Annotated in this window: 52 protein-coding genes, 6 tRNA genes and 1 rRNA gene (1 of these 59 running past the window's edge); 17 read left to right on the top strand and 42 right to left on the bottom strand. The window is 57.0% G+C overall.

What is annotated here, in order from left to right; all coding sequences use genetic code 11:
• Positions 1–1,348, bottom strand: partial view of an ATP-dependent DNA helicase RecQ gene (gene recQ / locus N438_RS26725; RefSeq protein ID WP_072125568.1) — the 5' portion only. It extends 479 nt beyond the left edge of the window; 1,348 of the gene's 1,827 nt are visible here — the first part of the coding sequence; its start codon is at positions 1,346–1,348; its stop codon lies beyond the left edge, outside the window.
• Positions 1,349–1,415: 67 nt separating this feature from the next.
• Complete coding sequence (pldA, locus tag N438_RS26720) at positions 1,416–2,276, bottom strand: phospholipase A (RefSeq protein WP_002883408.1); 861 nt, start codon at positions 2,274–2,276, stop codon at positions 1,416–1,418.
• A 152-nt stretch (positions 2,277–2,428) separates the two neighbouring features.
• Between pldA and yigI the strand changes: the two genes are divergently transcribed.
• Positions 2,429–2,893, top strand: coding sequence for an acyl-CoA thioesterase YigI (gene yigI / locus N438_RS26715; RefSeq protein ID WP_002883404.1), 465 nt, complete (start codon positions 2,429–2,431; stop codon positions 2,891–2,893).
• Positions 2,894–2,941: 48 nt separating this feature from the next.
• Positions 2,942–3,835 (top strand): EamA family transporter RarD, encoded by an 894-nt coding sequence (gene rarD, locus N438_RS26710; protein WP_002883402.1) that lies wholly within the window; start codon positions 2,942–2,944, stop codon positions 3,833–3,835.
• Between the two features lie 43 nt (positions 3,836–3,878).
• Here the strand turns inward: rarD and corA are convergent, their stop codons facing one another.
• From corA to N438_RS26675, 7 genes are all read right to left on the bottom strand, one after another.
• A complete protein-coding gene (gene corA, locus N438_RS26705; RefSeq protein ID WP_012543234.1) occupies positions 3,879–4,829 on the bottom strand; it encodes a magnesium/cobalt transporter CorA in 951 nt (316 codons plus the stop codon).
• Positions 4,830–5,184: 355 nt separating this feature from the next.
• Positions 5,185–7,347, bottom strand: coding sequence for a DNA helicase II (gene uvrD / locus N438_RS26700; RefSeq protein WP_012543235.1), 2,163 nt, complete (start codon positions 7,345–7,347; stop codon positions 5,185–5,187).
• Positions 7,348–7,410: 63 nt separating this feature from the next.
• Positions 7,411–8,127, bottom strand: a complete 717-nt coding sequence (yigB, locus tag N438_RS26695; RefSeq protein WP_012969191.1) for a 5-amino-6-(5-phospho-D-ribitylamino)uracil phosphatase YigB — start codon at positions 8,125–8,127, stop codon at positions 7,411–7,413.
• On the bottom strand, positions 8,127–9,029 hold the full coding sequence (gene xerC / locus N438_RS26690; protein WP_012969192.1) for a tyrosine recombinase XerC: 903 nt from the start codon (positions 9,027–9,029) through the stop codon (positions 8,127–8,129). Before xerC ends, yigB begins: the two co-directional genes overlap by 1 nt.
• Positions 9,026–9,733, bottom strand: a complete 708-nt coding sequence (locus tag N438_RS26685) for a DUF484 domain-containing protein (RefSeq protein WP_008807952.1) — start codon at positions 9,731–9,733, stop codon at positions 9,026–9,028. Before N438_RS26685 ends, xerC begins: the two co-directional genes overlap by 4 nt.
• Positions 9,730–10,554, bottom strand: coding sequence for a diaminopimelate epimerase (dapF, locus tag N438_RS26680; protein ID WP_002883394.1), 825 nt, complete (start codon positions 10,552–10,554; stop codon positions 9,730–9,732). The genes N438_RS26685 and dapF overlap by 4 nt, the downstream gene beginning before the upstream one ends.
• Positions 10,555–10,589: 35 nt before the next feature.
• Positions 10,590–10,793 (bottom strand): lipoprotein, encoded by a 204-nt coding sequence (locus tag N438_RS26675; protein WP_004886794.1) that lies wholly within the window; start codon positions 10,791–10,793, stop codon positions 10,590–10,592.
• Positions 10,794–10,931: 138 nt separating this feature from the next.
• Here N438_RS26675 and cyaY point away from each other — a divergent pair, with 138 nt between their 5' ends.
• Entirely contained in the window at positions 10,932–11,252 is a 321-nt protein-coding gene (cyaY, locus tag N438_RS26670; protein ID WP_002883389.1) for an iron donor protein CyaY, read from the top strand.
• A 133-nt stretch (positions 11,253–11,385) separates the two neighbouring features.
• On the opposite strand, the gene cyaA is transcribed toward cyaY, so the two are convergent.
• Positions 11,386–13,938 carry a class I adenylate cyclase gene (gene cyaA / locus N438_RS26665; RefSeq protein WP_002883383.1) on the bottom strand — a complete coding sequence of 851 codons (2,553 nt, stop codon included), beginning with the start codon at positions 13,936–13,938 and terminating at the stop codon, positions 11,386–11,388.
• Between the two features lie 357 nt (positions 13,939–14,295).
• On the opposite strand from cyaA, the gene hemC reads away from it, so the two are divergent.
• Genes hemC through hemY form a run of 4 tightly spaced genes read left to right on the top strand, consistent with a single transcriptional unit; the run spans position 14,296 to position 18,377 of the window.
• Positions 14,296–15,237: a hydroxymethylbilane synthase gene (gene hemC, locus N438_RS26660; RefSeq protein WP_008807953.1), complete on the top strand. Its 942-nt coding sequence runs from the start codon at positions 14,296–14,298 to the stop codon at positions 15,235–15,237.
• Entirely contained in the window at positions 15,234–15,974 is a 741-nt protein-coding gene (hemD, locus tag N438_RS26655) for a uroporphyrinogen-III synthase (RefSeq protein WP_008807954.1), read from the top strand. The genes hemC and hemD overlap by 4 nt, the downstream gene beginning before the upstream one ends.
• Before the next feature lie 21 nt (positions 15,975–15,995).
• On the top strand, positions 15,996–17,177 hold the full coding sequence (gene hemX / locus N438_RS26650) for a uroporphyrinogen-III C-methyltransferase (RefSeq protein ID WP_008807955.1): 1,182 nt from the start codon (positions 15,996–15,998) through the stop codon (positions 17,175–17,177).
• A gap of 3 nt (positions 17,178–17,180) precedes the next feature.
• On the top strand, positions 17,181–18,377 hold the full coding sequence (gene hemY / locus N438_RS26645) for a protoheme IX biogenesis protein HemY (RefSeq protein WP_116696591.1): 1,197 nt from the start codon (positions 17,181–17,183) through the stop codon (positions 18,375–18,377).
• A gap of 462 nt (positions 18,378–18,839) precedes the next feature.
• On the opposite strand, the gene N438_RS26640 is transcribed toward hemY, so the two are convergent.
• The 19 genes from N438_RS26640 to trxA all read right to left on the bottom strand — a co-directional run bounded on the left by N438_RS26640 (position 18,840) and on the right by trxA (position 35,912).
• Positions 18,840–18,916 (bottom strand) — tRNA-Pro (locus N438_RS26640).
• Between the two features lie 42 nt (positions 18,917–18,958).
• Positions 18,959–19,045 (bottom strand) — tRNA-Leu (locus N438_RS26635).
• Between the two features lie 23 nt (positions 19,046–19,068).
• Positions 19,069–19,144: transfer RNA gene (locus N438_RS26630), tRNA-His, on the bottom strand.
• A gap of 55 nt (positions 19,145–19,199) precedes the next feature.
• Positions 19,200–19,276, bottom strand: a tRNA-Arg gene (locus tag N438_RS26625).
• 102 nt (positions 19,277–19,378) lie between these two features.
• The gene (locus tag N438_RS26620; protein ID WP_012969196.1) at positions 19,379–20,764 is read right to left on the bottom strand and encodes an amino acid permease; all 1,386 of its coding nucleotides are present in this window, start codon (positions 20,762–20,764) and stop codon (positions 19,379–19,381) included.
• A gap of 205 nt (positions 20,765–20,969) precedes the next feature.
• Positions 20,970–21,710 (bottom strand): lipopolysaccharide N-acetylmannosaminouronosyltransferase, encoded by a 741-nt coding sequence (gene wecG, locus N438_RS26615; protein ID WP_012543241.1) that lies wholly within the window; start codon positions 21,708–21,710, stop codon positions 20,970–20,972.
• A gap of 11 nt (positions 21,711–21,721) precedes the next feature.
• The gene (gene wzyE, locus N438_RS26610) at positions 21,722–23,068 is read right to left on the bottom strand and encodes an ECA oligosaccharide polymerase (protein ID WP_004886822.1); all 1,347 of its coding nucleotides are present in this window, start codon (positions 23,066–23,068) and stop codon (positions 21,722–21,724) included.
• Entirely contained in the window at positions 23,065–24,141 is a 1,077-nt protein-coding gene (locus N438_RS26605; protein ID WP_032734012.1) for a TDP-N-acetylfucosamine:lipid II N-acetylfucosaminyltransferase, read from the bottom strand. The genes wzyE and N438_RS26605 overlap by 4 nt, the downstream gene beginning before the upstream one ends.
• The gene (wzxE, locus tag N438_RS26600) at positions 24,138–25,388 is read right to left on the bottom strand and encodes a lipid III flippase WzxE (protein ID WP_008807961.1); all 1,251 of its coding nucleotides are present in this window, start codon (positions 25,386–25,388) and stop codon (positions 24,138–24,140) included. Before wzxE ends, N438_RS26605 begins: the two co-directional genes overlap by 4 nt.
• A gap of 1 nt (position 25,389) precedes the next feature.
• Complete coding sequence (gene rffA, locus N438_RS26595; RefSeq protein WP_022065886.1) at positions 25,390–26,520, bottom strand: dTDP-4-amino-4,6-dideoxygalactose transaminase; 1,131 nt, start codon at positions 26,518–26,520, stop codon at positions 25,390–25,392.
• A 4-nt stretch (positions 26,521–26,524) separates the two neighbouring features.
• Positions 26,525–27,199: a dTDP-4-amino-4,6-dideoxy-D-galactose acyltransferase gene (gene rffC, locus N438_RS26590; RefSeq protein WP_032734011.1), complete on the bottom strand. Its 675-nt coding sequence runs from the start codon at positions 27,197–27,199 to the stop codon at positions 26,525–26,527.
• Positions 27,177–28,058 (bottom strand): glucose-1-phosphate thymidylyltransferase RfbA, encoded by an 882-nt coding sequence (rfbA, locus tag N438_RS26585; RefSeq protein ID WP_110234188.1) that lies wholly within the window; start codon positions 28,056–28,058, stop codon positions 27,177–27,179. The genes rffC and rfbA overlap by 23 nt, the downstream gene beginning before the upstream one ends.
• 18 nt (positions 28,059–28,076) lie before the next feature.
• On the bottom strand, positions 28,077–29,144 hold the full coding sequence (gene rffG / locus N438_RS26580) for a dTDP-glucose 4,6-dehydratase (RefSeq protein ID WP_012969200.1): 1,068 nt from the start codon (positions 29,142–29,144) through the stop codon (positions 28,077–28,079).
• Positions 29,141–30,403 carry a UDP-N-acetyl-D-mannosamine dehydrogenase gene (wecC, locus tag N438_RS26575; protein WP_008807965.1) on the bottom strand — a complete coding sequence of 421 codons (1,263 nt, stop codon included), beginning with the start codon at positions 30,401–30,403 and terminating at the stop codon, positions 29,141–29,143. Before wecC ends, rffG begins: the two co-directional genes overlap by 4 nt.
• Positions 30,400–31,530: a UDP-N-acetylglucosamine 2-epimerase (non-hydrolyzing) gene (wecB, locus tag N438_RS26570; RefSeq protein WP_008807966.1), complete on the bottom strand. Its 1,131-nt coding sequence runs from the start codon at positions 31,528–31,530 to the stop codon at positions 30,400–30,402. Before wecB ends, wecC begins: the two co-directional genes overlap by 4 nt.
• A gap of 56 nt (positions 31,531–31,586) precedes the next feature.
• Positions 31,587–32,633 (bottom strand): ECA polysaccharide chain length modulation protein, encoded by a 1,047-nt coding sequence (gene wzzE / locus N438_RS26565; RefSeq protein ID WP_002883296.1) that lies wholly within the window; start codon positions 32,631–32,633, stop codon positions 31,587–31,589.
• 13 nt (positions 32,634–32,646) lie between these two features.
• Complete coding sequence (gene wecA / locus N438_RS26560; RefSeq protein WP_004886849.1) at positions 32,647–33,750, bottom strand: UDP-N-acetylglucosamine--undecaprenyl-phosphate N-acetylglucosaminephosphotransferase; 1,104 nt, start codon at positions 33,748–33,750, stop codon at positions 32,647–32,649.
• Positions 33,751–33,990: 240 nt separating this feature from the next.
• Positions 33,991–35,250 carry a transcription termination factor Rho gene (gene rho / locus N438_RS26555; RefSeq protein WP_002883293.1) on the bottom strand — a complete coding sequence of 420 codons (1,260 nt, stop codon included), beginning with the start codon at positions 35,248–35,250 and terminating at the stop codon, positions 33,991–33,993.
• Between the two features lie 332 nt (positions 35,251–35,582).
• Positions 35,583–35,912, bottom strand: coding sequence for a thioredoxin TrxA (gene trxA, locus N438_RS26545; RefSeq protein ID WP_002883224.1), 330 nt, complete (start codon positions 35,910–35,912; stop codon positions 35,583–35,585).
• A 341-nt stretch (positions 35,913–36,253) separates the two neighbouring features.
• On the opposite strand from trxA, the gene rhlB reads away from it, so the two are divergent.
• The 5 genes from rhlB (at position 36,254) to N438_RS26515 (ending at position 42,006) form a co-directional block, all read left to right on the top strand.
• Positions 36,254–37,519, top strand: coding sequence for an ATP-dependent RNA helicase RhlB (gene rhlB / locus N438_RS26540; RefSeq protein ID WP_008807968.1), 1,266 nt, complete (start codon positions 36,254–36,256; stop codon positions 37,517–37,519).
• A 118-nt stretch (positions 37,520–37,637) separates the two neighbouring features.
• Positions 37,638–39,146 carry a guanosine-5'-triphosphate,3'-diphosphate diphosphatase gene (gppA, locus tag N438_RS26530; RefSeq protein WP_012969202.1) on the top strand — a complete coding sequence of 503 codons (1,509 nt, stop codon included), beginning with the start codon at positions 37,638–37,640 and terminating at the stop codon, positions 39,144–39,146.
• 19 nt (positions 39,147–39,165) lie between these two features.
• Positions 39,166–40,092 (top strand): LysR family transcriptional regulator, encoded by a 927-nt coding sequence (locus N438_RS26525; protein WP_032736939.1) that lies wholly within the window; start codon positions 39,166–39,168, stop codon positions 40,090–40,092.
• A 130-nt stretch (positions 40,093–40,222) separates the two neighbouring features.
• Positions 40,223–41,221, top strand: coding sequence for an amidohydrolase family protein (locus N438_RS26520; RefSeq protein ID WP_008807971.1), 999 nt, complete (start codon positions 40,223–40,225; stop codon positions 41,219–41,221).
• Positions 41,222–41,283: 62 nt separating this feature from the next.
• Entirely contained in the window at positions 41,284–42,006 is a 723-nt protein-coding gene (locus N438_RS26515) for a DUF554 domain-containing protein (RefSeq protein WP_032736961.1), read from the top strand.
• A 4-nt stretch (positions 42,007–42,010) separates the two neighbouring features.
• Here N438_RS26515 and rep read toward each other — a convergent pair whose 3' ends face one another.
• Positions 42,011–44,032 carry a DNA helicase Rep gene (gene rep, locus N438_RS26510; RefSeq protein ID WP_015368891.1) on the bottom strand — a complete coding sequence of 674 codons (2,022 nt, stop codon included), beginning with the start codon at positions 44,030–44,032 and terminating at the stop codon, positions 42,011–42,013.
• 112 nt (positions 44,033–44,144) lie between these two features.
• Between rep and ppiC (N438_RS26505) the strand changes: the two genes are divergently transcribed.
• The gene (ppiC, locus tag N438_RS26505) at positions 44,145–44,426 is read left to right on the top strand and encodes a peptidylprolyl isomerase PpiC (protein WP_008807974.1); all 282 of its coding nucleotides are present in this window, start codon (positions 44,145–44,147) and stop codon (positions 44,424–44,426) included.
• Positions 44,427–44,477: 51 nt separating this feature from the next.
• Positions 44,478–44,759, top strand: a complete 282-nt coding sequence (gene ppiC / locus N438_RS26500) for a peptidylprolyl isomerase PpiC (RefSeq protein WP_008807975.1) — start codon at positions 44,478–44,480, stop codon at positions 44,757–44,759.
• Positions 44,760–44,961: 202 nt separating this feature from the next.
• Here ppiC (N438_RS26500) and ilvC read toward each other — a convergent pair whose 3' ends face one another.
• Positions 44,962–46,437, bottom strand: a complete 1,476-nt coding sequence (gene ilvC / locus N438_RS26495; RefSeq protein WP_008807976.1) for a ketol-acid reductoisomerase — start codon at positions 46,435–46,437, stop codon at positions 44,962–44,964.
• A gap of 154 nt (positions 46,438–46,591) precedes the next feature.
• Between ilvC and ilvY the strand changes: the two genes are divergently transcribed.
• Complete coding sequence (gene ilvY / locus N438_RS26490; protein WP_012543253.1) at positions 46,592–47,482, top strand: HTH-type transcriptional activator IlvY; 891 nt, start codon at positions 46,592–46,594, stop codon at positions 47,480–47,482.
• Here the strand turns inward: ilvY and ilvA are convergent.
• The 7 genes from ilvA to ilvL all read right to left on the bottom strand — a co-directional run bounded on the left by ilvA (position 47,479) and on the right by ilvL (position 54,024).
• A complete protein-coding gene (ilvA, locus tag N438_RS26485; RefSeq protein ID WP_023296862.1) occupies positions 47,479–49,023 on the bottom strand; it encodes a threonine ammonia-lyase, biosynthetic in 1,545 nt (514 codons plus the stop codon). The two genes, ilvY and ilvA, sit on opposite strands and share 4 nt — an antisense overlap.
• 2 nt (positions 49,024–49,025) lie before the next feature.
• Positions 49,026–50,876, bottom strand: a complete 1,851-nt coding sequence (gene ilvD, locus N438_RS26480; protein ID WP_008807979.1) for a dihydroxy-acid dehydratase — start codon at positions 50,874–50,876, stop codon at positions 49,026–49,028.
• A 60-nt stretch (positions 50,877–50,936) separates the two neighbouring features.
• Entirely contained in the window at positions 50,937–51,866 is a 930-nt protein-coding gene (locus N438_RS26475) for a branched-chain amino acid transaminase (protein WP_008807980.1), read from the bottom strand.
• Between the two features lie 18 nt (positions 51,867–51,884).
• Positions 51,885–52,142 carry an acetolactate synthase 2 small subunit gene (gene ilvM / locus N438_RS26470; protein WP_008807981.1) on the bottom strand — a complete coding sequence of 86 codons (258 nt, stop codon included), beginning with the start codon at positions 52,140–52,142 and terminating at the stop codon, positions 51,885–51,887.
• The gene (gene ilvG, locus N438_RS26465) at positions 52,139–53,785 is read right to left on the bottom strand and encodes an acetolactate synthase 2 catalytic subunit (RefSeq protein ID WP_023323436.1); all 1,647 of its coding nucleotides are present in this window, start codon (positions 53,783–53,785) and stop codon (positions 52,139–52,141) included. The genes ilvM and ilvG overlap by 4 nt, the downstream gene beginning before the upstream one ends.
• A 2-nt stretch (positions 53,786–53,787) precedes the next feature.
• The gene (gene ilvX / locus N438_RS28640) at positions 53,788–53,838 is read right to left on the bottom strand and encodes a peptide IlvX (RefSeq protein WP_196774041.1); all 51 of its coding nucleotides are present in this window, start codon (positions 53,836–53,838) and stop codon (positions 53,788–53,790) included.
• 87 nt (positions 53,839–53,925) lie between these two features.
• On the bottom strand, positions 53,926–54,024 hold the full coding sequence (gene ilvL, locus N438_RS26460) for an ilv operon leader peptide (protein WP_001311244.1): 99 nt from the start codon (positions 54,022–54,024) through the stop codon (positions 53,926–53,928).
• A 354-nt stretch (positions 54,025–54,378) separates the two neighbouring features.
• Between ilvL and N438_RS26455 the strand changes: the two genes are divergently transcribed.
• A complete protein-coding gene (locus tag N438_RS26455; RefSeq protein WP_064160931.1) occupies positions 54,379–55,899 on the top strand; it encodes a YifB family Mg chelatase-like AAA ATPase in 1,521 nt (506 codons plus the stop codon).
• Between the two features lie 24 nt (positions 55,900–55,923).
• On the opposite strand, the gene N438_RS26450 is transcribed toward N438_RS26455, so the two are convergent.
• The gene (locus tag N438_RS26450; protein ID WP_004886877.1) at positions 55,924–56,262 is read right to left on the bottom strand and encodes a DUF413 domain-containing protein; all 339 of its coding nucleotides are present in this window, start codon (positions 56,260–56,262) and stop codon (positions 55,924–55,926) included.
• Between the two features lie 118 nt (positions 56,263–56,380).
• Between N438_RS26450 and hdfR the strand changes: the two genes are divergently transcribed.
• Positions 56,381–57,202: an HTH-type transcriptional regulator HdfR gene (gene hdfR / locus N438_RS26445; RefSeq protein ID WP_012543255.1), complete on the top strand. Its 822-nt coding sequence runs from the start codon at positions 56,381–56,383 to the stop codon at positions 57,200–57,202.
• A 102-nt stretch (positions 57,203–57,304) separates the two neighbouring features.
• On the opposite strand, the gene N438_RS26440 is transcribed toward hdfR, so the two are convergent.
• The 3 genes from N438_RS26440 to rrf all read right to left on the bottom strand — a co-directional run.
• Positions 57,305–57,380: transfer RNA gene (locus N438_RS26440), tRNA-Trp, on the bottom strand.
• 52 nt (positions 57,381–57,432) lie between these two features.
• Positions 57,433–57,509 (bottom strand) — tRNA-Asp (locus N438_RS26435).
• 57 nt (positions 57,510–57,566) lie between these two features.
• Positions 57,567–57,671 (bottom strand): 5S ribosomal RNA (rrf, locus tag N438_RS26430); the annotation flags it as partial.

Raw genomic sequence — 57,671 nt, 5'->3', positions numbered from 1 at the left:
TGTCACGGATGCGCTGGTTGTTGGCCCCGCGCAGGACCTCCACCACGTAACCCATCCCGAAACGTTGATTCACCCGGTAAATCGTTGACAGCGCCTTGCGCGCATCCATTAAGCCATCGTACTGCTTTGGTGGGTCAAGACAGATATCGCAGTTGCCGCACGGCTCCTGGCGCCCTTCGCCAAAGTAGTTCAGCAGCACCAGACGACGACAGGTTTGCGCTTCGGCAAACGCCCCCATCGCATTCAGCTTATGCCGCTCGATATCCTGTAGCGGTCCGGCGGTTTTTTCCTCCAGACAGCGGCGCAGCCACGCCATATCCGCCGGATCGTAAAACAGCATCGCTTCCGCCGGCAGGCCATCACGCCCGGCGCGGCCGGTTTCCTGGTAGTAGGATTCAATATTGCGCGGGATATCGAAGTGCACCACAAAGCGGACGTTCGGCTTGTTGATACCCATCCCGAAGGCCACCGTCGCCACCACGATCTGCAGATCGTCGCGCTGGAATTTCTCCTGCACGTCGGCGCGAACGGTGTTTTCCAGACCAGCATGGTAAGCCGCCGCGCTGATGCCGCGGCTCTGCAGACGCGCGGCGGTATCTTCCACTTTCGAGCGGCTGTTGCAGTAGATGATGCCCGATTTGCCGCGCTGATCCTGAACGTAGCGCATCAGCTGGTCGAGCGGTTTGAATTTCTCCATCAGCATATAGCGGATGTTCGGCCGGTCGAAGCTGCTGACCTGAATCAGCGGATCGTTAAGCCCGAGCAGACGGACGATATCACGGCGGGTGGTGTCATCGGCGGTGGCGGTCAATGCCATAAACGGGATCTGCGGCAACCGCTGACGCAGCTGGCCCAGCGCGGCATATTCCGGACGGAAGTCATGGCCCCACTGGGAGATACAGTGCGCTTCGTCTACCGCCAGCATCGCCAGGTTCCAGTTCGCCAGATGCTCAAGAAAGTTATCCAGCATCAACCGTTCCGGCGCGATATACAGCAGACGAACCTGCCCGCTGCGACAGCCGGCCATCACTTCCTGCTGCTGCTCGCGGCTTTGCGTCGAGTTCAGACAAGCCGCCGCCACGCCGTTGGCCAGCAGCTGATCGACCTGGTCCTTCATCAGCGAGATCAGCGGCGAGACCACCACCGTCAAACCGCCCATGACCAGCGCCGGCACTTGATAGCACAGCGATTTACCGCCACCGGTCGGCATGACCACCAGGCAGTCACGGCCCTCAAGCACCGTCTCGATAATCGTTTCCTGGCCAGGACGGAACTGCTGGTAGCCGAAGGTCTCTTGTAAAACCTGCTTCGCCAGCGATTCCTGATTTAATACTTCCGCCTGTGCCACGTTGACCCCATTTGCCTGAAAAGAAAACAGGCGCTATTTTCAGCGCCTGCGAGCCAGAGTGCAACGATTAAAACAGATCGTTGAGCATTAGCCCGACGCCGACGCGCGTTTGATTGAAGTTGTAGTCGATAAGCGATTCGCCGTAACCGCTGTAGATCTGCGTATAGGCGCGAACATGTTTGGTAATGGGATAGCTCACGCCGAGCTCCGCCCCGCCATAGCCGGTGTTCCAGTTATATTGCCCCTGCGCGCTCAGGATCGCCTCTCCCAGCTGGTAGCCCACCTTCAGCCGGTAATAGCCCATATATTTGGTGATATCCGGGTTATCATCGGTGTTGCCCACCACATACCAGGGCTTCACTTCCACCAGCCAGTTGCCGTTTTGCGCCATCAGGCGGGCGTAAAGCCGGTTCCAGCTGCGCGAGGTGGGGTCGGAACGACCATTCGAGTCGTGGTTATACCCCATCTCGATGTCACGCAGCGTCCAGCCGGCAAACTGGTAGTCGGTCGCAAAGCCCAAAAACAGCTGGGGCTCGTAATTGGTTTCGCGAAACGGCGCCGACTCTTTGCTGTTGGAGAGCTGCCACCAGGATTTCTGGGTGTACGATGCGCCGAGCAGCGAATTATCGCCCAGGATGCCGCGCCACAGCGGGAACGCCAGACTCAGCTGAAATTTCACTTCATCTTTACGGGCATTTTCAGCCCAGTCATAGCTGCGGATCGCCTCTTTATTGAGGTCGCTGGTCCATGTGTAGAGCAGATAGTTGCTCTCATAAGGGTAGAGCAGGAAAGGATTATCATGGTCCTGGAGCAGGTTGGCGATAATGCTGCCGCGCACTGCCGGTTTGTCGTGAACCGACGCATCCTGCGCCATAACACCGGCCGGTAGCGCGCACAGCGCCACCAGGCAGGCCAAAGAGATACGCATGCTGGTCTCCTGATAAATAGTTTTTATTTTTGTTTAACCTGAAGCCATTCTACCTGTTTATTAATCACCTGCCCCCTAATCCGCTCCGAAAGTGGAAATCAATATTTTAGAAGCATAAAATCAACATTTTGTTAACGAATGGAACCGGTGTTATGTCTGAACTTACTGCCGAAGCAGCGCTGAAACTGGTGGGGGAGATTTTCGTCTATCACATGCCGTTTAACCGTGCCCTCGGTCTCGAACTGGAGCGCTATGAAAAGGCGTTTGCCCAGCTCAGCTTTAATAATCAGCCGATGATGGTCGGCAACTGGGCGCAGAGTATTTTGCATGGCGGAGTGATCGCCTCCGCGCTGGACGTCGCCGCTGGCCTGGTCTGCGTCGGCAGCACCCTCACCCGCCATGACACCATCAACGAAGAAGAGCTGCGCCAACGCCTCTCCCGCATGGGAACCATCGACCTGCGCGTAGACTACCTGCGTCCGGGCCGTGGCGAACGGTTTACCGCCACCAGCACTCTGCTGCGCGCCGGCAATAAAGTGGCGGTAGCCCGCGTGGAACTGCATAACGAAGCTCAGGTCTATATTGCCAGCGCAACGGCCACCTATATGGTGGGTTGATTGGCCAAAATCGAGTAACATCACTCTCTTTGGCAATGGATTTTACCGATGGATGCGAAACAGACGCGGTTGGGGATCATTCTGGCCCTCGCCGCCTACTTTATCTGGGGTATCGCGCCAGCGTACTTCAAACTTATCTACTATGTTCCCGCCGATGAAATTCTGACCCATCGCGTGATCTGGTCCTTCTTCTTCATGGTGGCGCTCATCAGCGTCAGCCGCCAGTGGCCGCAGGTGAAAAAGCTGCTGAAGACACCGCGCAAGATCTTCCTGCTGGCGCTCTCGGCAGTGCTGGTCGGCGGTAACTGGCTGTTGTTCATCTGGGCGGTGAATAACCACCATATGCTGGAAGCCAGCCTCGGCTACTTTATCAACCCGCTGGTAAATATTCTGTTGGGGATGATTTTCCTCGGCGAACGCTTCCGTCGCCTGCAGTGGCTGGCGGTGATCCTCGCCTTTTGCGGCGTGCTGGTCCAGCTGTGGACCTTTGGTTCGCTGCCGATAATCGGCCTTGGGCTGGCCTTCAGTTTTGCCTTTTACGGCCTGGTGCGGAAGAAAATCGCTGTCGACGCGCAGACCGGCATGCTGGTGGAAACGCTGTGGCTACTGCCGGTGGCGGCAATCTGGCTGTTTGGCATCACTGATAGCCCGACCAGCCATATGGGGGAGAACCCCTGGTCGCTCAATCTGCTGCTGATGGCCGCGGGCGTGGTCACGACCATTCCCCTGCTGTGCTTCACTGGCGCGGCAACGCGCCTGCGGCTCTCCACGCTGGGCTTTTTCCAGTACATCGGCCCAACGCTGATGTTCCTGCTGGCGGTGACGTTCTACGGCGAAGTGCCGGGCAAGGATAAAATGGTGACCTTCGGCTTTATCTGGGTCGCGCTGGCGGTATTTATCGTCGATGCGCTGTATACCCAGCGCCGGCTGCGCAGAGGCTAAGCCGGCCTCAGCCAGTAAAAAAGGGAGCCGCCGCTCCCTTTTTTTACAGCCAGTTTTTACGCTTGAAGTAGAGATATGGCGCCAGGCCGGCCAGCATCATAAAGACGATCGCCCCCGGGTAGCCGAAGCTCCAGTGCAGCTCCGGCATAAATTCAAAGTTCATCCCGTAGCTGGACGCCACCAGGGTTGGCGGCAGGAATACCACCGACACCACCGAGAAGATCTTGATGATGCGGTTCTGCTCGATGTTGATGAAGCCCATCGCCGCCTGCATCAGGAAGTTCACCTTCTGGAACAGCGATTCGTTGTGCGGCAGCAGGGATTCGATATCGCGCAGGATCTCCCGCGCCTGTTCCAGCTGGCCCGCCGGCAGGCGCGCCTTACGCACCAGGAAGTTCAGCGCGCGCTGGGTATCCATCAGACAGAGGCGGACCTTCCAGCCGATATCTTCCAGTTCCGCCAGCGTCGACAGCGCTTCATCGTACTCGTCGCCCTGATGGCCTTCCATAATCACGCGGCTCAGCTTTTCCAGGTCGCTGTAGATATTTTCAATTTCATCCGCCAGCTGCTCGATTTTGGTTTCGAACAGGTCGAGCAGCAGTTCGTAGGCGTTACCGTCGACCAGCGTCTGGTTGCGCACGCGCATACGGTACAGGCGGAAAGCGGGCAGTTCGCGCTCGCGCAGCGTGAACAGGCGGCCTTCGCGGATGGTAAACGCCACGGTAGAGTTGCCGGCGTGATCTTCCGCATCTTCAAAAAAGAAGAAGGAGTGGATGTGTAACCCGTCTTCATCTTCAAAGAAACGCGCGGAGGCTTCGATATCTTCCAGTTCCGGGCGCGTCGCCAGGTTCTGACCCAGTTCCGTCTGCACGCGGCTTCGCTCATCGTCGTCAGGCTCGACCAGATCGACCCACACCGAGCTGGCGAGGTGCTTGATCTCATCGGCTTCCAGGCGCGTTAAACGATTGTTTTCCAGTTGAAATGCGCTCAGCATGACCGGGACTCCCAATGCAAAAAAATTATCGGACAGTTCGGTGGGCACACAGAAACAAATTGGGTTTCAGACCATTAAGCCTGACTCAGCGCGACGGGAATAGGGCAGGTCGCTGACAACCGCTAAGGCTATCAGCATAAGAGGATAGCCTTAGGAGTTGTTCCTGAATGACAGGAAGTTGAGCCAGCATCTACTGGGTGTGTCCAAGGCGAATGTCCTCTTAGCGTAATCGTGCGCGCATGTTACGCCAGCGCAAAATCGGCGTCAACACGCAACGGAACGCGAAAGCGCAAATCAGGCGCCTTAACGTATAAAGGTAGCAGAATATTACAAAATAATGATATTTTTCTTAAAGTTACACCGTCTCAAGCCGCGCGTAAGCCGCCACCAGCCATTTGATTCCCTGGCCCTGAAAAGCCACCTGCAGCCGGCTGTGCTCGCCGCTGCCTTCGAGGTTGACGATAGTGCCTTCGCCAAACTTCGGATGACGCACCCGCTGACCTAACTTGTAGCCGGTATCGCTCTCGGCAATCGGCGCCCCCAGTCGCTGGTGGTTTACCGGACGGCTCACCGTGGCCCGCAGACGCACTTCTTCTACGCACTCCTGCGGCAGTTCTCCAATAAAGCGCGACGGGCGATGGTAAACCTCTTTGCCGTACAGACGGCGGGTTTCGGCGTAGGTCAGCGTCAGCTTCTGCATGGCGCGCGTCACGCCAACGTAGGCCAGGCGACGCTCTTCTTCCAGGCGGCCGCCTTCATCAAGCGCCATCTGGCTCGGGAACATCCCTTCTTCGACGCCGACGATAAACACCTGCGGGAATTCCAGCCCTTTCGCCGAGTGCAGGGTCATCAGTTGAACCGCGTCCTGCCAGGTGTCCGCCTGCCCCTCGCCCGCTTCCAGCGCGGCGTGGGAGAGGAACGCCTGCAGCGGCATCAGGTCTTCATCTTCTTCGTTGTAGCTGAACTGGCGCGTCGCCGTCACCAGTTCCTCTAAGTTTTCAATACGGGTCTGGCCCTTCTCGCCTTTCTCCTGCTCGTACATCGCGCGCAGCCCGGAGTCTTTAATCACCCGATCGGTCTGAACATGTAGCGGCATATCGGCGGTTTCCTGCGCCAGCGCGTCAATCAACTCCATAAAGCGCTGCAGAGCGCTGGCGGCACGGCCAGCCAGCACTTTCTCTTTCAGTAGCTCGCGGCAGGCCTGCCACAGCGTCAGCTGACGATCGCGCGACGTCTGGCGCACCACGTCGAGCGTACGATCGCCGATGCCGCGAGTCGGCGTATTGACCACCCGCTCAAACGCTGCATCGTCGTTACGGTTGGCAATCAGGCGCAGGTAAGAGAGCGCATCTTTGATTTCCTGACGTTCGAAGAAGCGCATACCGCCGTAGATACGGTACGGCATGCTGGCCTGCAGGAGCGCCTCTTCCAGCACGCGCGACTGGGCGTTACTGCGATAGAGAATGGCACATTGCTCCAGCGCGCCGCCGTTCTCCTGCCAGGTTTTAATGCGGTTCACCACGAAGCGCGCTTCGTCGAGATCGTTGAAGGCGCAGTACAGCGAAATCGGCTCGCCGTCGGCGCCGTCGGTCCACAGCTTTTTGCCCAGGCGCCCGTTGTTGTTTTCAATCAGGGCGTTGGCAGCGCTAAGAATATTGCTGGTTGAACGATAGTTCTGCTCCAGGCGAATAGTTTCCGCGCCGGGGAAGTCGTTGAGGAAGCGCTGAATGTTCTCGACCTGCGCGCCGCGCCAGCCATAAATCGACTGGTCATCATCGCCAACGATCATCACTTTGCCGGTATCACCGGCCAGCAGGCGGATCCAGGCGTACTGGATGTTGTTGGTGTCCTGGAATTCATCGACGAGGATATTGGTGAAACGCTCACGATAGTGCTGCAGGATATGCGGCTTGTTCAGCCACAGCTCGTGCGCGCGCAGCAGCAGCTCGGCGAAATCCACCAGTCCGGCGCGGTCGCAGGCCTCCTGGTAGGCCTGATAGACCTTCTGCCAGGTCTGCTCGACCGGGTTGCCATAGCTCTGAATGTGATGAGGGCGCAGCCCTTCATCTTTCTGGCTGTTGATGTACCACATTGCCTGACGCGGCGGCCATTGCTTCTCATCGAGATTCATCGCCTTAATCAGACGCTTCAGCAGACGGAGCTGGTCTTCGCTGTCGAGGATTTGGAAATCCTGCGGCAGGTTGGCGTCCAGATGATGCGCACGCAGCAGACGGTGCGCGAGGCCGTGGAAGGTGCCTACCCACATGCCGCCCTGGGTAGTGCCCATCAGCTGGCCGATACGGTGGCGCATCTCCGCCGCCGCTTTGTTGGTAAAGGTCACCGCCATAATCGAGTACGGCGAGCAGTTCTCCACGCTCAGCAGCCAGGCGATACGGTGCACCAGAACGCGCGTCTTACCACTGCCCGCCCCTGCCAGAACCAGCATATTGGTGCGCGAGGCCGCTACGGCTTCACGCTGTTTGTCATTAAGGCTGTCGAGCAGGTAAGAAACGTCCATTGGCACCGCCGGAAGAGAAGGGGTTCCATGAACCCCTGTTAATATATACAGAGTGACTGGTGATTATATCAGCGAGGTTAGAGATGCCAACCGTGAAATTTCAATATGCGGCAGCAGGCGGCTGTCCGCGGTGTGCATCAGGTCCGCGCCTTGCGGTTTGATCCAGCAGGCCTGCATCCCACAGCGCAGCGAACCGGCGACGTCGGTCGTCAGATCATCGCCGACGTGCAGAATGTGCCCGAGCGGTAAATTCAGACGCGCCGCCGCCAGGTGATACATATCGGCAAACGGCTTGGAACGACCATCCGGACCCGCGCGCAGCACGAAGCGGAAATAGTCGCTCAGGCCGAACAGCTCGGGGCGGGCGTTGCCATTGGTAATGGCCACCAGCGGCCACTTCTGTGCCAGCTTCGCCAGCGTATCGTGGGTCTCCTGCGGAACATCGACCCGGCTGCGCCAGTGGGCGAAGTTTTCCATCGCCGCATCGGCGCCGGCTTTTGCCGCTTCGGCGGAGAGCCCAGCGTTACGCATGCCGAGCTCCAGCGCACGATGGCGCCAGACGGTCACGTCGTGGTAGATCTCCGGCTCAGATGCCAGCAGCGTCTGACGCAGTTGGTTAAGCTCATGGGCATCGAACTGGCTGAGCGACGGATGGTAATTGCGCACAAAGGCCAGCGACTCGTGCATCGTCCGGTCAATCACCGGGCGGTTATCATATAGGGTGTCGTCCAGGTCAAACGTCAGTGCGGAAATCTGGCCCAGAGGTCGGTAAAAACGCATTATTTCCCCCGTTTAGCGCGCGGATGCGCGGCATCGTACACCGAGGCAAGATGTTGAAAGTCAAGATGGGTATAGATTTGAGTGGTGGAGAGGTTAGCATGGCCCAACAGCTCCTGCACGCCGCGCAGATCGCCGCTGGACTCCAGCATATGGGTGGCAAAGGAGTGGCGCAGCTTGTGCGGGTGCACATGGCTGTTCAGCCCCTGCTTAATCCCCCACTCGGCAAACCGCTTCTGCACGTTGCGCGCCGAAATGCGTTTACCCAGCTTCGACAAAAACAGCGCGTCGTCGTCGGTACCGAACAGGCCGCGCAAATCCAGCCAGTGCTCAATCCACGTCACCGCGTTGCGACCGATCGGTAAACGGCGTTCTTTGCTGCCTTTGCCCATCACCCAAACCTCACCGCTTTCGAGGTCGAGGTGCTTAATATCAAGGTTGACCAGCTCAGACAGACGCAGACCTGCACCGTACATCACTTCCAGCATCGCCCGGTCGCGCACCGCGAGCGGATCGTTGAGGTCGATATCCAGCAGCCGATTTACATCATCGACATCGATATTTTTCGGCAAGTGGCGGGGAATTTTCGGCGCCGCAATCCCCTTCGCCGGGTTAGCGGCCAGTTCGCCCTGACTGACCATCCAGTCAAAGAAGCTGCGTAGCGCGGAAAGCCGCAGCGCCAGGCTCGCCGGGCCTAAACCCGCACGGCGGCTGCGTACCGCAAAGCTACGCACCTGAGCGGCATCGCACTGCTGCCAGCTTTTCAGCCCAGCCTCATCCGCCAGGGCGATCAACGCGTCCAGCTGACGCTGGTAGTTAGTCAGCGTAATCGGGCTAAGCTGACGCTCAACGCCGAGATAGCGCAGGAAGCGGTCGACGCAGGCGGAAAGCGGAGAGTCGGTCATGCGCGTTCAATCCAGCGCTCCAGCAGGCCAGGGAGCATCTGCGCAATTTCCTGCAGCAACTGCGTCCCCTGCCCTGACTGATAATGCTGCGCATCGCGGCTGCTAAAGAGCATCACGCCCGGAGCGTTATCGCCGCCCAGCATCGACATCGCCACGGATCCAATGGCCTTCGCTTCCGGTAGCACCACCAGCAGCTCCGGACCGTTCAGCGGCCCAAGATAGTGGCGCGCCTGGCCCAGACGTTGAATACGGATCGGCTCAAACGCCTGCCGGCTTAACGCCAAATGGGTAAACTTCGAGGGCGCGCCGAGGCGCCAGCAGTCAGGGAACAGGCGCACCGTGGCGCCAGCTAACCCCAGCTCGCGAGCCCAGCGATGAAGGCGGTTGAGCATATCATCGAGGCTCTCCGCGGCCGCCAGCCGCGTTTGCAGCTGCAGCAGGCGCTGGAACAGGCTTTCATTAGCGACCGCCTGCTCCATCAGCAGCGACATATTCTCTTCCAGCACATGAATATGGTTACGCGCCCGCATCATGTGCCACTCCACCAGCGAAATCGAACCGCGGACCGGATGCGGGACACGGATATGTTCAACCTGGGCGGCATTACGAATAAAAAATTCAGGATGTTGCAACAGATAGTCCACCACCGCCCGATCGTTCAACGCGCTGGTAACCTCCTGCTGTTCTTCCCCGATTGGTTTCATAAATGAATAAATCCATCATAGACATGGGCCGCCGGGCCGGTCATAAACAGCGGCTGGCCCGGGCCTTTCCAGGCGATATCAAGACGACCGCCGGGCAATTCCACGCGTACCGTTTCAGCGAGCAGCCCCTGCTGGATCCCCACCGCCACCGCGGCGCAGGCGCCGCTGCCGCAGGCCTGGGTTTCCCCCGCGCCGCGTTCGTAGACGCGCAGACGGATGTGGGACCGGCCGACCACCTGCATAAAGCCGATATTGGCGCGCTCCGGAAAACGCTCGTGGCTTTCCATCACCGGGCCGAGGGTTTCTACGGCCGCCGTATCCACGTCATCCACCTGGATGACGCAGTGCGGATTCCCCATGGACACCACGCCGCACAATACTGTCTGCTCGGCGGCACGCATGATATAGGTCTTTTCCGCTTTGTTGGCGCGGAACGGCACCTGGGACGGCTCAAAGTTAGGCTCGCCCATATTCACCCGCACCAGATCGTCTTCCGTTACGCTTAATACCATACGCCCGTTGGCCGTACTCACGCGAATATCACGTTTATTGGTCAGGCCTTTCAGCCGGACAAAGCGGGCAAAACAGCGCGCGCCGTTGCCGCACTGCGACACTTCGCTGCCGTCGGCGTTAAAGATCCGGTAATGAAAATCCAGATCGGGATCGTAGGGCGGCTCGACGACCAACAGCTGATCGAACCCGACGCCAAGATGGCGATCTGCCAGGCGGCGAATCAACTCCGGCGAGAAAAAAACATTCTGCGTTACCGCGTCAACGACCATAAAATCGTTGCCAAGGCCATGCATTTTAGAGAACTGCATCATCTACTCCAGTTGCGCGGAACAGAACGTTATCGTTAGTAATTGACCTGGCTCGGACCACCGGTATCGCCACGATCGTTACGATCCGGCGTTGAGCTCTGAATGCCAGGGTTAACCGGTTTGGTCGGCGGCGGCGCGGTTTTGTCCGCCGGCGGGAAATAGAGAGGCCCTTTCAGACCGCAGCCGGTCAGGCTGAAGATCGCAAACAAAACGGCAAGCGTAGGAAAAACGTTTTTCATTGATAGTTGCCCGTGATTCATTCTTTCTGCTTTCTATCATCGCAGGAGAAGACGTAAAAGCAAGCGTTTAGCATCCGACTGCGCGCGCTTTTGTTTCGCGCTATACTGCCGCCATCTTCAAAAAAGCAGGATAGAACCATGAACGACAGTGAATTCCATCGCCTGGCGGATAGCCTGTGGATGACCATCGAAGAACGCCTGGACGACTGGGACGGCGATAGCGACATCGACTGTGAAATCAACGGCGGCGTGCTGACCATCAGCTTTGAAAACGGCAGCAAAATCATTATCAACCGTCAGGAGCCGCTGCACCAGGTGTGGCTGGCCACCAAACAGGGCGGCTACCATTTTGATCTCAAAGGCGACGAGTGGATCTGCGATCGCAGCGGCGAGACCTTCTGGGATTTGCTGGAGCAGGCGGCGAGCCAGCAGGCCGGTGAGACGGTGAAATTCCGTTAATGACGTGTTTCCCGGATGGCGGCGCATCGCGCCTTATCCGGGCTACCCGACGACTTAGAACCGTAGCCCTGCTAAGCGCAGCGCCAGCAGGGAATATCTCCGGATAGCGGCTCACGCCTTATCCGGGCCAAATCTACGAGTAGCGCTGCTGCAGCACCGGCGAAGCGGTAACGTCCTGGCTGGTGGGTATCGCGGCGGCAATCGCCTGGGTACGGAAGGGGATCACCTGGGTGCGCCCGTCTACCTCGACAATCTGATAGAACTGCGGCAGGTTGAAGTTGATAAAGCTGGAGCCGTAGGTGAAACGATCGTGCGATGACGAATAGAAGCGGCTGACGTCGCGCACCAGTTCCTCTTTACTGCCCTCGCAGTGATGATAGACCTCGGCGCGGTTGCTCTCATCAAGAATATAGATGTTAAAGCCGCTGTCGTTGTTATCCGCGTCTTCAAAGAAGAACTGAATAATCCCTTCGCTGGCGAAGCCATCCACCACCGCCGGCAGCTTAACGTGATTGGTTTCCACCTGCACCGACAACCCGTGAAGCTTGTTGTGCGAGATAGCGCCGTAGAACTCAATGGCGTTTTCCAGCTTCTGCACCGAAACGTTAAGACGCTCGAAGAACAGCCCCCACGTCTGGCCGGAGACGCGCAGCGCTTTGAAGCGCCCGGTATCCTGGCGGGTACTGGAGAGACGCAGTTCGATGCATTCGGAGATCATCTGCTGCACGCGGGTGCGGATCAGGCCGCGCAGGTGCTGGCTATAGCAGAACACCTCCACGCTGTCCGGCGGCGCGGCGTCCTGATGCATTTTGCCGAGGATCGTCTTCAGCGCTTCGATCATCGCCTGCTCGCCGTTAAAGTGCAGCGTACGCACTTCGTTCCACGAGTTGCGATACAGCAGGTCGACGCTGCCGATCAGACATTTTTGCTCTTCACCGAAGCTGAAAACATCCAGTTTACGGAAGTCGAAGTGCACCACCTGATTGCGGAAGGCCGCGGTCGGGTCATATTCGAGGTTGACGATAATCGCCAGATGGCGGATTTCGCACGGGCTGTACAGCGCTTTTGGCGTCGGCGCCGGCAGGCGCAGCGGGAAGTGGTGCGACACGTCGGCCACCATCTCCTGCAGCTTCGCCAGATCGACGATGCCGTTGCCCTTAATAAACAGGCGGGTGCGTGAGGTCAGCAGGCCGTTAAACCAGGCCCAGGCCACCAGCTTATTAAGATAACGGTTATATTCCAGCGGCTGATGGCTGATGATCGATTCCATATCCGGCGCGCGGTTATACAGATACCAACCGGTACGGTTGGCACGGCCCGGCGGCACGTGGATAAAGGTCAGGTTCGGTTCCGACAGATCCGGCGAAATTTGCGGGTTCACCAGCGTGACTTTCCCCGGCAGCGCTTCAAAGGCCGCATACAGCTTACGGGTCAGCACGCCAATATCCTGAGGGCTGGCGGAGACGCTAAGGTTATTGCGCCGCGCGAAGCGGATCAGATTACGATAGCTCTGCATCATGGCGTCGAGCAGTTCGTTGTGCGCCTTGCGCACTTCATCAATTTTCCAGTTGGCGCGGTTGTCGAGCATCATCAGACGCTTTTCGTCCCAGCCCCAGGCATTCACCAACTGGCTGACGACTTCGCGACGCCAGCCGACGCAGGCGCGTTCGCGGCTGAGTTTTTCACAGACTTTCAGGTAGAAGCAGCGGCGCACCAGGTCGAGGCGGGTTTCATCTTCGATGGCCTGCAGATAGGTAGTCACGCGCTCCAGCATCATGCAGTACGGGTCGAGGCCGAAGGAGACAATCTCGCCGTCGTGCAGACGCTGTTTGATATCTTTCGCTAACAGGCGGTTATTGGGGTATTCCCAGGAGTAGGCTTCCAGCAACAGCGTTTTCAGCACCGCTTTATAGGGGGAGTCGATACTTTTATACAGCTGCCACAGGCTGGCGCCGAAGTACTCTTCCGCCGACAGCGAACTGAGGCCGCCGAGATCGAGCCATTCGTTAGGCGTCAGCACGCCCTGAGCATACAGCCCCATGACGTAATCATCGTAATGCTCTTCTTCATCGCACGGCACCATATTCCACAGAATACGCTTGCCGGCGAGACGCACCGCGGTGCGATAGAACTCATCGAGCAACAGGATATGCTGAGTCGAACCGCAGTCTTCGCCGCCGAGACTGCCGCTTTCATTATGACGGAAGCGGTTTTCGTCGATCAGGAAGAAGCTGACTTCCACGCCGAGCGAGGCCGCCCAGCTCTCAAGCAGGCTGCATTTTCGCTGCAGCAGCTGGCGCTCTTCGCTATCCAGCCAGGCCTGGTGACATACCCAGATATCCAGATCGGAAGAACAGCTTTGACCAACGGAGGAAGTACTGCCCATCGAGTAGACGCCGGTGATCGGCAGCTCGCCTTTCGGCGGCTCCTGGGTCTGCATGCCGCGATGCAGCTCTAGTTCTTCAAGATAGTGGCGTTGGGTTTCATCAGGCGTGTAGAGGCAAATGCCACGGGGAACGTTACCGTCAAGGTAACCCGGCATCAGCGGGTGATGATAATGTAGTAACGTTGGCAGTAGACTGTAAACCTGCTGGAAAGCGGGTCCCATGGCAGCAAGGGCGCGATCCACGCGCAATTGGTTGATGGCATCCAGTCTCTGTTTCAGTGTCTCAATATAGAGGTACAAGACATATCGCCTGATGTTCAAAAACCCGAAGTACAATAGTACGGAGGATTTCAGTATTTCAACAAAAACCGTCACCATTCGTCGTCGGTGTGGTTGTGATGAGCAGCGGACGGACAAATGGTTTAAAACGTGATCAATTTAACACCTTGCTCATTGACCGTAAAGAAAGATGCGCTACATACAAGTGTAGCACCGTTTATTACCTGTAAATTCCTCACTACGCCTCCGGCAACCGCCACGCGCATGAAAGGTTAAAAAAGAGAAGGCCGGGGCCATCTCCCACATAAACCGTGAAAACTAACATCCGTAAGACAACAATGTTAGGATGGATAGTGGTCGACAATGACGGTAACAAGCATGTTAGACAAAGTTTTGAAAATTGCCACACGGCAAAGCCCGCTTGCGCTATGGCAGGCGCAGTATGTTAAAGCGCGCCTGGAACAAGCGCATCCAGGACTGAACGTCGAGCTGGTGCCGATGGTTACGCGCGGTGATGTCATCCTTGATACGCCCCTGGCAAAGGTGGGCGGCAAGGGCTTATTTGTGAAAGAGTTAGAGCTCGCCATGCTCGAAGGGCGGGCCGATATCGCCGTCCATTCGATGAAAGATGTCCCGGTGGAATTCCCGGAGGGCCTGGGGTTGGTCACCATCTGCGAGCGCGACGATCCGCGCGACGCGTTTGTTTCCAATCACTATGCCTCAATTGACGAACTGCCGGCCGGCAGCGTCGTTGGCACGTCAAGTTTACGCCGTCAGTGCCAGCTGGCCGCCACCCGTCCAGACCTGGTGATCCGCTCTCTGCGCGGTAACGTCGGTACCCGGCTGAGTAAACTGGATAACGGTGAGTATGACGCCATTATCCTTGCCGCCGCCGGGTTGAAGCGCCTGAAACTGGAAGCGCGTATTCGCCAGCCGCTGTCGCCGGAGCAATCCCTGCCGGCCGTCGGCCAGGGCGCGGTGGGTATCGAATGCCGTCTTGACGATGCATGGACCCAGGCGCTGTTAGCGCCCCTCAACCATGCGGAAACCGCAGTACGCGTGCGCGCCGAACGGGCGATGAACACCCGCCTCGAAGGCGGTTGTCAGGTGCCAATTGGCAGCTATGCGGAACTCGTCAACGGCGAACTGTGGTTGCGGGCGCTGGTTGGCGCCCCGGATGGTTCGCAGATGGTACGCGGCGAACGGCGCGGGCCAGCAGAGCAGGCCGAAGCGCTCGGCATCTCGCTGGCGGAAGAGCTCCTGGATAACGGCGCCCGCGACATTCTCGCGGCAGTTTATGATGGAGAAGCCCCACGATGAGCATCCTGGTCACTCGTCCACTCCCGCAAGGGGAAGCGCTGGTCAGCCGTCTGCGGGCCATGGGACGCGTGGCCTGGAGCTTTCCGCTGATAGAATTTACGCCTGGCCGGGAGCTTCCCGTGCTGGGCGACCATCTTGCCCATCTGGGGTCCGACGACCTGCTGTTTGCGCTATCCCAGCATGCGGTGGAATTCGCCCATGCCCGTCTGCAGCAGCAAGGCCTGCCCTGGCCCACTTCTCCGCACTATTTTGCCATTGGTCGAACGACGGCGCTGGCCCTGCATACGGTCAGCGGGCAGCACATCCGTTACCCGTTAGATCGGGAAATTAGCGAAGTCTTGCTACAATTACCTGAATTACAAAACATTGCCGGGAAAAATGCGCTGATCCTACGCGGCAATGGTGGGCGGGAACTCTTAGGCGCCACGCTGGCTGAACGCGGCGCCAGGGTCACATTTTGTGAATGTTATCAACGTAGTGCAAAACATTACGATGGCGCAGAAGAAGCGATGCGCTGGCAGTCTCGCGGGGTCACCACGCTGGTGGTCACCAGCGGTGAGATGCTGCAGCAGCTGTGGTCGCTCATACCGCAATGGTATCGCGAACAGTGGCTCCTGCACTGCCGCCTTGTCGTTGTCAGCGAACGTCTGGCCCTTCAGGCCCGGGAACTGGGCTGGCAGGAGATTCAGGTTGCCGATAACGCTGACAACGATGCGCTGCTACGCGCATTACAATAACTCTCAACATTGGAAGCCATAATGACGGAACAACAAAATCAATCCGCCGTGGTTGAGGAGACCAGGGAGGCCGTGGAAACCACACCACAGCCAGAGAACAACGATAAGAAGAAGGCGGGTAACAAAACCAGCCTGGCGCTCAGCGCGATCGCTATCGCCATTGCGATAGCCGCTGGCATCGGCCTGTATGGCCTGAACAAACAGCAGGCCACGCGGCAAAACGCAACCACCTCTGAATTATCAGGCCAGCTTGCGGCACTGCAAAAAGCGCAGGAGAGCCAAAAGAGCGAACTGGAAGGCATTATCAAACAGCAGGCCGACCAGTTGAGTCAGGCCAAACACGAGCAGGAAACCCTGACCAAACAGCTTGATGAGTTGCAGCAGAAAGTCGCCGTGATTTCGGGCAGCGATGCCAAAACCTGGCTGCTGGCCCAGGCCGATTTCCTCGTCAAGCTGGCGGGACGTAAGCTGTGGAGCGATCAGGATGTCACCACCGCCGCCGCGCTGCTAAAAAGCGCCGACGCCAGCCTCGCCGACATGAATGACCCCAGCCTGATCGGCGCCCGCCGGGCCATCACCGACGACATCGCCACCCTCTCCGCGGTAAGCCAGGTGGACTACGACGGTATGATCCTCAAGGTGAATCAGTTGGCGAACCAAATCGACAACCTGCGGCTGGCCGATAATAACGATGACGATTCGCCGATGGACTCTGATAGCGACGAGCTTTCCAGCTCTATCAGCGAATGGCGCGTCAATCTGCAGAAAAGCTGGCAGAACTTTATGGACAGCTTTATCACCGTGCGCCGCCGCGATGAAACCGCGGTCCCGCTGCTGGCGCCGAATCAGGATATCTATCTGCGGGAAAATATTCGCTCTCGCCTGCTGGTCGCCGCGCAGGCAGTGCCGCGCCATCAGGAAGAGACCTGGAAACAGTCGCTGGATAACGTCTCGACCTGGGTACGCGCCTATTACGATACTGATGACGCCACCACCAAAGCCTTCCTCGACGAGGTGGATAAGCTCAGTCAGCAAAGCATTACCATGACGGTGCCGGAAACGCTGCAGAGCCAGGCGTTGCTGGAAAAACTGATGCAGACCCGGGTGCGCAACCTGATGGCGCAGCCTGCCGTTACCGCGGGCGGCGCGCCCTCACCAGCCCCTGCTGCACCGGCCGCCCCTGCTGCGCCGCAAGGAGAGTAACGCATGCTGAAAATTCTTCTACTCTTCGCGCTGTTGATCGCCGGGATCGTGCTTGGCCCGATGATCGCCGGGCATCAGGGCTACGTCCTGATCCAGACCGATAATTACAATATCGAGACCAGCGTGACCGGGCTGGTGATCATCCTGATCCTCGCCATGGTGGTGCTGTTCGCCATCGAATGGCTGCTGCGCCGCATTTTCCGCACCGGAGCGCATACGCGCGGCTGGTTTGTCGGCCGTAAACGCCGTCGCGCGCGTAAGCAAACCGAGCAGGCGCTACTCAAGCTGGCGGAAGGTGATTACCAGCAGGTTGAGAAGCTGATGGCGAAAAATGCCGATCACGCCGAACAACCGGTGGTGAACTATCTGCTGGCGGCGGAAGCGGCCCAACAGCGCGGCGATGAAGCGCGGGCCAACCAGCATCTGGAGCGCGCCACCGAGCTGGCGGGCGATGACCTGATCCCGGTGGAAATCATCCGCGTTCGCCTGCAGCTGGCGCGTAATGAAAATCACGCCGCGCGCCATGGCATCGATAAGCTGCTGGAAATTACTCCACGTCATCCTGAAGTGCTGCGCCTCGCCGAACAGGCATACACCCGTACCGGCGCCTGGCAGTCGCTGCTGGACATCATTCCGTCGATGGCGAAAGCTAACGTCGGCGATGAAGAGCACCGCGCTGCGCTGGAACAGCTGGCCTGGGTTGGCCTGATGGATAAAGCGCTGGCCGACGGCGGCAGCGAAGGGTTGCGCGAATGGTGGCGCAACCAGAGCCGTAAAACACGGGCGCTGGTGCCGCTGCAGGTGGCAATGGCCGAGCGCCTCATCGAGAGCGACGATCACGATACCGCGCAGCAAATTATCATTGATGGTCTGAAGAAGCAGTATGATGACCGTCTGGTGATGCCGATCCCGCGTCTGAAGACCAATAACCCGGAACAGCTGGAGAAAGTGCTGCGCCAGCAGATCAAAGCCGTTGGCGACCGTCCGCTGCTGTGGAGTACCCTGGGCCAGTCGCTGATGCGGCACGGCGAATGGCAGGAGGCCAGCATCGCCTTCCGCGCCGCGCTTAAGCAGCGTCCGGATGCCTTTGATTACGCCTGGCTGGCGGATGCCCTGGATCGCCTGCATCAGCCGGAAGAAGCCGCCGCTATGCGCCGCGATGGGCTGCTGCTGACGCTGCAGAATAATCCTCAGCCGTAACCTGCCATGGCTATCGCCTCCTGCGGGGCGATAGCCCTTCTCCCCCACCTTCGCGTTGACGGATCCCTGAAAGAAAAAAACGCCTGCGCTGAAATCAGGGCAGGCGTTAAAACAGGTCTGTTTGACAACAAATTGGGTGCTTCACTCAACGTAATGTCCATGGTGTTTGATGAGGCATAAATACGACATCTGTCAGTGGACGATAAGCACCGTAAGAACGGCTCTGCATCATTCCGGAGTTTATGAGGCACGAAGGCGAACATAAGAGATGGAATGAGCATCTACCCGGTTATTATCGCACAGGATCCGGGGAAATTGCATCTACCACAGTGATGAATTGAGAGTTTTCCTGACGCGTATTCTCAAGCAGAGAGGCGTTTTTTTTATCAGCAAGATCAAGGGAATAAATAATGGCGGGCAGCGACAGAAAACAAAAAACCCCGCCGAAGCGGGGTTCAAAATTGGTCGGCGAGAGAGGATTCGAACCTCCGACCCACTGGTCCCAAACCAGTTGCGCTACCAAGCTGCGCTACTCGCCGAAATACTGCTTTTTGAATTTTTAGTTCAATTCGTTAAAGTCGTGGTGCGAGGGGGGGGACTTGAACCCCCACGTCCGTAAGAACACTAACACCTGAAGCTAGCGCGTCTACCAATTCCGCCACCTTCGCAAATTCACAACTCTATCAAATAATGGGGTGGCTAATGGGATTCGAACCCACGACAACTGGAATCACAATCCAGGGCTCTACCAACTGAGCTATAGCCACCACTGCAAACCTTTTACGCGGTATTAAAACCACCGCAGCTCCAGCACCGGGTTAATGGTGCGCCCGACAGGATTCGAACCTGAGACCTCTGCCTCCGGAGGGCAGCGCTCTATCCAGCTGAGCTACGGGCGCTTAGCGCCGTTGCGGGGTCGGATAATACGGACTTCCTACCCCGCTGTCTAGTGCCTTTTAAAAGAAAATTATCGTTTGCTCATGCTTTGTTCGTTTTGACGGTTATTCAGCCGTATTATTGACTTGCCCCTGTCTTCCGAGGCCAAACACCTTATAAATCAGGGTGACGGCGGCCAGGAAAATAATGCCGACAAACAGCGACATCCGGGTTTCATCATTCAGACCCATCCCTACCAGCACACAGATCAGGAAGGCCATGGTGAAATAGTTGGCCCACGGAAACAGCAGCGAACGGAACGGATGGCTGGCGATTGCCGCCCGATGCACGCGACGGAAACGCAGCTGGCTAATCAGGATCACAAACCATGGCACCATCCCTGGCAACACGCTGGCGCTGTAGACATAGACAAACACCCGCTGCGGATTAGGAATGATGTAATTCAGGCAGGAGCCCACCAGCAGGATCAGAATCGACAGCGCCACGCCGACGGCCGGAACGCCGTTGCGCGATACCTTACCGATCGCCGCCGGCAGTTGGCGGTTCTTCGCCAGGGCGTACAGCATACGTCCACAGCTGTACATTCCGCTGTTGCAGCCGGAAAGCGCCGCCGTCAGCACCACGAAGTTGATAATTCCCGCCGCCGCGGTAATCCCGATTTTGGCAAACGTCAGTACGAACGGGCTGCCGTTGGAGCCGATTTGATCCCACGGGAAGATGGTGACGATAACGAAAATCGCGCCCACGTAGAAAATCAGGATCCGCCACAGCACTTTGCCCACCGCGCTGCGCAGGGTCACCTGCGGATTTTTCGCTTCACCTGCGGTAATGCCGATGAGCTCCACCCCCTGATAGGACGCGACCACGATACACAGCGCCGTCAGGAAGCCCTTCCAGCCGCCGGCGAAGAAACCGCCATGTTCGGTGAGATTACCAAAACCAATGGAGTGGCCGCCGTTGCCAAAGCCGAAGAAAATGACGCCCAGCCCGACGACGATCATCACGATAATGGTGGTCACTTTAATCATGGCGAACCAGAACTCGATTTCACCGTACAGCCGGACCGCCGCCAGGTTCGCCAGCGCCACCAGCCCCACGGCAATTAACGCCGGGATCCACTGCGCCATCTCCGGGAACCAGAACTGCACATAGACCCCGATGGCGGTAATCTCCGAGATCCCCACCGCCATCCACATAAACCAGTAGGACCACGCGGTCAGGTAGCCGAAGAAGGGGCTCATATAGCGATGCGCATACACCGCGAAGGAGCCAGTGACAGGCTCAAGGAACAGCATTTCGCCCATTGAGCGCATAATGAAAAAGACGAACAGGCCAGCGATAATGTACGCCAGCAGCACGGAAGGCCCGGCCCATTTCAACGTACTGGCCGCCCCCATAAACAACCCCACGCCAATCGTCCCGCCAAGGGCGATCAGTTCAATATGCCGGGCCTCCAGTCCACGCTGGAGTTCCGCTTTTTTCTCAGTCATATATCCTCTTGTGTTTGCCGTATTCCGGGTACTCCCGGTTATTGTTATTAACTGAAACCATAGCCTTGCCGACGCGCAGGTCTCCCCCGCGCGTATGAAGCCTGCGAATGGTTAATTAATTTTGCGGAAATGGCAAATAAAGTATCAGGCGAGTGAAGAGATTACACAGAATATGTATGCAAACTCGCCTGGTTGCAGTGGAATATCAGAGCTTGCCGGTATAATGCCAACGTAAATAGCGCAGCAGACGGAACTGTCTCTTGATGCGGCTCGGCTGCAAAAGCAGGCGATAGAACCACTCCAGCCCCAGATCCTGCCAGAACTTCGGCGCCCGATGGACGTGCCCAGTGAAGACATCGTAAGTGCCGCCGACACCCATATACAGCGCGTGCGGATACAGGCGCCGGCAGTCGCGCATGAAGATCTCCTGGCGCGGCGACCCCATCGCGACGGTGACGATTTTCGCCCCGCTGTCGCGAATGCGTTCGAACAATGTCTGGCGCTGCTCAGGGGTAAAATAACCGTCCTGGCTGCCGACGATGTTCACTTGCCAGCGCTGACGCAGCCTGGACTCCGTTTGCGTCAGGACCTCAGGTTTACCACCAACCAAAAACACCGGTGTCCCTTCAGCGCCAGCGCGCTGCATTAACGCTTCCCAGAGATCGGCCCCGGCGACGCGGGATACCTGGGCCTGCGGGTATTTTTTGCGCAGCGAACGCACCACACTGATGCCATCCGCATATTTAAACTCCGCCGCCTCAATCAGCGCCCGTACCTCCGGGTTATCTTCTACGGCCAGCATTTTCTCAGCATTAATGGCCACCAGCGTCCCCTCCCGGAGCGCGCCGTCGGCATACAAATAATCCAGAGCGTGCTGCATATCGCGCCAGCCTATGAGCTGCAGCCCTCTTAACAGGTACAACGGCGCGGAAATGGTCCCAGTCATGTCTATCCTTCTCAGACTTGCGGTTGCGAAAGCGGTTTTACGCGCTTATGAATCAGTCCCACGCTATCCAGGAACCAGTACAGCAATTTCGCCGCCAGCAAGCAGATACCAAAGATCACGAGGAAAAACACCACGCGGGAGCCGAACGAATCCAGACCCTCGCGCGCCAGCACTATCATGTTGAAGATAGCGCCGAAACAGAAACTGTGCAGGATAGCCGCTTTGTAACGATTGCTCTCCCGGTTGCCCAGCTCATACAGCCAGTCGAACCATTTAATAATCAACCCTACCGCCACAGCGCCCAGCGGCACAAACCAGACGCCGCCCATCACCACCAGCGAGCCAATCAGCGTCGGCGAAATCGCCAGCCCCGAATGGTTGTTTAACACCTCCCAGGTGAAGTAGTTGGCGGTATTGAGCACCATCGTCGGACGACCGTGCCACATCCAGCTGGGGATGAAGACGTAGAAATCGCGGATCATCGGCGCCAGCCCCTGGAAATCGATCTTGTCGTAGTTCTGCAGCAGCAGCGCCAGGTTTTCCCACGGTGAGAAGGTGTCGCGCGTGAGATACAGGAAGGTATAAAACGCTTCATCGCCGCTGACGTTCATCCCGTAGCGCTTCAGCGCCAGCCAGAACATGCCGACAATACCCAGCACGCCCGCCGCCGCCAGCATCCACAAGCTGATCCAGCCGCGAATAATACCGATGAACAGAAAGATGGCGAAGGCGATGATGATATTGGCGCGGGTCCCGCCGACAATGGCGTAGGTCAGCAAACCAAAGGCCACGGTGCTGACGAGGAAGAAGATCCACGCCTTATAATCCTGGCGCAGAAAATAAACCACCAGCATCGCCGGAATAAAGAAGTAAAAGAAGCGCTTCAACGCCACGCCGGACACTTCAGCAGAAAAAATCTGGCTGTAGGAGTTGAGCTTAAACAGCAGAAAGCCGTTGTGAGCGAAGAAGATGCCGACGCACAGCAGCGCCAGCCCCATCAGTATGCCCCACGCCAGATGGGTTTCCACCCGGTTCATGGTAAACAGCGGGCGATGCGCAACCTCGCGCGAGGCCGGGCGCAACCGCGTTTTATAGGTCACGTAGTAGATCGCGTAGAAGCACACCGCGATCAGCAGCGTCTGCAGCAAAATCTCCGGCGGCGCTACGCTGACGTCAAAGCGGAACACCAGAATACTGGTCAGCGGGAAGCCGAAGAAAAAGGTCAGCAGAAACAACAACGAGAAAAAGACGTTGAAGTTGAAGCGTACCCGGCGGAACTCAAACCAGGTGGCGGTGGCGATAAACAGGGTCGACAGCAGCCAGACCACCAGCAGCCCGCTAAATTGCATTAACGTCATGCCTGCCCCTCCGCCGCTAACCGTAGCGCCCGCTGCCAGCCCGTCAGATAGTTCGGCCGGAAGAAGGCGATAGTAGATTTATCCACGCTCGCCAGCTGACGCTGCGCTTCACGCACCACGCTGACGTCCAGCGCGTCGCTGGTGAACAGCACCGGCACATGCTGCTCGGTCATATCCTGCCAGAACGGGTTTTCCCGATTGAGCACGCAGGGGATGCCCGCCTGAATCAGCAGACACAGGGTGCCGATCCCCTGCTGGCGGGCAAACAGAAAATAGCCCAGATCGCAGCGGCGCAGCAGCGCCAGATAATCATTAAATTCAAGCTTCTCGCTGAGGATCTGCAGATGCGCATGGCTAAACAGCGCCGCCCCCGCCTCGCGCACCTCGTTGATATAGGCGTCGTTATTCGCCGGATAACCCATCGGCACGATGACATTCACCGTATCGCCAAACTGCTGATGGATAGCCTTCAGCGCGGCAATATGTTCATTGCTGCGATCCCCGGAGTTGCCGACCAGAATAGTCAGGGTATCACTGCGCGGGGCGTTATCGGCCAGGGTATTCAGCGCCGGATCCATACGGGTCGGGAAGTAGAGCAGCTCACCCGGCACACGCGGATGGCGGTTAGCGAACCAGCTGAGATCGCCGCGGGTGGCGAAAACGCGCCCTACTCGCCCCTGCGCCATGCGGCGTAGCGGATAGAACAGGCGAAACTTCAGGCTGGCAGAGTTTTCATACAGATCTGCCCCCCAGATATGCCAGTTAAACTGTGACGGGCGGATGCCGCCACTCAACAGCGCCAGCCACAGCCCGGTATTAAACTGGCCGTGGAAGAAAAAGCGCTGCTGGCGGTTGGCTTTCGCGGTGGCAATCACTGCCTGCGCCAGCGCTTTCTTTCCTGGATAGCAGGTGATGTCCAGTGCCGGATATCCATCACGCACGCTGGCCTCATCACCGACGACCAAAAATCTCCGGGCCTGCGGGTCGGCGGCCAGTTCGTCGTTAAAGAACCGCAGTACGGTCTGGTTATGGTGCGGGATATCCGATCCCAGTACATGTATCAGTGCTGTCATGCCCGTTTACGCCAGAGTAAAAACACGCCACTACAGAGGGCGAAATAAACAATATACGTGGCCATATACGCCTGCGCCGCGCCAATTGCGCCGTGCGCCGGAATAAGCCAGTGTGAGAATGCGGTCAGCAGCGTGAACTGGCTGATTTCCGTCAGAATATAAAAACGTAGCGACGCTTTGGCGATCACCAGATAGCCGTAGACATAGGCGCCGACTTTTAAGACGTCGCCCACCAGCTGCCAGGCGAACAGGTCACGCATCGCGGTAAAGCGATCGGAAAACAGCAGCCAGATGGCAAAATCGCGCAGTAGCCAGACCGTCAGGCTTGCCGCCGCCACCGCCGGCAGAACGAATTTCAGCGATTTGGCAATCTCGCGGGTGATATCCGTTTTGGCGCTCAGCCGCGACAGCGTCGGCAGCAGATAGACGCTAAACGAGGCGGTAATAAACTGCAGGTAGGCATCGGAAATGCTGCTCACCCCCTGCCAAATCCCGACCGCCTCCCAGCCGTAATGCGCCGCCAGCAGATTACGCATCATCACATAGGCCACCGGCAGCGTCACCGAGGTTATGAGCGCCATCAGGGTAAATTTCGATAGCTGTCCCGCCAGACTGTTATCCCAGCGCGGGCGCAGGGCGCTCAGCGGTATATTACCCCGCCGCCAGAGCATGATGCCCGCCGGGATCACCACCAGCGCCGGCACTAACGCCAGCCCCAATAGCGCCCCCTGGTAACCCCCGAAGTAGTAACAGGCATAATAGGCCGCGACGCCAATCAGGCTCCCGGCAATCAGCGAGAAGGCGTTACCCGCCGCATCGCGAAAGCCTTTCATCAGCGCCAGCAGGAAGTTCGCCCAGGCGATCCCCATCTGCACCAGCGCCACCAGGCGTACCAGCCCCTGATAGTGCGTATGGCCGAACAGCCCCTGGCTTATCGGCGCCGCCGCCAGTAAAAACACCAGTGCCAGCAGCGTGGAAAAGCCAAGCACCATAGCCGACGAGGTACCCACCACCTGTTTCAGACGTGGGGGATCGTCGTGATGCTGAGCCACCAGCTTCGTGACGCCGTTAAATATCCCGGCACCCGCCAGCACGCCGAGCACGGTGACCAGCTGCCGGAAGTTACCGGCCTGGCCAACGCCCGCCGGCCCAAACGAGACGGCCAGCAGCTTGACGACCAGCAGACCGGCGCCGATTTTGACCAGCGTCGATGCCGCCGTCCACAGTGAGGCTTTTGCTAACGACATATCAGGAGAAATAGCTCAGCAGCGAGTTAATCACCGTCCGCTGGTTCACCAGAGAGAGATTGTAAAACAGCGGCAGGCGCACCAGGCGCTCGCTCTCCAGGGTGGTGTAGCGGTCTTCACCGTGGAACTCGCCGAAGTGTTCTCCGGCCGGGCAGCTGTGCAACGGAATATAATGGAATACCGCGAGGATCTCCGCCTCTTTCAGCCAGGCGATCAGCCTGCTGCGATCCTCGATATCACGCAGCTTTATGTAGAACATGTGCGCATTTTGCCCACAGTCGGCCGGAACCGTCGGCAGTTCGATACGCCCCGCACGCGCCAGCGGCAGCAGCGCATCGTGATAGTTCTGCCACAGCGCCAGGCGCTGCTGGTTGATCCGCTCCGCCGCTTCCAGCTGCGCCCACAGATAGGCGGCCTGCAGGTCGGACATCAGATAGCTGGAGCCAATATCGCGCCAGGTATATTTATCCACCAGACCACGAAAGAACTGGCTGCGGTTGGTACCTTTTTCACGAATGATCTCCGCGCGTTCCACCAGTGTGCGATCGTTGATAAGCGTCGCCCCGCCCTCACCGCCGGCGGTGTAGTTTTTGGTTTCATGGAAGCTGAAGCAGCCGATATGGCCGATGGTGCCCAGCGCACGCCCCTTATAGGTAGACATCACCCCCTGCGCGGCGTCTTCCACCACAAACAGGTTGTATTTGTCGGCAATGGCCATGATGGTGTCCATCTCGCAGGCTACGCCGGCATAGTGCACCGGGACAATCGCCCGGGTTTTATCGGTGATGGCGGCTTCGATAAGCGTTTCATCGATATTCATCGTATCGCGGCGGATATCAACGAAGACGATTTTCGCCCCACGCAGCACAAAGGCGTTGGCGGTAGAGACAAAGGTATAGCTGGGCATAATCACTTCGTCGCCCGGCTGGATATCCAGCAGCAGCGCGGCCATCTCCAGCGAAGCCGTGCAGGAAGGCGTCAGCAGCGCTTTTGCCGTGCCAAATCGCTGCTCCATCCACTGCTGGCAGCGGCGCGTAAAACCGCCGTCGCCGCACAGCTTGCCGCTGTTCATCGCAGACTGCATGTAATCAAGCTCGGTTCCAACCACCGGCGGCGCGTTAAATGGGATCATGGGGTCACCTGTATAGCCAGTAGGCGGTGCTTTCCACGTTAGCACCGCTGAGAATATAACGTTTAAGCGCGGCGGTGTTGCCCATCTGGGTCGCCACCCGCAGTGTAGAAAGTCCGCGCGAGGCAGCCCAGTGCTGCGCCGCCTGCATCAGTTGCGCCCCGGCGCCGCGCCCGGCCAGCAGGCCGATACGCGCTTCGGTCGCTGTGATCTGCCGCAGGGAGACAAAGGCGCGGATATCCCCCTCAGGATGGCGGTAAATCAGACATTGATGATCGAAGGTGCCACGCACCGCATTTTCAATCCACTGGGCATAGAAGCGGCCGCTGGCATCGGCAGCGTACCAGGGCGCGCGAAAGCGGCTCATGGCAAAGGCCTGCGCCGCCAGCTCGCGCAGCGGCGCAATATCCGCTTCCACGGCAACGTCGGCGCCCGCATCAGCAGGGTTGCCCACCGGTAGCGCCAGATCGACTTCGCCTTCCACCAGCTGAAAACCCAGCTGCTGTAGCGCGTCCAGCCGGACGGTGTCGCTGGCGGCCACCTTCGCCTGCACCCGCGACCACCCCGCCAGCGCCTCAGGCGTCAGCCGCGGCGCACGTTCATCAAAGTGAACGATGGCGCTGTTAACAGCAAAGAAGCGGTTCTCCCACTCCAGGGGATCAATACTGGCGCGGACGGGCACGGAGCAGATCCAGCAGGTATTGGCCGTAGCCGGTTTTTTCCAGCCGCTTCGCGGCGCGTTTGACGCCATCATCGTCCAGCCAGCCGTTACGCCAGCCGATCTCTTCCAGACAGGCGATTTTAAAGCCCTGGCGCTTCTCGACGGTCTGCACGAACATGCTGGCCTCGATCAGGCTATCGTGCGTGCCGGTGTCCAGCCAGGCAAAACCGCGCCCGAGGAGCTCGACGGTCAATGCGCCATCCTCAAGGTACATCTGGTTGATGGAGGTGATTTCCAGCTCGCCGCGCTCGGACGGCTTGACCCGTTTGGCATACTCCGTCACCTTGCCATCGTAGAAATAGAGACCGGTGACCGCCCAGTTCGACTTCGGCGGCTTCGGCTTCTCTTCCAGTGACAGCGCGCGGAAGTTGTCATCAAACTCCACCACGCCAAAGCGCTCAGGATCCATCACCTGATAGCCAAAAATCGTCGCCCCTTCCGTGCGAGCAGCCACGCTGCGCAGCTTCGGGCTAAAGCTCTGGCCGAAGAAAATATTGTCGCCTAGCACCAGACATGCCGGTTCGCCGTTAAGAAAGGCTTCGCCGATGATGAACGCCTGGGCTAAACCATCCGGCGTCGGCTGTACGGCATAGTGCAGCGCAATGCCAAACTCTGAGCCATCGCCGAGCAGGCGCTGGAAATCACGTAGGTCGTCCGGCGTGGTGATGATCAGGATCTCACGTATCCCGGCCAGCATTAATACCGACAGCGGGTAGTAGATCATCGGCTTGTCGTAGATCGGCAACAACTGCTTCGATACGCCGCGGGTGATGGGATGCAGTCGCGTTCCGGAACCGCCCGCCAGAATAATACCTTTCATCATTCCCCCCAGAGATGATTAGCCTTGCAGCCCAAGACGCTCGCCCTGATAGCTTCCATCCTGAACCTGGCGCCACCAGCTCTCGTTCGCCAGATACCACGCCACGGTCTTACGCATACCGGAAGTAAAGGTCTCTGCCGGCGTCCAGCCCAGCTCGCGGGCAATCTTCGAGGCATCAATGGCATAGCGCAGATCGTGGCCCGGACGATCGGCTACGAAGGTGATCAGATCGTGATAGTGCACCACGCTTTGCGGTTTATGCGGCGCCAGCTCTTCCAGCAGCTGACAAATGGTTTCCACCACCTCGATATTTTTACGTTCGTTATGACCGCCGATATTGTAAGTTTCGCCCGGTTCGCCGCGGGTCGCCACCAGATACAGCGCTCTGGCGTGATCTTCCACGTACAGCCAGTCGCGGATCTGCTGCCCATTGCCATACACCGGCAGCGGCTTGCCCGCCAGCGCATTGAGGATCGTCAGCGGGATCAGCTTCTCGGGGAAGTGATACGGGCCGTAGTTATTGGAGCAATTGGTGATAAGCGTCGGCAGGCCATAGGTCCGCAGCCAGGCGCGCACCAGGTGGTCGCTGCTGGCTTTCGAGGCCGAATAGGGGCTGCTTGGCGCATAGGGCGTGGTCTCGGTAAAGAAATCCTCGCTGCCGTGCAGATCGCCATACACTTCGTCGGTCGAGATATGGTGAAAACGGAACGCCGATTTTTTCTCCGTGGCCAGGGTATTCCACCAGCTGCGGGCCGCCTCCAGTAGCGTATAGGTGCCTACGATATTGGTTTCGATAAACGCCGCCGGGCCGTCAATCGAACGATCGACGTGGCTTTCCGCCGCCAGGTGCATCACCGTATCGGGTTGATGCTGACGGAAAATACGGTCCAGCTCGCCGCGGTCGCAGATATCCACCTGTTCAAAGGCGAAACGCGCATCCTGCGCCACTGGCGCCAGCGACATTAAATTGCCGGCATAGGTCAGTTTATCCACCACCACTACGCGATCGGCGGTGTGCTGGATAATCTCCCGCACCACCGCCGAACCAATAAAGCCCGCGCCGCCGGTGACCAGAATGGTTCTCACCGCCACACTCCTTTGGTGTCGATGATATACGCCTGGGTGACGCTATCGCCGCTAACGGCTTTGAATTCATTATGATCGACCAGCATCACCAGCACATCGGCGCTGGCCAGCGCCGCATCGAGGGTCGCCAGCGTACACAGTCCATCGAGTTTCTTCGGCAGCGCGTGAATGTTGGGCTCAACCACCTGCGTCGTGCCGCTGTGCCAGCGGGCAATCTGCGCGGCAATTTCCATCGCCGGGCTTTCGCGCAGGTCGTCAATATTCGGTTTAAAAGCGAGGCCAAAACAGGCGATCGTCAGTTCGCTGGCCCGTTTGTTGGTGGCATTCAGGCAGTCCGCGACCTGTGCTTTCACCTGTTCGATAACCCATTCCGGCTTATGGTCGTTGACCTCGCGAGCGGTGCGGATCAGACGTGCCTGCTGCGGGTTTTGCGCCACGATAAACCACGGATCGACGGCGATGCAGTGGCCGCCGACGCCTGGGCCCGGCTGCAGGATATTGACTCGCGGATGGCGGTTTGCCAGGCGGATCAGCTCCCAGACGTTAATGCCCTGGTCGGCGCAAATCAGCGACAGTTCGTTGGCAAAGGCGATGTTGACGTCGCGGAAGCTGTTTTCCGTCAGCTTACACATCTCGGCGGTGCGCGAGTTGGTCACCACGCATTCACCTTCGAGGAAAATTTTATACAGCTCGCTGGCGCGCGCCGAGCAGACCGGCGACATGCCGCCGATAACGCGATCGTTTTTAATCAGCTCGACCATCACCTGACCGGGCAATACTCGCTCCGGGCAGTAGGCGATATTCACGTCAGCGGCGTCGCCCGCCTGCTGAGGGAAGCTGAGGTCCGGGCGCATCTCCGCCAGCCAGCCGGCCATCTGCTCAGTCGAACCCACCGGCGAGGTGGACTCCAGGATCACCAGTGACCCTTTCTTTAACGTCGGCGCAATGGATTTAGCGGCCGACTCGACAAACACCATATCCGGCTCGTGGCGATCTTTAAACGGCGTCGGCACGGCAATCAGGTAGGCATCCGCCTCCACCGGGGTGGTGGTGGCGCTTAAATAACCCTGTTCGACCGCGGTCTTCACCACGCTCGCCAGATCCGGCTCCACGATATGAATCTCTCCACGGTTAATGGTCTCCACGGCATGTTGATTAACATCAACGCCGACCACCCGCTTCTGCCGGGAGGCGAACGCGGCAGCGGTTGGCAGCCCGATATAGCCAAGGCCAATCACTGAAATGGTAGAAAAACTCATAACGTTACCTGATTATTTTTAAGTGCAGACAAAATTCGACGACATGCTTCACCATCGCCATAGGGATTATGCGCGCGGCTCATCGCCTGGTATGCGGCATCATCCTGCAGCAGTCGCGTGACTTCCGCCACGATGCGCTGGCTGTCGGTGCCGACCAGGCACACGGTGCCAGCGGCCACCGCTTCCGGACGTTCGGTCATATCGCGCATGACCAGTACCGGTTTCCCGAGAGAAGGGGCCTCTTCCTGAATGCCGCCGGAATCGGTCAGGATCAGCCAGGCCCGATCCATCAGCCAGACGAACGGCAGGTAGTCCTGCGGTTCAATCAACATCACATTGTCAATATGACCGAGAATACGATTCACCGGCTCGCTGACGTTAGGATTCAGGTGAACCGGATAGACAATCTGCACCTCAGGGTGGGTATGGGCTATCTCCGCCAGCGCTTGGCAGATCTGTTCAAAGCCGAGCCCAAAGCTTTCCCGCCGGTGGCCGGTAACCAGAATCATCTTTTTACCGTGGCTAATGAAAGGATAGCGCTGCAGCAGGGTCTCCCGTAGCGCTTCATCACCCAGAACCCGATCCCGCACCCAGAACAGGGCGTCAATGACCGTATTCCCGGTGACCGTGATGCGACTGTCGGCAATATTTTCCCGTAGCAGGTTCTGCCGCGAGGTTTCCGTGGGGGCGAAATGGTATGTCGCCAGATGGCCGGTCAACGTACGGTTGCCTTCTTCCGGCCACGGCGAACTTAAATCGCCAGTGCGCAGGCCGGCCTCTACGTGGCCCACCGGTATCCGCTGATAAAACGCCGCCAGGCTCGCCGCCATGGTGGTCGTGGTATCGCCATGCACCAGCACCACGTCGGGTTTAAACGACTCCAGCACCGGCTTCAGCCCCTCAAGGATGCGACAGGTGATCTCGGTCAGCCCCTGCCCCGGCTTCATGATGTTGAGATCGTAGTCCGGGACAATAGAGAAAAGTTTCAACACCTGATCGAGCATCTCCCGATGCTGCGCGGTCACGCATACTTTCGCCTCAAAATGAGGATCCTTTGCCAGCGCATGGACCAGAGGCGCCATCTTGATGGCTTCCGGCCTCGTGCCAAATACAGTTAGTACTTTCACATCGATTCTCTTCGATTAGGCGATGAAGGTCATCTGCCCTTCACCACAGGCCGCAATCACAGGACACGACGACGTGATAACGCCACGCCTGCGCCGATGAGCGCACCCACAATCCCCCACATCACCATCAGAAATACACGGCGCGGGCTATCGCGTTTTACAGGTTCTTCCGGCGTCCGCAAATACCGGTAAGTCTGAAAACGCGGATCTAACGTTGGACCGACGTTCAACGTGCTCAGCATAGCGCGGTTCTGGTCGTAATCGAGGTCATATTCCGGCCCGACGGCCTGCAGGTTTTCCAGCCTGGCCTGCAGCATCGGCCTGCCCAATAAAAATAGCTCTGAATCCGGCAACTGATCGGCAGGAACATCCGTTTCGCTGCGTGAAATATTGTGCTGCTGGGCCACCTTCAGCGCCTGCTCCACGCTGTGCGTCCGACGGTTGAAGATGGCCTCGGCCACCTCTTCCTGGCGCTTCACCTGCGCTTTCATTTGCACGGTCCGCGCCGCCCAGGCGCCTTTGAGTTCGTCATTAAGATGGCCTGCCGCCCGCTGGCTGGCGAAAGCCACATACTGACGCAACAGATTATTGGCATCCTGCCCGGTCTCGGCGGTCAGTTTGACGCTGTCGTTAATGCTCTTGGCCGCATCGCCTGGCATAAACTGGATATTGTTAATCAGGTCATCCAGCATCGCCGCATCCGCGCGGGCATTACCCGACTGACGCTGCTTGTAGTAGTCCGTTTGTAGCCAGAAATCGCGCCGGGTATCCCAGGAGGCCAGCTGCATGATGAACTCTTTATACGCTTCATCCATGGCGGAAGGCTGATCGACCGAGGCAAGGTCGGCTTTAATGTCCAGATTGCGTAAGAACTGCTGCTGGGAATAGTACCCCCCCAACATATTGACAGTAGGCCGATCGGTGATCGCCGTGGCGCTCCACTCCTGGCGAGCAAAAAAGGTATATACCAGCACGATGGCGGCGAAGAGTACGGCGCCGCCGACTATCCAGCCTTTTCCTGCCCATAAAGCGCGAAACAGCCCGCGAATATCCAGCTCGTTCTCAACGTTCACTGCTTGTGCTCCCGGTAATGGTTGAGTCATCACATCCCCAGCTTTACTTGGTTAGTTTCGGATTATTGCCGCTGTGTCGCCGAATTCTGCGTCTGATGCGCTTAACCAGGCGCGCCACTTTCCAGGCGCGCTTAATACAGTAGCCATAAAGGAAGAAGGCTACCAAAAAGAGAATTAACATCACCCATTCCGGCACAATGCGGGTGTATTCCGCCGCGACGCCAACCAGCGCCAGCAGGGCGGCGGCCAGGGTAATCAGGACGAACGCCTGACGGGAAGTAAAGCCGGCGCGCATGATCAAATGATGAATATGCTGACGGTCCGGAGAGAAAGGACTCATGCCTTTGCGCAGGCGGCGATACATAATCGCCACCATGTCCATCAACGGGATAGCGATAATCCACAGCGCGGTCACCGGGCTAATGGGATGTGTTTTACCTTGCGTGGTTTCCAGCAGGATCCAGATAATGGTGAAGCCAATCATCGTGCTGCCGGCGTCACCCATAAAGACTTTATAGCGGCGGCCGAGGGCGCCAAGATTGAGAAGAATATAGGGCAGAATGGCGGCGATCATCGCGAAGCACCACATCGCCAGGCTGTACTGACCATCAAACCAGAGGATGATCCCAGTCGCCGCAAAGGAGACCGATGACAGACCGCCGAGCAGGCCGTCGATCCCGTCGACCATGTTAAACGCATTGATGGCGGCCCACACGGCAAACAGCGTCAGGAAGAAGCCGAAAGGCCCCAGCACCAGCTCCCACGAGCCAAAAATAAAGCCGAGACTACTCAGATGCAGATTCCCTGCCATCATCATAATCACGGCGATCGCAGCCTGTATGACTGCGCGAATTTTCACGCTGATATCGAAGCGATCGTCAAGCGCGCCAACCAGCACCAATACCCCCGCGCAGGCCAGATACAGCGAGGCGTGAGGAATATAATAATCGGCGATGGCGAAAGTAAAACAGATGCCTGCATAAACTGAGATACCACCGACCAACGGAATCAACCCCTGATGCCGTTTGCGATAGTTTGGTTTATCCACCAACCCGATCTTTTTTGCCACTTTCCGCGCGACAAAAATAAAGAGGGTCGTGAATAAGAAAATACTGATTAATTCAGTAATAGCAGTGAGTAAATTCACAACGCATGTGCTCTCAGCATAGTTAATCCGGGAAGTATAGCGATGATGCCCCAACTCCAGAAGGGGAAAAGCAGAACATTACAAATTTATTGTATAGATTTTAGTCTGTTAAAGCTGTCTCCGCCTGCTATCCGGCGCCATTATACGACAACTTTCGTCCCGCTTTCTCTGTCTCTGGATCATACAAACCCAAAAATGAAAACGCCACGCAAAGGCGTGGCGTTTTTGGCTTTTTTTACCTTACGAGCGCTTCATCATATCGAAGAAGTCATCATTCGTCTTGGTCATCGCCAGCTTGTTAATGAGGAATTCCATTGCATCGATCTCACCCATCGGATGAATAATTTTGCGCAGGATCCACATTTTCTGCAGCTCTTCCTGAGTGGTGAGCAGTTCTTCTTTACGGGTACCGGAACGGTTGTAATCGATAGCCGGGAAGACGCGTTTTTCGGCAATCTTACGAGAGAGGTGCAGCTCCATGTTACCGGTGCCTTTAAACTCTTCGTAGATCACTTCGTCCATTTTGGAGCCGGTGTCAATCAGCGCCGTGGCGATGATGGTCAGGCTGCCGCCCTCTTCGACGTTACGTGCCGCACCGAAGAAACGCTTCGGACGGTGCAGGGCGTTGGCGTCCACACCACCGGTCAGGACTTTACCAGAAGCCGGTACCACGGTGTTGTAGGCTCGCGCCAGACGAGTAATGGAGTCGAGCAGGATGATAACGTCTTTCTTGTGTTCAACCAGACGTTTTGCTTTCTCGATAACCATCTCGGCAACCTGCACGTGGCGGGATGCCGGCTCGTCAAAGGTGGAAGCAACCACTTCACCTTTCACCAGACGCTGCATCTCGGTCACTTCTTCCGGACGTTCGTCGATCAGCAGCACCATCAGCACGCAGTCCGGGTGGTTGTAAGCGATGCTCTGCGCGATGTTCTGCAGCAGCATCGTTTTACCGGCTTTCGGCGGCGCGACAATCAGACCACGCTGGCCGCGGCCAATCGGGGAGGCCAGATCCAGTACGCGAGCGGTTAAGTCTTCGGTAGAACCGTTACCACGTTCCATACGCAGGCGAGAATTCGCGTGCAGCGGCGTTAAGTTCTCGAACAGGATCTTGTTACGCGCGTTTTCCGGCTTGTCGTAGTTAACTTCGTTAACTTTCAACAGTGCAAAGTAACGCTCACCCTCTTTCGGAGGACGAATCTTACCGGAAATGGTGTCACCAGTGCGAAGGTTGAAACGGCGGATTTGGCTGGGGGATACGTAGATGTCGTCAGGGCCGGCGAGGTAGGAGCTGTCTGCGGAGCGGAGGAATCCAAATCCATCCTGCAGTATCTCCAGTACGCCGTCGCCAAAGATATCTTCGCCACTCTTCGAATGCTGCTTGAGGATGGCAAAAATAATATCCTGCTTACGCATACGAGCCAGGTTTTCCAGCCCCATATTTTCGCCGAGAGTAATCAGCTCAGAAACCGGCGTATTCTTTAATTCGGTAAGATTCATAGTGGTGTGGGTTCTTAAACTCGGGGTAAATCTCGAACTTAATGTTGTGAATGGTATGGCAGGAACATCCATGCCTGTTAGCGGCTTCATCTCGTGTCTGTACGTTGCCTGGTCACAGGAAAGAACGCAGAACTGAAACGACAAGACGGAATGAGTGATAAGCCCGGAATTATTAGCCTCACGCGCATCGTCTGCGGGACGCTTTGGGTAAAACAAGATTCAAACAATAGGTATGTTTAAAACGAAGTCTGTGGATTAACTTAGCACGACTCCTGCCGGGCGTCCAGAGTTCCGCAAAAAATAGGAATCTGGACGCCGGACCAGCAATTCGCTTACGCCAGGTTGGCGTCGAGGAACTCTTTCAGCTGACCCTTGGACAGTGCGCCAACTTTAGTGGCCGCCACTTCGCCGTTTTTGAACAGCAGCAGGGTTGGGATACCGCGAATGCCGTATTTCGGCGCGGTGCCCGGGTTCTGGTCGATGTTCAGCTTAGCTACGGTCAGTTTGCCCTGATACTCTTCAGCGATCTCATCCAGAATCGGGGCGATCATTTTGCACGGACCACACCACTCTGCCCAGAAATCGACGAGGGTCAGCCCGTCAGCCTTGAGTACGTCCGTGTCAAAACTGTCGTCAGTCAGGTGAATAATTTTATCGCTCATATTTAACTCCACAGGAATAAGCCTGGTGTGTTGGTGTCGTAGCCATCAACGACGTGCTGCGGCTACGTTATGCACGCTATTCTTCAGGATACCTCAATTCTCTGGGCTGCCAACTGGCGCAATCCATCATGGACTCGCCTGTTGACGCCAGGGTGCCCGAACGCGAACTGCATGCTGCAGATTTATCGCTCCCGACTCGCTTAGTAGTCTAAGCTATCCTGGATTCGTTCAGTTACCGTAGACGTACCTTGAATAATTTCGTACACCGCCAACGAAAGGTTGACGTTATTTCACCGGATACGCTTTCTTAATGCAATAGTTAGCTGATATTCTACCACACTATGAGCAAAACACATTTAACAGAACAGAAGTTTTCCGACTTCGCCCTGCACCCGGCAGTCATTGAAGCCCTTGAAAAGAAAGGGTTTCATAATTGCACACCCATTCAGGCCCTCGCCCTTCCGCTGACGCTGGAAGGCCGCGATGTCGCCGGGCAGGCGCAAACCGGTACCGGTAAAACGATGGCGTTCCTGACGTCAACGTTTCATTATCTTCTCTCTCACCCGGCTATCGCCGATCGCCAGGTTAACCAACCGCGCGCGCTAATTATGGCACCAACGCGTGAACTGGCGGTACAGATCCACGCGGATGCTGAACCGCTGGCGCAGGCCACCGGTCTGAAGCTGGGTCTGGCTTACGGCGGCGACGGCTACGACAAGCAGCTGAAAGTGCTGGAAAGCGGTGTCGATATTCTGATCGGTACCACTGGTCGTCTGATCGATTACGCGAAACAGAACCACATTAACCTCGGCGCCATTCAGGTCGTCGTACTGGACGAAGCCGATCGCATGTACGATCTCGGCTTTATTAAAGATATCCGCTGGCTGTTCCGCCGCATGCCGCCGGCGACGCAGCGCCTGAACATGCTGTTCTCCGCGACTCTTTCTTATCGCGTTCGCGAACTGGCGTTCGAGCAGATGAACAACGCCGAATATGTCGAAGTGGAACCGGAACAGAAAACGGGCCACCGTATTAAAGAAGAGCTGTTCTACCCTTCCAACGAAGAAAAAATGCGCCTGCTGCAGACGCTGCTGGAAGAAGAGTGGCCCGATCGCGCCATCATCTTCGCCAACACCAAGCACCGTTGTGAAGATATCTGGGGTCATCTCGCCGCTGACGGCCATCGTGTAGGTCTGCTGACCGGCGACGTGGCGCAGAAAAAGCGTCTGCGTATTCTCGACGAATTTACTCGTGGCGATCTCGATATTCTGGTCGCAACTGACGTTGCTGCGCGCGGCTTACATATTCCGGCCGTGACCCACGTCTTTAACTACGATCTGCCGGACGACTGCGAAGATTACGTTCACCGCATCGGCCGCACCGGCCGCGCTGGCGCCAGCGGCAACTCTATCAGCCTCGCCTGCGAAGAGTACGCGCTGAACCTGCCGGCAATCGAAACCTATATTGGTCACTCGATCCCGGTCAGTAAGTACAACCCGGACGCGCTGATGACCGACCTGCCTAAGCCGCTGCGTCTGACCCGTGCGCGCCCAGGCAACGGCCCGCGCCGCAACGGTCCACCGCGCAATCGTCGTCGTTCAGGTTAAGAAATCTATGCCATACGCTCAATCATTCAGAATCAGCCAGGGCGACCTTCCTCTGGCAACCCGCTCAGTGATGTGGACCGGGCTTAAGCGCTCCGCCAACCAGGGAGCCTTCTGAACGATGAAGAGTATGAGCTCCACCTCGCTGTATGCCGCCATTGATTTGGGTTCCAATAGTTTCCATATGTTGGTGGTGCGCGAGGTGGCGGGCAGCATCCAGACGCTGAGCCGTATTAAGCGTAAGGTTCGTCTGGCCGCCGGTCTGAATAGCGACAACACGCTCTCCGCGGAAGCGATGGAGCGCGGCTGGCAGTGCTTACGCCTGTTTGCCGAACGCCTGCAGGATATTCCGCCGACGCAAATCCGCGTCGTGGCCACCGCCACGCTACGTCTTGCCGTCAATGCAGAGGAGTTTCTGGCGAAAGCGCAAGAGATCCTCGGCACGCCAGTGCAGGTGATCAGCGGCGAAGAAGAAGCGCGCCTGATTTACCAGGGTGTCGCCCACACCACCGGCGGCGCCGATCAGCGTCTGGTGGTCGATATCGGCGGCGCCAGCACCGAGCTGGTGACCGGCACCGGTGCGCAAACGACCTCGCTGTTCAGTCTGTCGATGGGCTGTGTGACCTGGCTTGAACGCTATTTTGCCGACCGTAGCCTGACGAAAGAGAATTTCGATCTCGCCGAAGCGGCCGCGCGCGAGGTGTTATTACCCATCGCCGATGTGCTGCGCTATCACGGATGGAAAGTGTGCGTCGGCGCTTCCGGCACCGTTCAGGCGCTGCAGGAAATTATGATGGCGCAGGGGATGGATGAACGCATCACCCTCGCCAAACTCCAGCAGCTTAAACAGCGCGCCATCCAGTGCGGACGTCTGGAAGAGCTGGAGATCGAAGGCTTAACCCTTGAGCGGGCGCTGGTGTTCCCGAGCGGGCTGGCGATCCTGATCGCTATCTTCAGCGAACTGAATATTCAGTGTATGACCCTGGCAGGCGGCGCGTTACGCGAAGGTCTGGTGTACGGCATGCTGCATCTCTCTGTCGAACAGGACATCCGCAGCCGCACCCTGCGCAATATTCAGCGCCGTTTTATGATCGACACCGAGCAGGCCCAACGCGTCGCCAGTCTGGCCAGCCATCTGCTCAGTCAGCTGGACGGCAGCTGGGAGCTGGACCCGCTGAGCCGCGATTTACTCCTCAGCGCCTGCTCGCTGCATGAAATTGGGCTGAGTGTGGATTTCAAGCGCGCGCCGCAGCACGCGGCTTATCTGGTCAATAACCTCGACCTGCCCGGCTTTACCCCGGCGCAGAAGAAGTTGATTGCCACGCTGCTCCTGAATCAGACCAACGCCATCGACCTGTCTTCGCTTCATCAGCAGAATGCGGTCCCGCCGCGAGTGGCCGAACATCTGTGTCGCCTGCTGCGACTGGCGATCCTGTTTGCCAGCCGGCGGCGCGACGATTTGTTGCCGGCCATTCAGTTGGCCGCTCACGACGACCAGTTAACGCTGACGCTGCCGGAGAACTGGCTGGCTGAACATCCGCTTGGCCGGGAAATGGTCGATCAGGAGTGTCAATGGCAAAGCTACGTCCACTGGACGCTACGGGTCACCAGCGGCGATACGCCAAGATAATATCCAGCCAGGAGGGCGGATGCGGGAAGAACTGGATTTCAAATCGCTACGCTTTTTCTCCGCGCTCTACCGGCTAGGCAATGTCTCCCCGGCGGCTGACGCGCTGAATATCAGCCAACCCACCGGCAGCCTTTTGCTGAAAAAACTACGGGATCATTTTGCTGACCCGTTGTTTGTCCGGGTGGGACAGCGGATGATGCCGACGCCGCGAGCGGACGCGATCGCCCCGACTGTATTTACCCTTCTCCAGCTTGCCGATAACGATTTAGCCGTCAAACCTGAATTTCTTCCCCAGCAGAGCCAGCGTAACTTCACGATCGGAATGACCGATATCAGTCAAATGACGCTGTTGCCTTTGCTGCAAATTGCGCTCCAGCAGCAGGCGGCGGACGGGATCACCTTTACGGTACAGAATCTGGATGAGCAGACCCTCAACGCCCTCGAATCCGGGAAGTGTGATCTCGCGATCGGCTACCTGACGCAGCTTCCGGATAGCGTCTACCAGCAGCATCTCTTCGATCAATCGTATGTCTGCCTCGCGGCGGAAAATCACCCACGTATTCGAACCCAGCTTCGTGCCGAAGACTGGCGGCAGGAAAAGCATCTGGCGATCCGCGTGGAGGGGACTGCCCACGGCGATATGGATAAGCGGCTTGATGAGCACAGTATGCCCCGGCGGATCGCGCTGACATTACCGAGCTTTTTAGGTACCGGCGAGCTGGTGGCCGAAAGCGATATGATTGCCGTCGTCCCGGAACAGGTGGCGCGGCATATCACCCGCCGCTATCCCTGCCGCAGCTGGCCGCTACCTTTTCCTCTCGCCAGGATCGCCATCCGTCAGGTCTGGCATCAGCGGCTGCACCGCGATCCCGGGCATATCTGGCTACGCTCGCTGATCGCCGCACTTGCCGATCCCGCTCAGCAGAGCGGATCTATTACGATCTAAACCGCGAAATATACCGCTGTATTAGTTTTACTGATAATGCCTATTACGTTTGGTTTATTGCTGGCAATACGTGAAAGCTTTTATTCTCCTTGCATCAAGCCATACTAACAAATATCGCAAGGAATATATCATGCGCGGAAAAATCGCTTTAGAAGAACACGTCTCCACTCCTGAAAATAACCGTCTGTGGGATTCAACCGGTGAAGCCGGCCGTAACGGTACAGAATATATGAAAGACGTTGAACGTCGCCTGCTGGATCGCAGTATTCAGCTGGAAGAAATGGCGCAGCGTCATATTGACCACGTCATTCTTTCTCTAACTTCACCTGGCGCGCAATCTATTTTAGATAAAGCCAAAGCGGTCTCTTTTGCTCGTGATACTAACGATTTTATCGTCGAGAATTATGTGAAGCCAAATCCGGATAAATTTAGCGCTTTCGCCACCCTGGCCTTGCAAAACCCGGAAGCCGCGGCGGAAGAGCTGGAGCGCGCCGTGAAGAAACTAGGCATGAAAGGCGCGCTGATCAACGGCTATACCAACGTTAAAGATAGCGAGCATGGCCTGTATCTTGATGACGAATCGATGCTGGTTTTCTGGGATAAGGTCAACGAGCTGAACGTACCGGTGTACCTGCATCCTCGCGAACCGCTGGAAGGCCCGGCGCGCGGCATCTATACCGGTTACGAAAGCCTGATCGGCTCCGCGTGGGGCTTTGCGCAGGAAACGGCAGTGCATGCTATCCGTCTGATGATGAGTGGTTTGTTCGATCGTTATCCTAACCTCAATCTGGTACTGGGCCACCTCGGCGAAGGGCTGGTTCATATGCTGCCGCGTACTCAGCACCGCCTCTATCGTCAGCGTTTCGGCTGCGGTCTGGGTAAAGCGGAAAAACCGTTAATGCACTACCTGCAGAATAACTTCATTGTTACCACCAGCGGCCATTTTAATACCCATTCGCTGAATAATGCCATTGAAGTCATGGGCGCCGATCGTGTGATGTTCTCTGTCGATTATCCGTATGAAGATATTCATCAGGCTTGTGACTGGTTTGATCCGTTAGAACTTGAAGCGGGCCTGAAAGATAAAATTGCCTGGGGCAATGCCAGCCGTGTCTTTAACATTCAATAATATTAAAGACAGACTTCAGGGCCTGAATATTCAGGCCCTGTTTTTATTAGGGAGAATAAATGATGGCAATAGGTATATTTGTCTGTAGCGGCTCGCTTCTCGTCGGTGCACTGGCCGGCGCCTCGCTGAATCGCTTTATTCCGGAACACTTCAAAAAGACCTTGCCGCTGATTGCCGGATTGATCTCCATCAGCATGGGTATCTTCTTTGTCAATAAATTGCATAATCTGCCGCCCATTGCCCTGGCCATTATTGTCGGCACGATTATCGGCGGCCTGCTGAATATTGAAAAATGGATTGAGCGGGCCGGGACAACGCTGCGCACGCCCATTGAGCGCATTTTCCCGGCGCAGGCCAGCGCCAGCGTGAGTGCGGAAGATTTTATGAATCAGTTTATCGCCGTGCTGATCCTCTTCTGCGCCAGCGGCACCGGCATTTTCGGTGCTTTAACCGAAGGGATGACCGGCGACCCGACCATTCTGCTGACCAAGTCGATACTCGACTTTTTCACTGCCGCGATTTTCGCCTCTACGCTGGGGTATATCATCACCGTGATCTTTATTCCCCAGCTGATTGTCTTCATTATCCTGTTTTTCGCGGCAACCTTTATCATGGCGCTGATCAATCCGGCGATGATCGCCGACTTCACCGCCTGCGGCGGCATCATTATGCTGGCGACTGGTTTTCGTCTGTGCGGGATCCGCGCCTTCCCCACCGCCAATATGCTGCCCTCACTGCTGCTGGTAATGCCCTTCTCCGCCGCCTGGCAGCAGTTTGTCGCCTGAGGCGTTAGCCTTTTTTCGCCTTCGCCAGCATCGCTTTAATATTCGCGACGTTGGCCTGGCCTTTATGCATACGTTCTTCCGCAGAGATGACTTTTCGCTCCTGCTCCCATATCAGATCGTCCTGCGGGAGCTCAAGCAGGAAACGGCTTGGCTCCGGGCGCACCAGCTCACCATACTGTCGACGCTCCTTACAGAGCGTAAAGGTCAGCTCTTTTTGCGCCCGGGTGATGCCGACGTAGGCTAACCGGCGCTCTTCATCGACGTTATCTTCATCGATGCTGCTCTGGTGCGGCAGCAATCCCTCTTCCATTCCCACCAGGTAAACATACGGGAACTCCAGCCCTTTTGAGGCATGGAGGGTCATCAACTGCACCTGATCCAGCTCTTCATCCGATTCGCCGCGTTCCATCATATCGCGCAGGGTAAAGCGGGTAACTACCTGCGTCAGCGTCATCGGCTCATCTATCTCGCTGCCTTCCAGCATCTCGGTCATCCAGGTGAACAGCTGGTTGACGTTTTTCATCCGCATTTCCGCGGCTTTCGGGCTCGGCGAGGTTTCATATAGCCAGGACTCATAATCAATCCCGCGAATTAAATCCCGCACGGCATTGACTGGTTCACGCTCGGCCAGTTGCTGAATTTCCCGCAGCCAGTGGGTGAAACGAGTGAGGGATTCATACCCGCGCCCGGTCAGCGTCTGGCTTAACCCCATATCAAAGCTGGCGGTGAATAAGCCTTTATTGCGGCTCATCGCCCATTCGCCCAGTTTTTGCAAGGTCGCCGGGCCAATCTCTCGCTTCGGCGTATTGACGATACGCAGGAAGGCGCTGTCGTCATCCGGGTTGGTCAGCACGCGCAGATAGGCCAGCAGATCTTTAATTTCCGGACGCGAGAAGAACGAGGTGCCGCCCGAGATTTTGTACGGGATGCGGTTCTGCATCAGCATCTTTTCAAAGACCCGCGACTGGTGATTGCCGCGATAAAGGATGGCGTAATCTTTGTAGTTTGTTTTATTAATAAAGTGGTGGGCAATCAGTTCGCCAGCGACGCGCTCCGCTTCATGATCTTCGTTATTGGCGGAGAGCACTTTCAGCTCGGTACCGTAGCCAAGTTCTGAGAACAGCCGCTTTTCAAACACGTGCGGGTTATTGGCGATCAAAATGTTGGCAGCCTTCAGAATACGCCCTGATGAACGGTAGTTCTGTTCAAGTTTGATCACCTGCAGCGCAGGAAAATCCTGGCTTAACAGCACCAGGTTCTGCGGCCGCGCGCCGCGCCACGAGTAGATCGACTGGTCATCATCACCCACCACGGTAAAGCGCGCGCGCTGGCCCACCAGCAGCTTCACCAGCTCATACTGGCTGGTGTTGGTATCCTGATACTCATCCACCAGCAGGTAACGGATCTTGTTCTGCCAGCGCTCGCGCACCTCTTCATTTCGCTGCAGCAGCAGCGTCGGTAGCAGGATCAGGTCGTCAAAATCGAGGACGTTGCAGGCCTTCATATGCGCATCATAGAGCCCATAGCAGTGGGCGAAGATGCGGTCCCGTTCGCCTTTCGCGCCAGCCGCCGCCTGCGCCGGGGTTTTCAGATCGTTTTTCCAGTTGGAGATCGTCGAGATCAGCTGCTGCAACACCACTTTGTCATCTTCGATCAACCCTTCGGTGAGCTCTTTGAGCAGCGCGACCTGGTCGGTATCATCGAACAAGGAAAAGTTAGATTTCATTCCCAGCGCGGCGTATTCACGTTTGATGATGTCCAGTCCCAGGGTGTGGAAGGTGGAAATCATTAGCCCGCGCGCCTCTTTTCGCCCCAGCGTTTGCCCGACGCGCTCTTTCATTTCGCGCGCGGCCTTGTTAGTAAAGGTGACGGCCGCGATATGGCGCGCCTGATAGCCGCAGCCGCGGATCAGGTGGGCGATTTTATTCGTAATAACGCGGGTCTTACCGGAACCGGCGCCCGCCAGCACTAGGCACGGTCCGGTAACGAATTCGACGGCTTGTTGTTGGCCAGGGTTTAAACGCATGGGAATATTGCTCAATCTTCGAACGGGGTGTGGATTGTAGCAGAAAGCGAGGCCGAGATTTACCGGCTGATGGTAAAGTGTCAGCCACGCAATTCATCCTGAGGATCTGGTAATGGCAAAAAGCGCAGCGGCCCTGCATATTCTGGTTAAAGAAGAGAAACTGGCGCACGAGATCCTCGCCAAACTGGAACGGGGCATCAGCTTCGATCATCTGGCGAAGCGTTACTCAAAGTGTCCGTCCGGACGTCATGGCGGTGATTTAGGCGAATTCCCGCAGGGGACGATGGTCGGCCCGTTTGATCAAGCCGTTTTCAGCTGTCCGCTGCTTAAACCCTATGGCCCGGTGAAAACCAAATTCGGCTACCATATCATCAAGGTGCTGTATCGTCGGTAACGCGTGCTACTATGGCGCCCTGATTTATCCCAACTCAATCAAGGCGCAATCATGGCTAAAACCGCGGCAGCACTGCACATCCTGGTAAAAGAAGAGAAACTGGCGCTCGATCTGCTCGAGCAGCTCAAAGGCGGCGCCGATTTCGGCAAGCTGGCAAAGAAACACTCCATTTGTCCGTCAGGCAAACGCGGCGGCGATCTGGGTGAGTTCCGCCAGGGCCAGATGGTACCGGCCTTCGATAAAGTGGTCTTCTCCTGCCCGGAACTGGAGCCAACCGGCCCGCTGCATACCCAGTTCGGCTACCACATCATCAAAGTGCTATACCGGAAATAATAAAAAACCCGGGGATCTTAATCTCCGGGTTTCTGCCTGATGGCGCTTCGCTTATCAGGCCGACTAAACAAATCCATTCCTCTATGGATTTCGGCTTGCCGGAAGGCGGCAAGGAAGTACATCCCCAGGAACATAGATTACTATGTGACTGGGGTGTACGTACCGTAGCCAACGCATCGGCAAGTCGAAAGACGACGAGGAATTAGCCGGCTACCGCGATACGTTTCATATCAGTCATATAACCGCGCAGTTTCTTACCTACCTGCTCGATAGCGTGGCTGCGAATCGCTTCGTTCACATCGCGCAGCTGAGCGTTATCTACCGCGCCTTCAGCAATCGCTTTGCCCAGGTCGCCGGTCTGCAGGGTAGTCATAAACTCTTTCAGCAGCGGTACGCAAGCGTAAGAGAACAGGTAGTTACCGTACTCTGCAGTATCAGAGATAACCACGTTCATTTCATACAGACGCTTACGGGCGATAGTGTTCGCGATCAGCGGCAGCTCGTGCAGTGATTCATAGTAAGCGGACTCTTCGATGATGCCGGAATCAACCATGGTTTCGAACGCCAGCTCAACGCCCGCTTTCACCATCGCGATCATCAGCACGCCTTTATCGAAGTACTCCTGCTCGCCGATTTTGCCTTCATACTGCGGGGCGGTTTCGAACGCGGTTTTGCCGGTCTCTTCGCGCCAGGTCAGCAGTTTCTTATCATCGTTCGCCCAGTCTGCCATCATACCGGAGGAGAATTCGCCGGAGATGATGTCGTCCATGTGTTTCTGGAACAGCGGCGCCATGATCTCTTTCAGCTGTTCGGACAGCGCATAAGCGCGCAGTTTCGCCGGGTTAGAGAGGCGATCCATCATCAGGGTAATACCGCCCTGCTTCAGCGCTTCGGTGATGGTTTCCCAGCCGAACTGAATCAGTTTTTCCGCATACGCCGGATCGGTACCTTCCGCCACCAGCTTGTCGAAGCACAGCAGAGAACCCGCCTGCAGCATGCCGCAGAGGATGGTCTGCTCGCCCATCAGGTCAGATTTCACTTCCGCCACGAAGGAGGATTCCAGAACGCCCGCACGATGGCCGCCGGTCGCCGCTGCCCAGGCTTTGGCAATAGCCATGCCTTCGCCTTTCGGATCGTTTTCCGGGTGGACGGCGATAAGCGTCGGCACGCCGAAACCGCGTTTGTACTCTTCACGAACTTCGGTACCCGGGCACTTCGGCGCCACCATCACCACGGTGATGTCTTTGCGGATCTGCTCGCCCACTTCAACGATGTTGAAGCCGTGGGAGTAACCCAGCGCCGCGCCGTCTTTCATCAGCGGCTGTACGGAACGCACAACGTCAGAGTGCTGTTTGTCCGGCGTCAGGTTAACCACCAGGTCGGCCTGCGGGATCAGCTCTTCATAGGTACCGACTTTGAAGCCGTTTTCGGTCGCTTTACGCCAGGAAGCGCGCTTCTCGGCAATCGCTTCTTTACGCAACGCATAGGAGATATCCAGGCCGGAATCACGCATGTTCAGACCCTGGTTCAGGCCCTGCGCGCCACAGCCGACGATGACTACTTTTTTACCCTGAAGATAGCTTGCGCCATCGGCAAATTCATCGCGCCCCATAAAGCGGCATTTGCCCAGCTGTGCCAGCTGCTGGCGCAGATTCAGTGTGTTGAAGTAGTTAGCCATGGTGATACCTCGTGATGTTGTGTTGTCGTGCTTATTGTTCGGTTCGCTTTTGCGAGAATGAACTTACTATATGACAGGAATTTTATTGCGGAAATTGATATATTCACAACGTCACGTTGCAATTTATGAAACACAAAATCGGGGAGTACGCGCCGTGGATTTACGCGATCTGAAAACCTTTCTGCATCTGGCGGAAAGCCGCCATTTTGGCCGCAGCGCGCGGGCCATGCACGTCAGTCCTTCGACCCTTTCGCGGCAGATCCAACGCCTGGAAGAGGACCTCGGCCAGCCGCTGTTCGTGCGTGATAATCGCACGGTGACGCTCACCGAAGCCGGGGAAGAGTTACGCACCTTTGCCCAGCAGACCTTACTGCAGTATCAGCAGCTTCGCCACGCCATCGATCAGCAGGGACCGTCGCTCTCCGGTGAGCTGCATATCTTCTGCTCTGTCACCGCCGCTTATAGCCATCTGCCGCCGATCCTCGACCGCTTTCGCGCCGCGCATCCTTCGGTTGAGATAAAATTATCGACCGGCGATGCCGCTGACGCCATGGAGAAGGTCGTCACCGGCGAAGCCGACCTGGCGATTGCCGGTAAACCAGAGACCCTGCCGGGATCGGTGGCGTTTTCGATGCTGGAGAACCTCGCCGTGGTGTTAATTGCCCCGGCGCTTCCCTGCCCGGTGCGTAACCAGGTGACCGTCGAGCGTCCGGACTGGTCGACAGTGCCGTTTATCATGGCTGACCAGGGGCCGGTACGTCGGCGCATCGAGCTGTGGTTTCGACGCCATAAAATCAGCAACCCGTCGATCTATGCCACCGTCGGGGGACACGAAGCGATGGTGTCGATGGTCGCCCTCGGCTGCGGCGTGGCGCTGCTACCGGAGGTGGTACTGGAAAACAGCCCGGAACCGGTACGCAACCGGGTGATGATTCTGGAGCGCAGTGATGAGCAAACCCCGTTTGAGCTGGGCGTTTGCGCACAAAAAAAGCGGCTGCATGAGCCGCTTATTGATGCTTTCTGGAAAATCCTGCCTAACCACTAGCCCGCGAGGAAAAAGCGGAACGCCGGGTTATGGGTTTCGTCGTGGCACTCATAGCCCAGTTCATTAAGGCGGGTTTCAAAGTCCGGCTCGTGCTCGCCCAGCTCAAAGGCCGCTAACACCCGACCATAGTCGGTGCCATGGCTACGGTAGTGGAACAGCGAAATATTCCAGTGGGTGCCAAGGGTGTGCAGGAACTTCAGCAGCGCCCCCGGCGATTCAGGGAACTCGAAGCTGAACAGCCGCTCCTGCAGCGCTTTGGACGGCCGGCCGCCGACCATATAGCGCACATGGAGCTTGGCCATTTCGTCATCGGAAAGGTCAACGACGCTGTAGCCGCCATCGTTCAGTAACTGGAGGATCTCTTTCCGCTCCTCCAGCCCGCGACTCAGGCGTACCCCGACAAAAATGCAGGCGTCTTTAGCATCAGCAAAGCGGTAGTTGAACTCCGTCACCGAGCGCCCGCCCAGCAGCTGGCAAAACTTCAGAAAGCTGCCCTTCTCTTCCGGGATCGTCACCGCCAGCAGCGCTTCGCGCTGTTCCCCGAGCTCGCAGCGCTCAGACACGTAGCGCAGGCCGTGGAAGTTAACGTTGGCCCCGGACAGAATATGAGCCAGTCGCTCGCCGCGAATATTGTACTGGGCGACATATTTCTTCATCCCCGCCAACGCCAGCGCGCCGGAAGGCTCCGCCACCGCCCGCACATCTTCGAACAGATCTTTCATCGCCGCGCAAATAGCGTCGCTGTCGACAGTGATGATGTCGTCCAGATACTCCTGGCACAAACGGAAGGTTTCATCGCCGATGCGCTTCACCGCCACGCCTTCAGCAAACAAACCGACGCGCGGCAGATCCACCGGATGGCCGGCATCCAGCGCCGCTTTCAGACATGCCGAGTCTTCCGCTTCTACCGCTATCACTTTAATCTGCGGCATCAGCTGCTTGATCAGCACCGCCACGCCTGCCGCCAGACCGCCGCCGCCCACCGGGACGAATACGCGGTCAATGTGGGCATCCTGCTGCAGCAGCTCCAGCGCCAGCGTTCCCTGACCGGCGATGACCATCGGGTGATCGAATGGCGGCACCCAGGTAAACCCCTGCTGCTGCGCCAGTTCAATCGCCCGAGCTTTCGCTTCGTCAAAGTTGGCACCATGCAGCAGCACTTCGCCGCCAAAACCGCGAACGGCATCGACTTTGATATCGGCGGTCGCTACCGGCATCACGATCAGCGCCTTAACCCCAAGCCGGGAGGCTGAGAAAGCCACTCCCTGCGCATGGTTGCCTGCCGACGCCGTGATCACCCCATTCGATTTCTGTTCCGCCGTCAGGCTGGACATCATCGCGTAGGCGCCGCGCAGCTTAAAGCTGTGTACCGGCTGGCGATCTTCGCGTTTGACCAGAATAACGTTATCCAGCCGCGAAGAGAGCTTCTCCATTTTTTGCAGCGGCGTTTTCTGCACCGCTTCATAAACTGGCGCGCGCAGCACTGCTCTCAGGTATTCGGCGCCCTCAGGGGCACCGGACAGGGGTTGTGAGTCCGCCATAATTAGCCACCCAGTTTTGATTTATCGCGCACCGCGCCCTTGTCGGCGCTGGTCGCGAGGCTGGCATAAGCGCGCAGTGCAAAGGAGACCTGGCGCTCGCGGTCTTTCGGCGTCCACGCCTTATCGCCACGCGCTTCCTGTGCTTCGCGACGGGCGGCGATTTCTGCATCGCTGAGCTGCAGCTGAATACCGCGGTTCGGAATATCGATAGCAATCATGTCGCCATCTTCGATGATCGCGATGTTGCCGCCGCTCGCCGCTTCCGGCGATACGTGGCCGATGGAAAGCCCGGAGGTGCCGCCGGAGAAACGGCCATCGGTGATCAGCGCGCACGCTTTGCCAAGACCCATGGACTTCAGGAAGGTGGTCGGATAGAGCATTTCCTGCATCCCCGGCCCGCCTTTCGGCCCTTCATAGCGAATAACCACGACGTCGCCTTCCACGACTTTGCCGCCGAGGATGGCATCAACCGCTTCGTCCTGGCTTTCATAAACTTTCGCCGGGCCGGTAAATTTCAGGATGCTATCGTCCACACCGGCGGTTTTGACAATACAGCCGTTTTCAGCAAAGTTACCATACAGGACCGCCAGGCCACCGTCTTTACTGTAGGCATGTTCCAGAGAACGGATACATCCCTCGGCGCGATCGTCATCCAGCGTATCCCAACGGCAATCCTGCGAGAACGCCTGGGTGGTACGGATCCCGGCCGGGCCGGCGCGGAACATTTTTTTCACCGCGTCGTCCTGGGTCACCATTACATCGTACTGTTCCAGGGTCTGCGGCAGCGTCAGGCCAAGGACGTTTTTCACATCGCGGTTGAGTAACCCCGCGCGGTCCAGCTCGCCCAGAATGCCCAGAACGCCACCAGCCCGGTGCACGTCTTCCATATGGTATTTCTGCGTACTCGGCGCCACTTTACACAGCTGCGGGACCTTGCGGGACAGTTTGTCGATATCGCTCATGGTGAAGTCGATTTCGGCTTCCTGCGCCGCCGCCAGCAGGTGCAGTACGGTATTGGTTGAACCGCCCATCGCGATATCGAGGGTCATGGCGTTTTCAAATGCCGCCTTGCTGGCGATATTGCGCGGCAGGGCGGAAGCGTCATCCTGCTCGTAGTAGCGTTTGGTCAGCTCCACGATACGTTTACCGGCGTTCAGGAACAGCTCCTTACGATCGGCGTGGGTCGCCAGCAGCGAGCCGTTACCCGGCTGTGACAGGCCCAGCGCTTCGGTCAGGCAGTTCATGGAGTTCGCGGTGAACATCCCGGAACAGGAACCACAGGTCGGACAAGCGGAACGTTCCACCTGGTTACTCTGTTCGTCGGACACTTTCGGATCCGCCCCCTGGATCATCGCATCCACCAGGTCGAGCTTGATGATTTTATCTGACAGCTTGGTCTTCCCGGCTTCCATTGGGCCACCGGAAACAAAGATCACCGGAATGTTCAGGCGCAGAGAGGCCATCAGCATCCCCGGAGTGATTTTGTCGCAGTTGGAGATACAGACCATGGCATCAGCACAGTGGGCGTTAACCATGTACTCGACCGAGTCAGCGATCAGCTCGCGGGATGGCAGTGAATAGAGCATACCCCCGTGGCCCATGGCGATCCCATCATCCACCGCGATGGTGTTAAATTCTTTGGCGACACCGCCTGCCGCTTCAATCTGCTCAGCAACCAGTTTACCGAGATCGCGCAGGTGCACGTGCCCGGGGACAAACTGGGTAAAGGAGTTGACGACGGCGATAATCGGTTTGCCGAAATCGGCATCGGTCATTCCGGTTGCGCGCCACAACGCGCGGGCGCCCGCCATGTTGCGGCCATGTGTGGTGGTGGCGGAACGGTACTTAGGCATGCTCTTTTTACTCCCATCTCTGTTTATTAAATGGGACGGTGCGTGCCGTCCCATTTTTAATTACTTACTTACCGGATCCAACCAGCCCCATTTATCTTCTGTTTCACCGGTGAAGAGGCCAAAGAAGGCTTCCTGAATGCGTTTGGTCACCGGCCCGCGGCGGCCTGCGCCGACCTGGATGCCGTCAACGCTGCGTACCGGGGTGATTTCTGCCGCGGTGCCGGACATGAACACTTCATCCGCGAGGTACAGCGATTCACGGGACAGCACCTGCTCGCGCACTTCGATGCCAAGATCTTTCGCCAGTTTGATGATCGCGTCGCGGGTGATACCCGGCAGCGCGGAAGAGGTGAACGGCGGAGTAAACAGCACGCCATCTTTTACCTCAAACAGGTTTTCGCCTGCACCTTCGGAGATATAACCGTTAACATCCAGCGCGATACCTTCCTGATAACCGTGACGACGCGCTTCGCTGCCGACCAGCAGAGAGGAGAGATAGTTGCCGCCCGCTTTCGCCGCGGTTGGAATGGTGTTCGGCGCCGCGCGGTTCCAGGAAGAAACCATCGCATCGATCCCCTGCTCCAGCGCTTCTGCGCCGAGGTAGGCGCCCCACGGGAACGCCGCGATGATAACGTCGGTTTTGTAACCGTCCGGCGGGTTAACGCCCATGCCAACATCGCCAACAAACACCAGCGGACGAATATAAGCGCTGGTCAGTTTATTGGTACGGATAACTTCGCGGCAGGCTTCCATCAGCTCATCAACGCTCTGCGAGACCGGGAAACGATAAATTTTGGCTGAGTCATGCAGACGCTGCATATGTTCGCGATGACGGAACACCACCGGGCCCTTGTGCGAGTCGTAGCAGCGGATGCCTTCGAATACCGAAGTCCCGTAGTGCAACGCATGGGACATGACGTGCACTTTCGCCTCGCCCCATGGGGTCATCTCGCCATTGAACCAAATGTAATCAGCTTTCTTCGTCGTCATTTTTTTATTCCTCTGCGCTCAGGCGCGGATTTGTTGTGATGTGGGTTGCTGGATCTCGACGCAGGCGACGTCGACCAGTTTACTTAATTGACTAAACAGTAATTCGACGGGCCGCGGGCTGGCAACGGTCAATTCGATATTTATATTTTGCGCATCCGACGCGGTTTCCATATTCATTGCGCAGATTTGAAAACCACGGTGGCGGACCACGCGCAGCACGCGCTCTAAGGTTTCCGGATTGAAACGCGCCTGCAAAGCGACCTGATGTTGCTTCATGATAATTTCTCCAGCATTTCTGCATTACTGGCGCCGGGCGGCACCAACGGCCAGACATTCTCAAGTTCGTCGATTGAGACATGAAGCAGGTATGGCCCCTGGCTCGAAAGCATGGTGTCGAGTGCCGCTTCAACCTGGTCTTTACGGGTGATGTGTTGGCCAGGAATACCGAAGGCGCTGGCCAGCGTGAGGAAATCAGGGTTATCAGTCAGAGTGGTTTCGCTATAACGTTCCTGGAAAAACAGCTGCTGCCATTGTCGAACCATCCCTAACCGCTGGTTGTCGAGTAACACGATCTTTAACGGTAATTGTTTGCGCTTGACGGTGCCCAGCTCCTGCACGTTCATCATGAAGGAACCGTCACCGGAGATACAGATCACCGTATCGTCCGGGCGCGCCACCTGGGCACCAACGGCGGCTGGCAGGCCAAAGCCCATCGTGCCTAAGCCGCTGGAGGTGATAAAGTTTTCCGGGCGGGTATAGGTCATATGTTGAGCCGACCACATCTGGTGCTGGCCAACGTCGGTTGTCACGACGCTATCCGCCGGCTTACGGTCGGAAAGCTGCTTCAGCAGCAGCGGCGCGTAGATCGCCTCGCCGGGATGATCGTAACGCCAGGCGTGCTCGGTGCGCAGTGCGGCATTATGCTCGCGCCAGGCATCGATAGCTAACGGCTGCTGCAGCGCCGGCAGCAAGCGGTTCAGATCGCCGGTCAGACCGATGTGCGCCTGACGCAGCTTGTTCAGCTCCGCCGGATCGATGTCCATGTGGATCACTTTGGCATGCGGAGCGAAGGTATTGAGCTTACCGGTCACACGATCGTCAAAGCGCGCGCCGACAGCGATCAGCAGATCGCACTCCTGTACCGCCAGGTTGGCCGCCTTAGTGCCGTGCATGCCCAGCATACCGAGATAATACGGATAATCTGCGGCCACCACGCCCAGCCCTTTCAGCGTGCAGGTTGCCGGCATTCGGGTTACCGCCAGGAATTCACGCAAAGCCGGTACCGCCTGCGCCATACCTACCCCGCCGCCAACATACATCATCGGCTTCTGTGACTGAGCCAGCATCTGCAGAGCCTGAGCAACCTCCGCCTGCGGGAACGCCATCTCATCGTCGACGGTAGAGAAATGAGGATCAAGCTCGCCCTGGGCCATCTGAATATCCTTAGGGATATCAACCAGCACCGGGCCCGGACGGCCTGAGTTTGCCACCTGGAAAGCTTCAGCGATAACCCGCGGCAGCTCATCCAGAGACTGCACGAGGAAACTGTGCTTAGTACAGGCCAGTGACAAACCAAGAACGTCTACTTCCTGGAACGCATCCGTGCCGATGAAGGGAGCGGCCACCTGGCCGGTGATAGCGACAATGGGAATGGAATCAAGCAGGGCGTCCGCCAGGCCAGTGATCAGGTTGGTCGCGCCCGGGCCGGACGTCGCTATGCACACCCCGGTTTTCCCGGTTGCTCGCGCATAACCAATAGCCGCCATGGCTGCCCCTTGCTCATGCCGACACAGCAGGTGCTCCACGCCGCCGTCATACAGGGCATCGTAAACCGGCATAATTGCGCCACCCGGATAGCCAAAAACTGTGTCGACTCCCTGTGTCCGCAAAGCATGTACCACCCACTGCGCGCCATTCATAGTTAGTTCCCCGTCATAAATCGGGAGAAACAGAATTTTATGCTAAAATTCATCATCTGCTCCTCGCTTAGGTTATTTCAGTTATAAAAAAACCCCCGGACCTTTCGGTGCGGGGGTCTTAGTTCGTTAAGGCTTGATTCTTAAGCCTTTCCTCGTCCAAGTGCAGCCCCGCACGGTGGGATAATAATCACCACCACGCTAATCACGACCAGGCTAATCACTCGTAGAAGGGCTGTCATTTTCTGTACTTTCTGGCTTCTTGTTCGAAGGAATACCTAAAGAGGTACCACAGACATCACATAAAACACAAGATTTTTTTATATCCTGGTTTCTGAGCAGCCTAACAGTTTCAGGAAAAATAATTGTTTTATATGAAGAAAATCAGAAATGAAAAAAATTCAGTTTTCTTTCACGCTGTACGCTCAGCGCCCATCTCTGTTTCGGATGCACCACCTTTTTCGATCACGCTCCCATTTTCGGCTAAATGTAACGAAATGGCGTAAAAATAATGGATTTATGCTTCTAACTTCGTGTTATTGCCGCTGCCGTTTCACGGCAGGCTCGTCATAATCCTTCTCTGTCCAGGAGGTTTTATGTCGCTCGCCATCGTTTACACACGCGCGGCGCTCGGTATCGAAGCGCCATTGATTACTATCGAGGTTCATCTCAGCAGCGGTCTGCCTGGCTTGACCATGGTCGGGCTACCGGAGACCACCGTGAAAGAGGCCCGCGACCGGGTACGCAGCGCCTTGATCAACAGCGGCTACGCTTTCCCTGCGAAGAAAATAACCATTAACCTGGCACCCGCGGATCTGCCCAAAGAGGGCGGGCGATATGACCTTCCCATCGCTCTCGCGCTTCTCGTCGCCTCAGAGCAGCTCAACACTACCCGATTGAATCAATATGAGTTTGTGGGCGAACTCGCCCTTACAGGCGGCTTACGTGGCGTTCCAGGGGCGATCCCCAGCGCAATGGAAGCCATCAAAGCCGGCCGGCGCATTGTCGTCTCCTCTGACAATGCGGCTGAGGTGGGTCTGATCGGCGGCAGCGATTGCCTGGTCGCCGACCATCTGCAACAGGTGTGCGCGTTTCTCGCAGGGCAAGCATCACTCTCGCCGCCTCTCGCCGACGTGCCCGCCGTTGATGAACGCTGTGAAGATCTACGTGATGTTATCGGCCAACAACAAGGCAAGCGAGCGCTGGAGATTGTGGCGGCCGGTGGCCACAACCTGCTCCTGATTGGCCCGCCCGGTACCGGCAAAACAATGCTTGCCTGCCGGCTCCCCGGCCTTTTGCCGCCGTTAAGCAACCAGGAAGCGCTGGAGAGCACGGCCATTCAAAGTCTGGTCAACCTCCAGACTGCGAAGACCCGGTGGCGTCAGAGGCCGTTTCGCGCCCCTCACCATAGCGCCTCGCTGGCAGCGATGGTAGGCGGAGGCTCAATACCTGTCCCCGGCGAGATTTCACTGGCCCATAATGGCGTGCTGTTTCTTGATGAACTGCCAGAGTTTGAACGACGGGTGCTGGACGCGCTGCGTGAACCCATTGAGTCAGGCAAGATCCACATATCACGATCGCGCGCCAAGATTGACTATCCGGCGCGTTTTCAGCTTATCGCGGCAATGAACCCAAGCCCTACCGGGCATTATCAGGGCAAACATAATCGCGCGTCGCCTGAGCAGACATTGCGCTACCTTGGGCGCCTGTCCGGCCCTTTTCTCGACCGCTTCGATCTTTCTTTAGAGATCCCGCTCCCGCTGCCGGGGATACTGAGCCAGGGCACGCAGGGCGAAGAATCGAGTGCGACGGTCCGTCAGCGTGTGCTGGCGGCACGTGAACGTCAAATGCTCAGGCAAAATAAGCTGAATGCGCATCTTGAGAATCGTGAAATGAAGAGCTGCTGTCACTTGCGGCAGGAGGATGCGCTTTGGCTGGAACAGACGTTAACGCAGCTGGGGCTTTCTATACGGGCCTGGCAGCGTCTGTTAAAGGTGGCAAGAACCATTGCCGATCTGGCAGAAGCTGAAGAGATTGAACGCCGCCATTTGCAGGAGGCGCTCAGCTATCGGGCAATAGACCGGATGCTAAACCATCTGCAGAAAATGATGGCGTAAAAAAAGGGCTTACGCCCTTTTTTCTTAGTCATCGCTTTCAGTGTAATCGTCAGCGCCTTCCATCTGCGGTTTGCCGCCGGAAAGAGTATGGAAACGCTTCGGCCGCTTAATGCGTGCCATATACTTAATCCATACGCGTTCTGCTTCCGTTACCGGCTCACGTTCACCACGGCACACCGAGACAAATTGTTTTTCATCATCGGTAACAGGTTCGCGTTTACCCAGTTCCAGTTCGTTAAAGGCATAACCATGACGTTCCAGCAGTTGCGCCTCTTTGATGGTGAAATCACCATGACGGGAGAACCCGCGTGGATAATTTTTATTGTCGAAAAAACGATTAGTCGTCGTAAAGCTTTCCGCCATCCTACACGCTCCTGATTCTTTGGCCGAGCTATTTATGGCGCGGAGTATTAGTTACGCTTGACAGAGCGTCAAACAAAACATTTAAATCATGACGACAAATAATTTTGTGGAGAACGGTGTGGATACGGAATTGCTCAAGACTTTCCTGGAAGTGAGCAGAACTCGTCACTTTGGGCGGGCAGCAGAGGCACTTTACCTGACGCAGTCAGCGGTCAGCTTTCGTATTCGTCAGTTGGAGAATCAACTTGGGGTGAACCTGTTCACCCGCCATCGTAATAACATTCGTCTGACGACCGCCGGAGAAAAGCTCCTGCCCTACGCCGAAACGTTGATGAACACCTGGCAGGCCGCGCGCAAGGAGGTCGCTCACTCTTCGCGACATAACGAATTCTCCATCGGTGCCAGCGCGTCGCTGTGGGAATGTCTGCTGAACGGCTGGCTGGGGACTCTCTACAAAGATCCCTATAACCTGCAATTCGAGGCGCGGATCGCCCAACGTCAGTCATTAGTTAAACAGTTGCATGAACGCCAGCTCGATCTCCTGATCACAACTGAATCACCGAAGATGGATGAATTAAGCTGCCAGTTGCTGGGTAATTTCACCCTGGCGCTCTATTGTGCCGCCCCAGGGAAAAATAAGAATGATTTGAACTACCTGCGTCTGGAATGGGGGCCGGATTTCCAGCAAAACGAAGTGGGGCTGATTGGTAGCGATGATGTGCCACTGTTAACGACGAGCTCCGCAGAACTGGCTTATCAGCAACTCAGTACCTTGAATGGCTGTACCTGGTTACCCGTCAGTTGGGCGCAGCAGAAAAGTGGTCTGCATACGGTGACCGATAGCGTAACGCTCTCACGTCCTCTGTATGCCATTTGGCTACAAAATAGCGATAAACAAGCGCATATTCGCGAGATCCTGAAAAGCAGCATACTGGAATAAAGATCTGACTCCATGGATGGAGTGCTCAGAAAGCAAGGAAGAGAGAGGAATGGAAAAATTACAAGCAAAAAAAAATCCTTTGCCTAAGCAAAGGATTATATATGGCAGGGGCGGAGAGACTCGAACTCGCGACACCCGGTTTTGGAGACCGGTGCTCTACCAACTGAGCTACGCCCCTAAATCTTTCTCGCTATTAAGCCCGCTAATATAGCAGGCTTAATTTTAATAAGTGGCGGAACGGACGGGACTCGAACCCGCGACCCCCTGCGTGACAGGCAGGTATTCTAACCGACTGAACTACCGCTCCACCGAATTTCTTCGCTTTATTACCACCGGTTGTCACCCCGGCTTACTGCAATTTGATGCCTGGCAGTTCCCTACTCTCACATGGGGAGACCCCACACTACCATCGGCGCTACGGCGTTTCACTTCTGAGTTCGGCATGGGGTCAGGTGGGACCACCGCGCTA

The organism is Klebsiella sp. GL120222-02, assembly GCF_003097195.1.
GTDB classification, from domain to species: domain Bacteria; phylum Pseudomonadota; class Gammaproteobacteria; order Enterobacterales; family Enterobacteriaceae; genus Klebsiella; species Klebsiella variicola.
This window is presented reverse-complemented; position numbering and strand designations above follow the sequence as displayed.

Coding starts and splice junctions, on each gene's coding strand:
- hemX (WP_008807955.1), top strand. CDS start 15,996: ATGACGGAACAACAAAATCAATCCGCCGTGGTTGAGGAGACCAGGGAG.
- pldA (WP_002883408.1), bottom strand. CDS start 2,276: ATGCGTATCTCTTTGGCCTGCCTGGTGGCGCTGTGCGCGCTACCGGCC.
- ilvL (WP_001311244.1), bottom strand. CDS start 54,024: ATGACAGCCCTTCTACGAGTGATTAGCCTGGTCGTGATTAGCGTGGTG.
- N438_RS26475 (WP_008807980.1), bottom strand. CDS start 51,866: ATGACGACGAAGAAAGCTGATTACATTTGGTTCAATGGCGAGATGACC.
- rep (WP_015368891.1), bottom strand. CDS start 44,032: ATGCGTTTAAACCCTGGCCAACAACAAGCCGTCGAATTCGTTACCGGA.
- rhlB (WP_008807968.1), top strand. CDS start 36,254: ATGAGCAAAACACATTTAACAGAACAGAAGTTTTCCGACTTCGCCCTG.
- N438_RS26525 (WP_032736939.1), top strand. CDS start 39,166: ATGCGGGAAGAACTGGATTTCAAATCGCTACGCTTTTTCTCCGCGCTC.
- rarD (WP_002883402.1), top strand. CDS start 2,942: ATGGATGCGAAACAGACGCGGTTGGGGATCATTCTGGCCCTCGCCGCC.
- corA (WP_012543234.1), bottom strand. CDS start 4,829: ATGCTGAGCGCATTTCAACTGGAAAACAATCGTTTAACGCGCCTGGAA.
- cyaY (WP_002883389.1), top strand. CDS start 10,932: ATGAACGACAGTGAATTCCATCGCCTGGCGGATAGCCTGTGGATGACC.
- ppiC (WP_008807974.1), top strand. CDS start 44,145: ATGGCAAAAAGCGCAGCGGCCCTGCATATTCTGGTTAAAGAAGAGAAA.
- N438_RS26605 (WP_032734012.1), bottom strand. CDS start 24,141: ATGACAGCACTGATACATGTACTGGGATCGGATATCCCGCACCATAAC.
- yigB (WP_012969191.1), bottom strand. CDS start 8,127: ATGCGTTTTTACCGACCTCTGGGCCAGATTTCCGCACTGACGTTTGAC.
- ppiC (WP_008807975.1), top strand. CDS start 44,478: ATGGCTAAAACCGCGGCAGCACTGCACATCCTGGTAAAAGAAGAGAAA.
- gppA (WP_012969202.1), top strand. CDS start 37,638: ATGAAGAGTATGAGCTCCACCTCGCTGTATGCCGCCATTGATTTGGGT.
- ilvC (WP_008807976.1), bottom strand. CDS start 46,437: ATGGCTAACTACTTCAACACACTGAATCTGCGCCAGCAGCTGGCACAG.
- N438_RS26520 (WP_008807971.1), top strand. CDS start 40,223: ATGCGCGGAAAAATCGCTTTAGAAGAACACGTCTCCACTCCTGAAAAT.
- N438_RS26515 (WP_032736961.1), top strand. CDS start 41,284: ATGGCAATAGGTATATTTGTCTGTAGCGGCTCGCTTCTCGTCGGTGCA.
- ilvM (WP_008807981.1), bottom strand. CDS start 52,142: ATGAAGCAACATCAGGTCGCTTTGCAGGCGCGTTTCAATCCGGAAACC.
- wecG (WP_012543241.1), bottom strand. CDS start 21,710: ATGACTGGGACCATTTCCGCGCCGTTGTACCTGTTAAGAGGGCTGCAG.
- rfbA (WP_110234188.1), bottom strand. CDS start 28,058: ATGAAAGGTATTATTCTGGCGGGCGGTTCCGGAACGCGACTGCATCCC.
- ilvG (WP_023323436.1), bottom strand. CDS start 53,785: ATGAATGGCGCGCAGTGGGTGGTACATGCTTTGCGGACACAGGGAGTC.
- hemD (WP_008807954.1), top strand. CDS start 15,234: ATGAGCATCCTGGTCACTCGTCCACTCCCGCAAGGGGAAGCGCTGGTC.
- wzyE (WP_004886822.1), bottom strand. CDS start 23,068: ATGACGTTAATGCAATTTAGCGGGCTGCTGGTGGTCTGGCTGCTGTCG.
- N438_RS26675 (WP_004886794.1), bottom strand. CDS start 10,793: ATGAAAAACGTTTTTCCTACGCTTGCCGTTTTGTTTGCGATCTTCAGC.
- N438_RS26685 (WP_008807952.1), bottom strand. CDS start 9,733: ATGAAACCAATCGGGGAAGAACAGCAGGAGGTTACCAGCGCGTTGAAC.
- xerC (WP_012969192.1), bottom strand. CDS start 9,029: ATGACCGACTCTCCGCTTTCCGCCTGCGTCGACCGCTTCCTGCGCTAT.
- N438_RS26455 (WP_064160931.1), top strand. CDS start 54,379: ATGTCGCTCGCCATCGTTTACACACGCGCGGCGCTCGGTATCGAAGCG.
- uvrD (WP_012543235.1), bottom strand. CDS start 7,347: ATGGACGTTTCTTACCTGCTCGACAGCCTTAATGACAAACAGCGTGAA.
- hemY (WP_116696591.1), top strand. CDS start 17,181: ATGCTGAAAATTCTTCTACTCTTCGCGCTGTTGATCGCCGGGATCGTG.
- wecC (WP_008807965.1), bottom strand. CDS start 30,403: ATGAGTTTTTCTACCATTTCAGTGATTGGCCTTGGCTATATCGGGCTG.
- rho (WP_002883293.1), bottom strand. CDS start 35,250: ATGAATCTTACCGAATTAAAGAATACGCCGGTTTCTGAGCTGATTACT.
- hemC (WP_008807953.1), top strand. CDS start 14,296: ATGTTAGACAAAGTTTTGAAAATTGCCACACGGCAAAGCCCGCTTGCG.
- ilvA (WP_023296862.1), bottom strand. CDS start 49,023: ATGGCGGACTCACAACCCCTGTCCGGTGCCCCTGAGGGCGCCGAATAC.
- wzxE (WP_008807961.1), bottom strand. CDS start 25,388: ATGTCGTTAGCAAAAGCCTCACTGTGGACGGCGGCATCGACGCTGGTC.
- trxA (WP_002883224.1), bottom strand. CDS start 35,912: ATGAGCGATAAAATTATTCACCTGACTGACGACAGTTTTGACACGGAC.
- rffA (WP_022065886.1), bottom strand. CDS start 26,520: ATGATCCCATTTAACGCGCCGCCGGTGGTTGGAACCGAGCTTGATTAC.
- wzzE (WP_002883296.1), bottom strand. CDS start 32,633: ATGACTCAACCATTACCGGGAGCACAAGCAGTGAACGTTGAGAACGAG.
- dapF (WP_002883394.1), bottom strand. CDS start 10,554: ATGCAGTTCTCTAAAATGCATGGCCTTGGCAACGATTTTATGGTCGTT.
- yigI (WP_002883404.1), top strand. CDS start 2,429: ATGTCTGAACTTACTGCCGAAGCAGCGCTGAAACTGGTGGGGGAGATT.
- ilvD (WP_008807979.1), bottom strand. CDS start 50,876: ATGCCTAAGTACCGTTCCGCCACCACCACACATGGCCGCAACATGGCG.
- N438_RS26450 (WP_004886877.1), bottom strand. CDS start 56,262: ATGGCGGAAAGCTTTACGACGACTAATCGTTTTTTCGACAATAAAAAT.
- N438_RS26620 (WP_012969196.1), bottom strand. CDS start 20,764: ATGACTGAGAAAAAAGCGGAACTCCAGCGTGGACTGGAGGCCCGGCAT.